55 protein-coding genes and 2 riboswitches (2 of these 57 running past the window's edge) are annotated in these 56186 nt (G+C 71.0%); of the genes, 27 read left to right on the top strand and 28 right to left on the bottom strand.

What is annotated here, in order from left to right:
* Positions 1-461, top strand: the 3' portion of a protein-coding gene (locus ISO16_RS07550; protein ID WP_006945818.1) for a YdeI/OmpD-associated family protein. Its footprint begins 115 nt before the window's first position; only the last 461 of its 576 coding nucleotides appear in the window; its start codon lies off the left edge, out of view; its stop codon occupies positions 459-461.
* Positions 462-483: 22 nt separating this feature from the next.
* Positions 484-1368 (top strand): sucrase ferredoxin, encoded by an 885-nt coding sequence (locus tag ISO16_RS07545; protein WP_170914102.1) that lies wholly within the window; start codon positions 484-486, stop codon positions 1366-1368.
* Between the two features lie 60 nt (positions 1369-1428).
* Here ISO16_RS07545 and ISO16_RS07540 read toward each other — a convergent pair whose 3' ends face one another.
* Genes ISO16_RS07540 through ISO16_RS07520 form a run of 5 tightly spaced genes read right to left on the bottom strand, consistent with a single transcriptional unit; the run spans position 1429 to position 9683 of the window.
* Positions 1429-3417: an SDR family oxidoreductase gene (locus tag ISO16_RS07540; RefSeq protein ID WP_072635652.1), complete on the bottom strand. Its 1989-nt coding sequence runs from the start codon at positions 3415-3417 to the stop codon at positions 1429-1431.
* A gap of 32 nt (positions 3418-3449) precedes the next feature.
* Positions 3450-5573: an MMPL family transporter gene (locus tag ISO16_RS07535; protein WP_072635651.1), complete on the bottom strand. Its 2124-nt coding sequence runs from the start codon at positions 5571-5573 to the stop codon at positions 3450-3452.
* A 60-nt stretch (positions 5574-5633) separates the two neighbouring features.
* On the bottom strand, positions 5634-7217 hold the full coding sequence (locus tag ISO16_RS07530) for an ABC transporter permease (RefSeq protein ID WP_230304492.1): 1584 nt from the start codon (positions 7215-7217) through the stop codon (positions 5634-5636).
* Positions 7214-8131 carry an ABC transporter ATP-binding protein gene (locus tag ISO16_RS07525; protein ID WP_072635649.1) on the bottom strand — a complete coding sequence of 306 codons (918 nt, stop codon included), beginning with the start codon at positions 8129-8131 and terminating at the stop codon, positions 7214-7216. The genes ISO16_RS07530 and ISO16_RS07525 overlap by 4 nt, the downstream gene beginning before the upstream one ends.
* Positions 8132-8141: 10 nt before the next feature.
* Entirely contained in the window at positions 8142-9683 is a 1542-nt protein-coding gene (locus ISO16_RS07520) for a multicopper oxidase family protein (RefSeq protein WP_072635648.1), read from the bottom strand.
* Between the two features lie 270 nt (positions 9684-9953).
* On the opposite strand from ISO16_RS07520, the gene ISO16_RS07515 reads away from it, so the two are divergent.
* Positions 9954-10550, top strand: a complete 597-nt coding sequence (locus tag ISO16_RS07515; RefSeq protein ID WP_072635647.1) for a dihydrofolate reductase family protein — start codon at positions 9954-9956, stop codon at positions 10548-10550.
* 10 nt (positions 10551-10560) lie between these two features.
* On the opposite strand, the gene ISO16_RS07510 is transcribed toward ISO16_RS07515, so the two are convergent.
* Positions 10561-11268, bottom strand: a complete 708-nt coding sequence (locus ISO16_RS07510; protein ID WP_072635682.1) for a ScbR family autoregulator-binding transcription factor — start codon at positions 11266-11268, stop codon at positions 10561-10563.
* A 391-nt stretch (positions 11269-11659) separates the two neighbouring features.
* Here ISO16_RS07510 and ISO16_RS07505 point away from each other — a divergent pair, with 391 nt between their 5' ends.
* The 7 genes from ISO16_RS07505 to ISO16_RS07475 all read left to right on the top strand — a co-directional run bounded on the left by ISO16_RS07505 (position 11660) and on the right by ISO16_RS07475 (position 19336).
* Positions 11660-12082, top strand: coding sequence for an ArsR/SmtB family transcription factor (locus ISO16_RS07505; RefSeq protein ID WP_072635646.1), 423 nt, complete (start codon positions 11660-11662; stop codon positions 12080-12082).
* Positions 12079-13128, top strand: coding sequence for a cation diffusion facilitator family transporter (locus ISO16_RS07500; protein WP_072635645.1), 1050 nt, complete (start codon positions 12079-12081; stop codon positions 13126-13128). The genes ISO16_RS07505 and ISO16_RS07500 overlap by 4 nt, the downstream gene beginning before the upstream one ends.
* A gap of 265 nt (positions 13129-13393) precedes the next feature.
* On the top strand, positions 13394-13972 hold the full coding sequence (locus ISO16_RS07495) for a carboxymuconolactone decarboxylase family protein (RefSeq protein ID WP_029544755.1): 579 nt from the start codon (positions 13394-13396) through the stop codon (positions 13970-13972).
* The gene (locus ISO16_RS07490; protein WP_072635644.1) at positions 13969-14832 is read left to right on the top strand and encodes an RNA polymerase sigma-70 factor; all 864 of its coding nucleotides are present in this window, start codon (positions 13969-13971) and stop codon (positions 14830-14832) included. Before ISO16_RS07495 ends, ISO16_RS07490 begins: the two co-directional genes overlap by 4 nt.
* Positions 14833-14911: 79 nt before the next feature.
* Positions 14912-18172 carry an error-prone DNA polymerase gene (locus tag ISO16_RS07485; protein WP_072635643.1) on the top strand — a complete coding sequence of 1087 codons (3261 nt, stop codon included), beginning with the start codon at positions 14912-14914 and terminating at the stop codon, positions 18170-18172.
* A gap of 11 nt (positions 18173-18183) precedes the next feature.
* Positions 18184-19035: a DUF4349 domain-containing protein gene (locus ISO16_RS07480; RefSeq protein WP_072635642.1), complete on the top strand. Its 852-nt coding sequence runs from the start codon at positions 18184-18186 to the stop codon at positions 19033-19035.
* Positions 19028-19336: a rhodanese-like domain-containing protein gene (locus tag ISO16_RS07475; RefSeq protein ID WP_006945846.1), complete on the top strand. Its 309-nt coding sequence runs from the start codon at positions 19028-19030 to the stop codon at positions 19334-19336. The genes ISO16_RS07480 and ISO16_RS07475 overlap by 8 nt, the downstream gene beginning before the upstream one ends.
* Before the next feature lie 22 nt (positions 19337-19358).
* Here ISO16_RS07475 and ISO16_RS07470 read toward each other — a convergent pair whose 3' ends face one another.
* Both ISO16_RS07470 and ISO16_RS07465 read right to left on the bottom strand, forming a co-directional pair.
* Positions 19359-20405: a DICT sensory domain-containing protein gene (locus ISO16_RS07470; protein WP_072635641.1), complete on the bottom strand. Its 1047-nt coding sequence runs from the start codon at positions 20403-20405 to the stop codon at positions 19359-19361.
* Positions 20406-20415: 10 nt separating this feature from the next.
* Positions 20416-20616 (bottom strand): hypothetical protein, encoded by a 201-nt coding sequence (locus tag ISO16_RS07465; RefSeq protein ID WP_029544747.1) that lies wholly within the window; start codon positions 20614-20616, stop codon positions 20416-20418.
* 225 nt (positions 20617-20841) lie between these two features.
* On the opposite strand from ISO16_RS07465, the gene ISO16_RS07460 reads away from it, so the two are divergent.
* A complete protein-coding gene (locus tag ISO16_RS07460) occupies positions 20842-21396 on the top strand; it encodes a sigma factor (RefSeq protein ID WP_072635640.1) in 555 nt (184 codons plus the stop codon).
* A 4-nt stretch (positions 21397-21400) separates the two neighbouring features.
* Here the strand turns inward: ISO16_RS07460 and idi are convergent, their stop codons facing one another.
* Complete coding sequence (gene idi, locus ISO16_RS07455) at positions 21401-21922, bottom strand: isopentenyl-diphosphate Delta-isomerase (RefSeq protein WP_044476485.1); 522 nt, start codon at positions 21920-21922, stop codon at positions 21401-21403.
* Positions 21923-22047: 125 nt separating this feature from the next.
* Positions 22048-22512, bottom strand: coding sequence for a tRNA (cytidine(34)-2'-O)-methyltransferase (locus ISO16_RS07450; protein ID WP_050035501.1), 465 nt, complete (start codon positions 22510-22512; stop codon positions 22048-22050).
* 175 nt (positions 22513-22687) lie between these two features.
* Between ISO16_RS07450 and ISO16_RS07445 the strand changes: the two genes are divergently transcribed.
* Both ISO16_RS07445 and ISO16_RS07440 read left to right on the top strand, forming a co-directional pair.
* Positions 22688-23542, top strand: a complete 855-nt coding sequence (locus ISO16_RS07445) for a bifunctional methylenetetrahydrofolate dehydrogenase/methenyltetrahydrofolate cyclohydrolase (protein WP_185113681.1) — start codon at positions 22688-22690, stop codon at positions 23540-23542.
* A gap of 4 nt (positions 23543-23546) precedes the next feature.
* A complete protein-coding gene (locus tag ISO16_RS07440) occupies positions 23547-23849 on the top strand; it encodes a DUF3017 domain-containing protein (protein WP_072635639.1) in 303 nt (100 codons plus the stop codon).
* Positions 23850-23885: 36 nt separating this feature from the next.
* Here the strand turns inward: ISO16_RS07440 and metX are convergent, their stop codons facing one another.
* Entirely contained in the window at positions 23886-25013 is a 1128-nt protein-coding gene (metX, locus tag ISO16_RS07435) for a homoserine O-acetyltransferase MetX (RefSeq protein WP_029544736.1), read from the bottom strand.
* The gene (locus tag ISO16_RS07430; RefSeq protein WP_029544734.1) at positions 25010-26335 is read right to left on the bottom strand and encodes a bifunctional o-acetylhomoserine/o-acetylserine sulfhydrylase; all 1326 of its coding nucleotides are present in this window, start codon (positions 26333-26335) and stop codon (positions 25010-25012) included. Before ISO16_RS07430 ends, metX begins: the two co-directional genes overlap by 4 nt.
* A gap of 85 nt (positions 26336-26420) precedes the next feature.
* Positions 26421-26536, bottom strand: a riboswitch (SAM riboswitch).
* Positions 26537-26802: 266 nt separating this feature from the next.
* On the opposite strand from ISO16_RS07430, the gene ISO16_RS07425 reads away from it, so the two are divergent.
* The 4 genes from ISO16_RS07425 to yhjD all read left to right on the top strand — a co-directional run bounded on the left by ISO16_RS07425 (position 26803) and on the right by yhjD (position 31171).
* Positions 26803-28020, top strand: a complete 1218-nt coding sequence (locus ISO16_RS07425; RefSeq protein ID WP_006939696.1) for an NADP-dependent isocitrate dehydrogenase — start codon at positions 26803-26805, stop codon at positions 28018-28020.
* 85 nt (positions 28021-28105) lie between these two features.
* A complete protein-coding gene (locus tag ISO16_RS07420; protein ID WP_029544732.1) occupies positions 28106-28909 on the top strand; it encodes an exodeoxyribonuclease III in 804 nt (267 codons plus the stop codon).
* A 72-nt stretch (positions 28910-28981) separates the two neighbouring features.
* Positions 28982-30022 carry a tryptophan--tRNA ligase gene (gene trpS, locus ISO16_RS07415; RefSeq protein ID WP_072635626.1) on the top strand — a complete coding sequence of 347 codons (1041 nt, stop codon included), beginning with the start codon at positions 28982-28984 and terminating at the stop codon, positions 30020-30022.
* Between the two features lie 84 nt (positions 30023-30106).
* Entirely contained in the window at positions 30107-31171 is a 1065-nt protein-coding gene (gene yhjD / locus ISO16_RS07410) for an inner membrane protein YhjD (RefSeq protein ID WP_072635625.1), read from the top strand.
* Here yhjD and ISO16_RS07405 read toward each other — a convergent pair.
* Positions 31116-31712, bottom strand: coding sequence for a TetR/AcrR family transcriptional regulator (locus tag ISO16_RS07405; RefSeq protein ID WP_072635624.1), 597 nt, complete (start codon positions 31710-31712; stop codon positions 31116-31118). The genes yhjD and ISO16_RS07405 overlap by 56 nt on opposite strands.
* Positions 31713-31836: 124 nt before the next feature.
* Between ISO16_RS07405 and ISO16_RS07400 the strand changes: the two genes are divergently transcribed.
* Entirely contained in the window at positions 31837-32844 is a 1008-nt protein-coding gene (locus tag ISO16_RS07400) for an NADP-dependent oxidoreductase (protein ID WP_072635623.1), read from the top strand.
* Between the two features lie 89 nt (positions 32845-32933).
* Positions 32934-33971 (top strand): NAD(P)-dependent alcohol dehydrogenase, encoded by a 1038-nt coding sequence (locus tag ISO16_RS07395; protein WP_043801412.1) that lies wholly within the window; start codon positions 32934-32936, stop codon positions 33969-33971.
* A 70-nt stretch (positions 33972-34041) separates the two neighbouring features.
* Here ISO16_RS07395 and ISO16_RS07390 read toward each other — a convergent pair whose 3' ends face one another.
* Genes ISO16_RS07390 through sdhC form a run of 4 tightly spaced genes read right to left on the bottom strand, consistent with a single transcriptional unit; the run spans position 34042 to position 37463 of the window.
* Positions 34042-34818 carry a succinate dehydrogenase iron-sulfur subunit gene (locus ISO16_RS07390; protein ID WP_003935736.1) on the bottom strand — a complete coding sequence of 259 codons (777 nt, stop codon included), beginning with the start codon at positions 34816-34818 and terminating at the stop codon, positions 34042-34044.
* The gene (sdhA, locus tag ISO16_RS07385; RefSeq protein WP_006939688.1) at positions 34818-36569 is read right to left on the bottom strand and encodes a succinate dehydrogenase flavoprotein subunit; all 1752 of its coding nucleotides are present in this window, start codon (positions 36567-36569) and stop codon (positions 34818-34820) included. Before sdhA ends, ISO16_RS07390 begins: the two co-directional genes overlap by 1 nt.
* 15 nt (positions 36570-36584) lie before the next feature.
* Positions 36585-37025: a succinate dehydrogenase hydrophobic membrane anchor subunit gene (locus tag ISO16_RS07380; RefSeq protein ID WP_029544728.1), complete on the bottom strand. Its 441-nt coding sequence runs from the start codon at positions 37023-37025 to the stop codon at positions 36585-36587.
* A 33-nt stretch (positions 37026-37058) separates the two neighbouring features.
* Complete coding sequence (sdhC, locus tag ISO16_RS07375; RefSeq protein ID WP_072635622.1) at positions 37059-37463, bottom strand: succinate dehydrogenase, cytochrome b556 subunit; 405 nt, start codon at positions 37461-37463, stop codon at positions 37059-37061.
* 253 nt (positions 37464-37716) lie between these two features.
* Here sdhC and ISO16_RS07370 point away from each other — a divergent pair, with 253 nt between their 5' ends.
* From ISO16_RS07370 to ISO16_RS07350, 5 genes are all read left to right on the top strand, one after another.
* On the top strand, positions 37717-38139 hold the full coding sequence (locus ISO16_RS07370; protein WP_029544723.1) for a cytidine deaminase: 423 nt from the start codon (positions 37717-37719) through the stop codon (positions 38137-38139).
* Positions 38132-39415 (top strand): thymidine phosphorylase, encoded by a 1284-nt coding sequence (locus ISO16_RS07365; RefSeq protein ID WP_072635638.1) that lies wholly within the window; start codon positions 38132-38134, stop codon positions 39413-39415. The genes ISO16_RS07370 and ISO16_RS07365 overlap by 8 nt, the downstream gene beginning before the upstream one ends.
* 17 nt (positions 39416-39432) lie before the next feature.
* Positions 39433-40533 (top strand): adenosine deaminase, encoded by a 1101-nt coding sequence (locus ISO16_RS07360; protein WP_006939677.1) that lies wholly within the window; start codon positions 39433-39435, stop codon positions 40531-40533.
* A gap of 54 nt (positions 40534-40587) precedes the next feature.
* Positions 40588-42678, top strand: a complete 2091-nt coding sequence (locus ISO16_RS07355) for an AAA family ATPase (RefSeq protein ID WP_072635621.1) — start codon at positions 40588-40590, stop codon at positions 42676-42678.
* 82 nt (positions 42679-42760) lie between these two features.
* On the top strand, positions 42761-44149 hold the full coding sequence (locus ISO16_RS07350; protein WP_195886191.1) for an NAD(P)/FAD-dependent oxidoreductase: 1389 nt from the start codon (positions 42761-42763) through the stop codon (positions 44147-44149).
* Here ISO16_RS07350 and ISO16_RS07345 read toward each other — a convergent pair.
* The 5 genes from ISO16_RS07345 to ISO16_RS07325 are packed head-to-tail and all read right to left on the bottom strand — an operon-like array spanning position 44082 to position 47382.
* On the bottom strand, positions 44082-45314 hold the full coding sequence (locus tag ISO16_RS07345; RefSeq protein WP_006939675.1) for a hypothetical protein: 1233 nt from the start codon (positions 45312-45314) through the stop codon (positions 44082-44084). The two genes, ISO16_RS07350 and ISO16_RS07345, sit on opposite strands and share 68 nt — an antisense overlap.
* A 60-nt stretch (positions 45315-45374) precedes the next feature.
* Positions 45375-45680 carry a YbaB/EbfC family nucleoid-associated protein gene (locus ISO16_RS07340; RefSeq protein ID WP_006939673.1) on the bottom strand — a complete coding sequence of 102 codons (306 nt, stop codon included), beginning with the start codon at positions 45678-45680 and terminating at the stop codon, positions 45375-45377.
* A 5-nt stretch (positions 45681-45685) separates the two neighbouring features.
* On the bottom strand, positions 45686-46018 hold the full coding sequence (locus ISO16_RS07335) for a hypothetical protein (RefSeq protein ID WP_072635619.1): 333 nt from the start codon (positions 46016-46018) through the stop codon (positions 45686-45688).
* A gap of 39 nt (positions 46019-46057) precedes the next feature.
* Entirely contained in the window at positions 46058-47041 is a 984-nt protein-coding gene (locus tag ISO16_RS07330) for a C40 family peptidase (RefSeq protein WP_006939668.1), read from the bottom strand.
* The gene (locus tag ISO16_RS07325; protein WP_029544711.1) at positions 47038-47382 is read right to left on the bottom strand and encodes a hypothetical protein; all 345 of its coding nucleotides are present in this window, start codon (positions 47380-47382) and stop codon (positions 47038-47040) included. Before ISO16_RS07325 ends, ISO16_RS07330 begins: the two co-directional genes overlap by 4 nt.
* Positions 47383-47553: 171 nt before the next feature.
* A riboswitch (guanidine-III (ykkC-III) riboswitch) is annotated at positions 47554-47621 on the top strand.
* Between the two features lie 10 nt (positions 47622-47631).
* Between ISO16_RS07325 and ISO16_RS07320 the strand changes: the two genes are divergently transcribed.
* A complete protein-coding gene (locus ISO16_RS07320; RefSeq protein WP_006939659.1) occupies positions 47632-47946 on the top strand; it encodes a DMT family transporter in 315 nt (104 codons plus the stop codon).
* 102 nt (positions 47947-48048) lie between these two features.
* Here ISO16_RS07320 and ISO16_RS07315 read toward each other — a convergent pair whose 3' ends face one another.
* From ISO16_RS07315 to ISO16_RS07295, 5 genes are read right to left on the bottom strand one after another with little or no spacing between them, the layout of a single operon-like run.
* Positions 48049-49605 carry an MFS transporter gene (locus ISO16_RS07315; RefSeq protein ID WP_072635618.1) on the bottom strand — a complete coding sequence of 519 codons (1557 nt, stop codon included), beginning with the start codon at positions 49603-49605 and terminating at the stop codon, positions 48049-48051.
* Positions 49606-49620: 15 nt separating this feature from the next.
* Positions 49621-50598 (bottom strand): glycine betaine ABC transporter substrate-binding protein, encoded by a 978-nt coding sequence (locus ISO16_RS07310; protein ID WP_006939655.1) that lies wholly within the window; start codon positions 50596-50598, stop codon positions 49621-49623.
* Positions 50595-51401 carry an ABC transporter permease gene (locus ISO16_RS07305; RefSeq protein ID WP_043801414.1) on the bottom strand — a complete coding sequence of 269 codons (807 nt, stop codon included), beginning with the start codon at positions 51399-51401 and terminating at the stop codon, positions 50595-50597. The genes ISO16_RS07310 and ISO16_RS07305 overlap by 4 nt, the downstream gene beginning before the upstream one ends.
* Positions 51398-52588, bottom strand: a complete 1191-nt coding sequence (locus ISO16_RS07300; protein WP_072635617.1) for an ABC transporter ATP-binding protein — start codon at positions 52586-52588, stop codon at positions 51398-51400. The genes ISO16_RS07305 and ISO16_RS07300 overlap by 4 nt, the downstream gene beginning before the upstream one ends.
* Positions 52585-53229 carry an ABC transporter permease gene (locus ISO16_RS07295; RefSeq protein WP_072635637.1) on the bottom strand — a complete coding sequence of 215 codons (645 nt, stop codon included), beginning with the start codon at positions 53227-53229 and terminating at the stop codon, positions 52585-52587. Before ISO16_RS07295 ends, ISO16_RS07300 begins: the two co-directional genes overlap by 4 nt.
* A gap of 188 nt (positions 53230-53417) precedes the next feature.
* Between ISO16_RS07295 and upp the strand changes: the two genes are divergently transcribed.
* Positions 53418-54041 carry a uracil phosphoribosyltransferase gene (upp, locus tag ISO16_RS07290; protein WP_029544701.1) on the top strand — a complete coding sequence of 208 codons (624 nt, stop codon included), beginning with the start codon at positions 53418-53420 and terminating at the stop codon, positions 54039-54041.
* Between the two features lie 380 nt (positions 54042-54421).
* A complete protein-coding gene (locus tag ISO16_RS07285; protein WP_072635616.1) occupies positions 54422-55117 on the top strand; it encodes an MspA family porin in 696 nt (231 codons plus the stop codon).
* A 68-nt stretch (positions 55118-55185) separates the two neighbouring features.
* Here ISO16_RS07285 and ISO16_RS07280 read toward each other — a convergent pair whose 3' ends face one another.
* Positions 55186-56186, bottom strand: the 3' portion of a protein-coding gene (locus tag ISO16_RS07280; RefSeq protein WP_029544697.1) for a phospho-sugar mutase. It continues 475 nt past the right edge of the window; only the last 1001 of its 1476 coding nucleotides appear in the window; the start codon falls outside the window, past its right edge; the stop codon is at positions 55186-55188.

The raw sequence follows: 56186 nt of genomic DNA, 5'->3' as shown, positions 1-56186 counted from the left end.
CGGCGCATCCGTCGGTGACCTACGCCGAGGTGGTCGAGGAACTGCTGTGCCACGGCTGGATCGACAGTCAGGCACGCAGGCTCGACGACGACTTCCGGCTGCAGCGCATCACTCCGCGCCGGGCCCGCAGCCCCTGGTCGCAGCGTAACCGGGCGCTCGCCGAACGGTTCGAGGCAGAGGGCCGGCTCGCGCCGGCCGGGGCCGCCGAGGTCGCCCGCGCCCGCGCCGACGGCCGCTGGGAGCGCGCCTACGCCGGCCAGGCGACCGCGCAGGTGCCGCAGGACTTCCTCGACGCCCTCGCGGGCAATCCCGCGGCGCAGGCCTTCTACGACACGCTCGACGGCCGCAACCGGTACGCGATCGTGTACCGGCTGCAGGCCGCGAAGCGCCCGGAGACCCGGGCACGCCGCATCGAGGCCTTCGTGCAGCAGCTCGCGGAGGGCCGTCGCTTCCACGACTAGCTCGGACGGACACAATGGGCGGGTGAGCCTTGCCTTTCCTCCTGCCTGCTCGGCGGCCTCCGCGCTGGACGAGCCCCTGCCCGGCACCGCGGCGACCGCCCCCGGCTGGGTGTGCCTCGAGATGCCGTCCGGCTGGGGGCGCGACGTCCTCGACGGCACCGCTCTCGGCCCCGGCCTCGCCGGCGAGATCTCGGCCGTGGCCGACGCCGCCGGAGTGCGGTTCCTGTTCGTCCGGCGGCCCGGTCGTGACACCGCCCGCCGCGGCGACGGCCGCACCGTGCTCCTGGCCCGCTCCGATCCGGGCGGCAGCTGGTGCGAGCGGCTGGAGGTCGGGGAGCCGAAGGAACTGCTCGACCTGATCCCGCGCATCGTCGCCGGCCCGGCGCCCGGCCTCGGCCGTGCGCAGGACCGGCCCGTCGCGCTGGTGTGCGCCCACGGCAAACGGGACCGGTGCTGTGCCGTGCTGGGGCGCCCCGTGGCGGCGGCGCTGGCTGCGGAGTTCGGCGACGACGTGTGGGAGTGTTCGCATACCGGCGGGCACCGCTTCGCCCCGTCGCTGATCCTGCTGCCCACCGGCTACACCTACGGCCGGCTCGACGTCGCGCAGAGCCGGGACGCCGTGGCGGCCGCCGCTCGCGGCGAGGTGTATCTGCCGGGGTTGCGGGGGCGCAGCAGCTGGTCCGCGGCCGGGCAGGTCGCCGAGATCGCGGTGCGGGGGCAGGTGCCCGCGGATGCGGACGCGCTCGTCGTCGACGAGGGCGACGCCGGAACGGTGGTGCGGCACCGCGACGGTCGCCGCTGGCGCGTGCAGGTCGAGACCCGGCAGTTGCCGCCGCGTCCGGTCAGCTGCGGCGCCGATCCGAAGCCGGTGCGACCGCTGATGGCGACGGAGACAACTGCGCTCTAGTGCGGTGTGTCCTTCGGGCGGCCGGGACCGCCCGAAGGACACACCGGCGGCGCAGCCGCCTCACCAGTGCACGCCGGGCAGTAGCCGGCCGATCCGGCGCAGCACCGCAGGGTTCGGCAGCACCGGACGGGGCAGCGCCCGCGGCTGCGGGGGTGCGTCGGCGGAGGCGCACTGCTCGCCGCGCGCAGCGGGTGCGTCGGGGTAGGCGTGGTAGTAGAGCGAGAACATCCGGTCCCGCAGGTCCGGCGCGAAGATGCCGCCGAGCTCGCCGAGGGTGCCGATCGGCACGTCGATGCGCTTGGGCCGTTCGACGAGGGCCCGGACCACCATCCGCGCGGCGTCCTCCGGGCTGATCGCCGGACCCGGGTTGTACGCCCCGCTGGGCTCGATCATGGGGGTGCGCACGAGCGGCATGTGAATGGTGGTGAAAGTGATTCCGTCGTCCCGGGTTTCGGAGGCGGCGACGTCGGCGAACCCCTCGAGTGCGGACTTCGAGGCGATGTACGCGGCGTATCGCGGGGTGCGTGCCTGCACCCCGGCGGTGCTGATGTTCACGATGTGCCCGAACCGCCGTGCGCGCATGTGCGGCACCAGGGCCAGGGTCAACCGCACCGCACCGAAGTAGTTGACCGCCATGGTGCGTTCGAAGTCGTGCAGCCGGTCCGTCGAGTGGTACAGCCCGCGCCGGATGGAGCGTCCCGCGTTGTTGACGAGCATGTCGACGTGGTCGTGCTCGGCGAGGACCGCCTGCACGGTGCGTTCCACCGCCGCCGGGTCGGTGAGGTCACACGGATACGCGTACGCGCTGCCGCCGCCCGCGCGGATTGCGGCGACGACCGCGTCGAGTTCCTCGGCGCGACGGGCGAGGGCGAAGACCACGGCACCCTCGCGGGCCGCGGCGATCGCGCTCGCCCGTCCGATCCCCGAGGAGGCACCGGTGATCAGCACGTGCCGTCCCACGAGCGGTCCACGCGGATCGTCGCTGCGGGCACGGCCGGGGTCGAGGTGCTCGCGCCAGTAGCGCCACAGCACGGGGGCATAGCCGGCGAACTCGGGCAGCGTGATGCCGCTACCGCGCAGGGCTTCCCGGGTGCTGCGGTCGGCGAACCGGCTCGGGAAGGTCAGCTGGCCGAACACGACCGGTGGGATGCCCGTCCGTCGCAGGGCGAGGCGTCGGGCGGTCTTCAGGCCGGGAAGCGCGGTGATCGACAACAGCGGACGTACCAGCGCGCCGGGCACGCCGGCGACGGGAACGGGGGCCCCGGCCGCCGCGGCCAGCGCCGCGAACACCTCGCGGACCGGTTGCGGGCGGGAGACGAGGTGGAAGGTGCGCCCGTCCAGTCCGGGACGATGCATCAGTTCGACGATCGCGGCCGCGACGTAGTCGACCGGCACCAGGTTGGTGTCGCCGAGGTCGGGCAGGACCAGCGGCAGCCGCGACGGCAGCGCCGCCAGCGCGGCCAGGGCGGGAAAGAAGTAGTAGGGGCCGTCGATCTTGTCGATCTCGCCGGTGGTGGAGCTGCCCACGATCGCGGACGGCCGGTAGATGCGCCGGCGCACCCGGCTCGCCCGGACCGCCTTCTCGGCCTCGAACTTGGTGCGGTGGTAGGGCGACGGGAAGTGCTGGCCCAGGTCGAGGTCGTCCTCGGCGAACGTGCCGCGGTGATCACCGGCGACGGCCACGGACGAGACGTGGTGCAGGGTCGCGCCCAGCTTCTCCGCGAGGGCGATCACCCCGCGGGTGCCCGCCACGTTCGTGGCGGCCTGCTCCTCTCCGGCGGTGAGATCGTAGATGGCGCCGAGGTGTAGGACGTGCTCGGCCGGCGGAATCGTCGCGGCCTCGAGTCCGAGTCCCGGCTCGGTGAGATCGCCGAGCAGCGGGTGCAGCCGGGTCCCACCCTCCAGGCGCGCGGAGAGGGCCTCGAACTTCGGCAGCGACGCCGGCCGGACCAGCACATGGACGTCGGCGTCCGGGTGGGTCGCGAGCAGTCGCCCGAGCACGTGCGTGCCGAGGAAGCCGGTGCCGCCCGTGACGAGGTACGTGGCCATGGCCCGAACCTACTGCAAGGTAAGAACGGATTCTAGTGTCCGATGCCGACCTTCGCGTGCACCCGCTTCATCCACGCCGGCGCCCACCAGTTCGCCTCGCCCATCAGCTTGACCAGCGACGGCACCAGCAGCATCCGCACCACCGTCGCGTCGATGATCAGCGCGAGGATCATCCCCACACCCAGGAACCGCATGATCGACAGGCCCGAGATCGTGAAGGCGCCGGTCACCACGATCAGCAGCAGCGCCGCCGAGGTCACCACCCGGCCGGTGCGTTCGGTGCCGAACCGCACCGCCTCCTCCGTGCTCGCCCCGGCGGCCCGTGCCTCCACCATGCGCGACATGAGGAACACCTCGTAGTCGGTGGACAGGCCGAACACCACCGCCAGGATCAGCACCACGAAGCTCGGCTCCAGCGGGCTGGGGGTCACGCCGAGCAACTCCGCTCCGTTCCCGAGCTGGAACACCCAGGTGAGCACGCCGAACGTGGCCGCCAGGCTCAGGCCCGCCATCGCCACCGCCTTGAGCGGCAGCACCACGGACCCGAATGCCAGGAACAGCAGCACGAGGGTCGAGAGCACCATGATCGCGATCATTGCCGGCATCGACCGCGCTATCGCGGCGTTGCTGTCGTCGACCATCGCCCGGCCGCCACCGACGAGCAGGTCGGTGCCCGGCGGGGGCGGCAGATCCCGCAGTTCCCGGACGATCTCGCCGGCCCGCGGCGTCTCCTCCACGCCCTGTGCGTACAGCGCCTGCAGCACCACGACGTCGTTCCGCGAGGCGACGGTGACGGTCTGCGCGACGCCGTCCACGTCCGTCGCCGCGCGGGACACCGACGTGACCACGGCCGGGGCGGGCCCGGAGCCCTCGTCGCCCCTCAGCACGAGCGTGACGCCGTTGCCGGTGGAGGGGAATTCGTCGAGCAGCGTCTGGGTGGCGGCACGCGCCGGGTCGCCCGCCGGCAAGGCCGTGTACTCGATCTCCCCGAAGGAGGCGCGCAACAGCGGCGTGGCGAGCAGCAGCAGGCCGGCGGTGATGGTCACCGCGACCAGCGCCGGCCGGCGCATCACCTTCGTCACCACCGCCCCCCAGAAGCGCCGGGCCCGGGCCTCGCCCCGCCGCGCCGCGCCCTCCCGCCACGTCAGTGCGTTGATGCGGTGCCCGAGTATCGCCAGCAGCGCGGGGATCGCGGTGAGTGAGAGCACCGCCGCGCTGAGCACCGCGGCGATCGCGCCGAGGCCCAGCGAGCGCAGCAGCGCCTGCGGGAAGACGAGCATTCCGGCGAACGCGCACATCAGCAGCAGCCCCGAGAACAGCACCGTGCGGCCCGCGGTGAGCACGGTGCGACGGGTCGCGGTCGCCGGGTCGGCACCCGAGTCGAGTTCCTCCCGGAAGCGGCTAACGATGAACAGCCCGTAGTCGATCGCCAGGCCCAGCCCGATGAGGGACGTGACGTTCAGCGCGAAGGAGCTCACGTCGGTGTACATCGTGAGCAGGCGCAGCGTGGCGAGGGCACTGAGGACGGCGAGGACCCCGACGAACACCGGGACCGCCGCCGCGACGAGACCGCCGAAGATGAACACCAGCAGCACCAACGTCACCGGCAGCGCAATCGCCTCCGCGAACAACAGGTCGCGCTCGAGCCGGGTGGTGAATGCGACGCCGACGACCGAGTTCCCCGCGAACTGCGCGTCGACGCCGGGGACCTCGAGCTTCGGCAGCAGGCCCTGGAACGTGGTGACGGTGATCTCCGAGCCGGGCTCGAGGGTGACGGCCGCCGCCGCGCTGCCGCCGTCCTTCGCCAGCAGCAGCTGCTTCGCCGGCGGCGCGGCCGACCAGTAGGAGTCGACCGCATGGGTGGGAACCTCGGCGGCGAACCGGTCGAGCACCGCGGTCACCTCGGGTCCGATGTCGGCGACGGTGCGCCCGGGCGGCGGGGTGTAGATCGCGATGATGTCGGCGGTCTGCGGACCGAAGTTGTCGTCCACGATGCGCTGCACCTCGGCCGATTCGCTGCCGGGGTCGTAGAACCCGCCCTGCGAGAGCCGGCCGAACACCCCGGTGCCCCAGACCCCGGCGAGCACGACGACGAGGACGGCCAAGCCGAGCACCCACCAGCGCCGGTCGACGACGAATGTGGACCAACGGTTCATGTGGTGTGCTCCGTTCGCGGTGACGACCCGATGCTCCGCGACTGTAGTGGCGTCCGGTCCTCAGCCGACGTCCCGGCGCCGGAACCCCGCGAACCCCGCCGCGACGAACAGCGCGGCCACGGCGGTGAGCACGGCGAACCCGAGCCACTGCGGCGGCGCCGCCGTCACCACCGGCACGTGCCGGAACGGACTGATCCCCAGGATCCAGTTCCACAACCGGAACAGCGGCCCCAGGATCGTCAGCGCGAATGCGGCGACCACACCGAGCCAGCCGAGCATCCGCGCCTGGGGCCGGGCGCCGATCACCGCGACCGCCAGCCCGACCAGCACCCACACCGCCGGAATCGTCACGAGCGCCTGCCGGATCAGATCCCCGGCCGGAATCTGTCCACCCCGCGCCGACGAGACGTACGCGAACAGCGTCGCGCCCACGAGCAGCGCCGCCGCGGGGGCGAGCAGCGCGATCCCGGCGTGCGACGCGAAGTACCGGGTCCGGGTCAGCGCCCCGGCCAGCACCGGTTCGACCCGCAGCGCCAGTTCCTCGGCGCGCAGCCGCATCATCACCTGGACCCCGAACACCGCGGCGACGATGCCCATCAACTGCAGCATCGTCACCACGAAACCGAACACGAGCGAGCCGCGGCCGCTCCCGAGCAACGATCCGAGCGCCGGATTGTCGGCGAAGACATCGGCGAACGTGGTGGACATGAATCCGAACACCACCCCGAGCGCCACGAACACCGTCGCCCACGCAGCGAGCGCACCGCGGTGCAGCCGCAGCGCCAGGCCCCACACGCTCGTCCCCGCGCCGCCCTCCGCAGGCCCGGGTGACGGCGCGATCACGCCGACTCCGAAGTCCCGTCGCGCCTGTACGACGAACGCGACCAGCAGCAGCACCGCCGTCAGCGTCAGGCAGGCCGCCAGCGGCCACCAGTCGTTTCCCGACGCGGGACGGACCTGCTGCACCCAGCCGAGCGGGGTCGTCCAGATCGCCCATCCGTCCGGAGTGGTCACGTCGACGTAGGCGCGGATCAACAGGCAGGCTCCGAGGATCCCGATCGCGAGGGTATTGGCAGTGGGGGCGTAGGAGCCGAGCTGGGCGGTGACCGCCGCGAGGGCGCCGAACACCAGCCCGGACGCGGTGAACGTCGCGGCCAGCGTGATCGAGTTGGCGACACCGCCGCCGACGAGGATCGTCGCGCCCGCGCAGACGACACCGAGCGCGACGGAGGCCAGCGCCGCCCAGGCGACGGCCGTCGCCAGCCGGGCCTGGCGGCCGACGACGCCGGAGGCGATGAGCTCGGCCTGGCCCGAATCCTCGTGCGCGCGGCTGTTGCGGGTGACGGCCAGGATCGCCATCAGGGCCGCGAAGAACGCGCCGAGCGCCCCGGCCCGCCACGCGTTGAACCCGTCCGCGTACGTCAGGTCGCGAGCCGGACCGAACACGACCCGCAGAGCCGGGTTCGCGCCGAGCGTGGCATCGAGGGTGCGCCGGCTCGCCGCGTCCGGGAACACCCAGCCGTAGGCGAGGACCGACGACACCGACAGCGCCGTGATGAGCACGATCCACGGCGCGACGTTGCCGCGGTCCTGCTCGGCGGTGGCCCGCAGCAGCGGCCGCATCCCCGTCAACGATGCCGTCACGTCGGGGCCTGCCCGTCCCGGCCGTGCCGGTGATAGTGCCGCAGGAACAGCTCCTCGAGCGACGGCGGCGAGACGGTGACGCTGCGGATGTCGTAGCGGCCCAGCGCGGCGAGCACCGGGCCGGCGCGGCCGTGCTCGACCGCGCAGTGCACGCGCGGGCCGTCGATCCGCACGTCGTGGATCCCGGGCAGCGCCGTCAGCGCCGTCGGGTCGGCCACGGGCGCGGCGAGGACCGCGTCGATCGTGGACCGCAGGTCCGCGCGCATGTCCTCGAGGGTGCCGGTCTCGACGACCCGGCCGTCGCGGATGATGCTCATCCGGTCGGCGAGCGCCTCGACCTCGCTGAGAATGTGACTCGACAGCAGCACCGTCCGCCCGCGCTGCTTCTCCCGGGCGATCTCGTCGTGGAACACCGCGGACATGAGCGGATCGAGCCCCGCGGTCGGCTCGTCGAGCAGCAACAACTCCACGTCCGAGGCCAGCGCCGCGACGAGCGCGACCTTCTGCCGGTTGCCCTTCGAATAGGTGCGGCCGCGCTTGCTCGGATCGAGTTCGAACCGGTCGAGCAGGTCCGCGCGGCGGCGCCGGTCGAGCCCGCCGCGTAACCGGCCGAGCAGGTCGACGGCCTCGCCGCCGGTCATGCCGGGCCACAGGCTCACGTCGCCGGGCACGTAGGCGAGCCGCCGGTGCAGGCTCACCACGTCGCGCCAGGGGTCGCCGCCGAGCAGTTCGACGTGCCCGGCGTCCGGGCGGAGCAGTCCCAGCAGGACCCGCAGCGTGGTGGACTTGCCGGCGCCGTTGGGGCCGAGGAAGCCGTGCACCTCGCCGGTGGCGACCTCGAGATCGAGGTCGTCGAGCGCGGTGAATCGTCCGAATCGCTTGACCAGTCCCTCGATCCGGATCGCGGACGTCATGGGACGCACGCTACTCGTGGACTGCGGTGTGGGCGGCCGGTTCGTGCGGCACGTTCGGCTCCTCGCCCGGGGCAACGACGACGAACTGCCCCATCATGCCGTTGTCCTCGTGCCGGAGCAGGTGACAATGGTACATGTACGGCGTCGCCGGGCCGGGGCGGCCGGCGAACCGCATCAGCAGCCGGACGGTGTGCCCCGGCGCGATGTATACGGTGTCCTTCGGGCCGGACAGCGCGGGATGGCCGTCGCCGAGGACGCGGAAGCTCGTGCCGTGGATGTGGAAGTTGTGGATCGCGCCGCTGCTGTTGCGGACCTCCCACACCTCCGTGGCGCCGGCGGCGACGGTCTGGTCGAGGCGCGCCATGTCCATTTCGCGGCCGTCGATGGTGCCGGAGCCGGTGAGATCGATGCGTCGCGTGACGGTGGGTGTGCCGAGATCCTCGGGGGTGGTCGGTTCCCCGGGCACCGGCGCGCTGGGCGCGAGGGTCCGCGCGGCACGCAGTTCGAGGACGTCGAACTCGTCGTCACCGCCGGAGAACCGGGTCTGCCAGAAGTCCGCGCCCAGGTCCGGCGCCGTGCTGCGGAGCACGGTCGTCGTGCCCGCGGGCAACGCGACGACGATCTCGGCGCGCTCGCCGGGGGAGAGTTGGATGCGGCGCATCGGCGCCGGACGTTCGAGCAGGCCGCCGTCGGTGCCGATGAGCAGGAACGGCAGGCCGGCGTCGAAGGAGAAGTTGTAGACGCGGGCGTTGGAGGCGTTCAGCAGCCGCAGTCGGATCCGCTCGGTGGCGACGTCGAGGTAGGGCCGCGGGGTGCCGTTGACGACGATCTCGTCGCCGAGGAGACCGACGGCGGCGAACATCGGCCCGCCGGTGTCGAGCTGGTCGCCGTCGAACCGCTTGTCCTGCACCACGAGTGGGATGTCGTCGATCCCGTATCGATCGGGGAGGGACGGGCCGCCGGCCGGGTCGTCGAGCAGGAACATCCCGGCGACCCCGCGGTAGACGTGGTCGGCGGTGGCGCCGTGCGGGTGCGGGTGATACCACAGCGTTGCGGCGGGCTGGTCGATCGTCCACTGCGGACTCCACGTCGCCCCCGGGGGGATCGGCTGGTGCGGGCCGCCGTCCATCGCGGCCGGCAGGTGCATGCCGTGCCAGTGCAGGGTGCCGGTCTCGCCGAGATCGTTGGTGACGTTCACCCGCACCTGCTCGCCGCGCCCGGCACGCAGCGTCGGCCCGAGGTACGACCCGTTCACGCCCCAGGTCCGGGTACCGGGACCGCGACCGATGTCCGTGGTGCCGCGCTGCATGGTCAGATCGAACACGCGGACCCCGTCGGGCGTGACCGTGCTGTCCGCGAGCGGTGGGATGTTCAGCGGACGGTCGAAGGTGACCTGCCCGGTGGTGTCGACCACCGTCGAGTTCCAGGCGTGCACGACGAGGCCGGCAGCGATCGCGGTGACGAGGACGATCACAGCGACGACGGCGCCGGACAGTTGCAGCAGTACCCGCTTCACGAGATCGATACTGCTGGGGCGGGCGCGGCGGCACATCCGGGCGCACACCGGAAATCGGAATGGGGGACAACCCCGAAGGGGACCGGCGCGCCTGGGTACTCGGCGGACCGAACGGGAGGTTCCTGCGACGAGCGGGCGGTTGCCGGGCGTGCTACTCGGCCGATGCCGCGGGAACCGCCTTCTCGTCGCGAGTTCCTCCCGGTTCGAGGCCGAAGGTGCGCACGAAGGACGGGAGAGGCGATGATTTCGGGGTGACGCGATGGTCTGTATCGCTGTACACCCCGAAGAGGAACAGGAGCGAGTCCCGTGCGCATCGTGGTCAGTGAGTTCATGAGCCTGGACGGCGTCGTGCAGGCGCCGGGTGGACCGGAGGAGGACACCGACGGGGGCTTCGCCCACGGCGGCTGGTCGTTCCCGTTCTTCGACGAGGAGGTGATGGGGGCGGCCATCGACGAGGCGATGGGCCGTACCGGGGCCCTGCTGTTCGGGCGGCGCACGTGGCAGACGATGGCCGCGGCGTGGCCCGAGCGGGCCGGCGACCCGTTCGCGGATCGGATGAACGCCGTCCCGAAGTACGTCGTGTCCCGGACGTTGCGGGACGAGGATCTGACGTGGAACAACACCACGCTGATCCCCGGCGACGAGGTCGTCGCAGCCGTGCGGAAGCTGCACGAGACCGACGGCGGCGACCTGATGGTCATGGGAAGCCCCACTCTTGTCCGGACCCTGCTCCACGAAGGGCTGGTCGACGAACTGCGGCTCATGATCGAGCCGGTGATCCTCGGCGGCGGAAAGACGATCTTCCCGGGCGACGGTGTGCAGCGCATGCTCGCGCTGGTCTCCACGGTCACCAGCGGGACGGGCGTGCACGTCTGCACCTACCGCCCCGTCGCCGACGGGTAGGAGAAAAGCGTCAGCGTGCTGTGCGGATCGCCGGGATCCGGTCGTGCCGGTCGGCACGGACGATGCCGGGCAGCAACAGCTCCCACATCTGGTCGAGGCGGACCTCGAGGTCCGCGCGGCCGGCGAGGACCATCGACAGGAGATACACCCCGGCGACGGCGGAGACGAGGAACCGGGCGTGCGCTGTCGGGTGCAGTCGGGTGCTCAGCTCGCCTTCGGCTGCGGCGCGTCGGAACAGGCTCTCGAACACTGTGATCCAGCCTCGGTACGCCTCGGGATCGGCGCGTTCGTATTCGCCGGTCAGCCGCAATCCGGCCTGGACGATCAGGTCTTCGGTGAACAACCGGCCCAGCGCATGGGTGAGCGCGACCAGCTGCTCGAGCGCCGGGGCGTCGGTGTGCAGGACCGCGCCGATCGTGGCGAGGGTGCGCTGTTCCTGTTCGGTGATCAACGCCTGGACCAAGGCGTCCTTGGTGGGGAAGTGGAAGGTCAGTGCGCCCTTGGTCACTTCGGCCGAGGCTGCGGCCTCTGCCAGGGCCGTGCCGTGGATGCCGTTGTCGGCGAACAACTGCGCGGCGGCGAGGAGGATCTGTTGTCGTGTCCGGATCGCGCGCTGCTGGGCCGGGCGCCCGGCAGGGGAAGCCGCGGCCGGCGCGTTCGCGTCGGCCGGGGCCGCTGCCGATTCGACGGTCGGTACACCGACGGAGTCCCGGGGCATCACCACTCCTCGCTTCGTCGTCCGCCCCCACAGCATGCGTGACCTAGGTGCGGACGGGGGTGTTCCGTTCGGGCCGGCCCCCCGAGCCTGCCCGAACGGAACCTCACCCTCCGCTCCCCGCGGTGCAACCAGAGGCCCGTCCGTGCCGCGGCGCACGCCACGTCCCGGAGGTCTGTCCCTGGAGGCGCTCTCAGCGTACCATCGAAAAACCAATCGTCCGGTTTCGTTAGTGCATCTGCGTCGGTGGGCGGTCGACCTCGTGATCGGCGCCCTCGGTGCTGGTCGGTCTCGATCTGCCGGCGCCCGTTGATGTCCGCTTGTGCAGGGTAGTTGTCAAGAGGCGGCTTGCGCTTCCGTGGAGTTCATCACCCGTATTGGATATTATCTGCGTATGAATGCAGATAATGATTCATGTCGGCGGCGGTTGCCGAACGATCAGGTCGATCTCGTGGTCGAGGTCTTCCGTATGCTGGCCGATTCCACTCGAGTCCAGGTGTTGTGGGCGTTGGTGGATCGAGAGTTGTCGGTCAACGACCTTGCCGAGCATGTGGGGAAGCCCGCCCCGTCGGTGTCGCAACATCTGGCGAAGCTGCGGATGGCGCGGCTGGTGCGCACTCGGAAGGAGGGCACCCAGGTGATTTACCGGTTGGAGAACGATCACGTCCGCCAACTGGTGACCGACGCGGTGTTCAATGCCGAGCATGCCGGGCCCGGCGTTCCCGGTCATCACCGCACCGGCGACGATCTGCGGATTCTGCATCCCGAGCGAGGCGTCGATCCCGCACCGGCACGCACGGAAGGTGGCCGAGCATGAGCCACGCGCCGAAACCGCCAACTCACACCCACAGCCACACCCACGGTCATGGGCATGGGCACGAACGCGGTGGCCGGTGGGGTGCCGCGGTGCGGGAGGTGTTCGCTCCGCACAGTCACGACGCGGCGGACAGTGTCGACGACGCGCTCGAGTCCAGCGAAATCGGTATCCGGGCGGTCAAGATCAGCCTGGTCGCGCTGGTTGTCACCGCGGTCGCGCAGTTGGCTGTCGTCGCCGTCTCCGGATCGGTCGCGCTGTTCGCGGACACGGTGCACAACTTCTCCGACGCGTTGACGGCGATTCCGCTGTGGATCGCGTTCGCGCTCGGCCGCCGGGCCGCCACCCGTCGCTACACCTACGGGTTCGGGCGGGCCGAGGACCTGGCCGGGCTGTTCGTGGTCGCGATGATCACCCTGTCCGCGGTGGTCGCCGGGGTCGAGGCGGTGCGTCGGCTGATCAACCCCGTCCCGATCCAGCAACTCGGATGGGTCGCCCTGGCCGGGCTCGTCGGATTCGTCGGCAACGAACTCGTCGCGCTCTACCGCATTCGCGTCGGCCGCCGGATCGGCTCCGCCGCTCTGGTCGCCGACGGGCTGCATGCTCGCACCGACGGTTTCACCTCCCTGGCTGTGTTGCTCGGCGCCGGCGGCGTGGCCCTCGGGTTCCCGCTGGCCGACCCGATCGTCGGACTGGTCATCACCGTCGCGATCCTCGTGGTCCTGCGCACCGCGGTGCGGGATGTGTTCCGGCGGTTGATGGACGGGATCGATCCCGAACTCGTCGATGCCGCCGAAAGATCGTTGTCCGATGAGCCCGGCGTGCGCAGCGTGCGCAGTGTGCGGATGCGGTGGATCGGGCACCGGTTGTATGCCGACGTCGAACTCGACATCGATGCCGACACGAGCCTGGCCGACGCGCACCGGTTGGCGCACGAGGCCGAACACACCCTCACCCATGCGGTGCCGAAACTGTCCACTGCGCTCGTCCACGCCTATCCGGCGCACAACCCCGTCGCCGCCGGCAAGTCCTCACCGCATCGGCGGTGACGGACCACCCAGGGAACAAGCGGTGGGGTTCGGCGGCTTCCTTCAGCGAGTCCTCGACGGCCTGGCGGCACTGTCCGGCGCGAACCCGGGCGATGAGGTGCTCGATGGTGTCCTCTCCGCGGTGGTTCGATCGGCTTGCCGCCGGCCGCGTGCATATTCGTCCTCCTCGGTTCGGCCGCCCGCGGCAACGATTTCCGGCTCGGATGTCACATTCGATTCGTGGCCGGTGTCTCCATGCCGAGAGCACATAACCGAAGGAGGAATCATGACCAGCAGCACCAGGATCCCGAAGGCGGAGCTGACCGGCATCTACGGCGCGCTCGTCAAGCGGATGTCCCGAAGGATGCTCGGCGACGTGCCCGAGGCGGTGGGGGTGATGTGGCACAACCGGAAAGTGCTGAACTTCAGCTTCGGGGTCGGTCGCCGGATTCAGAAGTGGGACCGGTGTGACGAGAACCTGAAGTCGTTCGCCCACATGGCGGTGGCCAGCCTGGTCGGATGCAGCTTCTGTCTGGACCTCGGCTACTTCCATGCCCACAACAAGGGGCTGGACGTGGCGAAGGCGCGTGAGGTGCCGCGGTGGCGCGAGTCGGATGTCTTCACGCCGCTGGAGCGCGACGTCATGGAGTACGCCGAGGCGATGACGCAGACCCCGCCGACGGTCACCGACGAGTTGTCGGCCCGGCTGCTGGAGGCGCTCGGCCCGGCCGCGATGGTGGAGCTGACCGCGTACATCGCGCTGACGAACTTCATGACCCGCTCCAACACTGCACTCGGCATCGAGTCGCAGGGGTTTTCCGCCGCCTGCAACCTCGCGCCGCTCGCCGTAGCGTCGAAGGCATGACCGGCGACCCGTTCGTCGCCCACCGCAACCTGCTCTTCACCGTCGCCTACGAGATGCTCGGCTCTGCTGCCGACGCCGAGGACGTCGTCCAGGAGACGTGGCTGCGGTGGGCCGACGTGGACCGGACGGAGGTGCGGGACGCACGGGCCTATCTGGTCCGGATCGTCACTCGGCTGGCGCTCAACCGGCTGCGGGCACTGGCGCGGCAACGCGAGGAGTACGTCGGGGAATGGCTGCCCGAGCCGCTGCTCACCAGTCCCGATGTGGCCGAGGACGCCGAGCTCACCGAGAGCGTCTCGATCGCGATGCTCACCGTGCTGGAGACCCTCGGTCCGGTCGAGCGGGCAGTGTTCGTGCTGCGTGAGGTGTTCGATACGCCGTACGACGAGATCGCCGAGGTGGTGGGTAAGACCCCGGCCGCGGTCCGGCAGATCGCGCACCGTGCCCGCCGGCATGTCACGGCGCGGCGGCCGCGGATGCGGGTGGACCCGGCCGAGCAGCTGGCAGTCGTCGAGACGTTCATGACTGCCCTCTCGACGGGGGACATGCAGGCTCTGATGGAGGTGCTCGCCCCGGACGTGGTGGCGATCGCCGACGGCGGCGGGGTGGTGCCGGCTGCCCGGAAGCCGATCGCCGGAGCCGAGAAACTGGCGGCGTTGCTGATCCGCTTGGCCAAGGCCCCGGGCTTCGTGGCGGCCGGCACCTGGCTCAACGGGATGCCGGGCGCACGATTCGAGGTCGAGGGCGCTGCCGCTGCAGTGAGTCTGGTGGTCGAGGGCGGCCGGATCACCCGCCTCTACGCGATCAACAACCCACACAAACTGGGGCGGCTGGAGACGTCGGCGGAACTGCGGCGGTGACCGTGGTCCGCGGGTGGTCGGCCGGCCAATCGAACATATGTACGATGAGCGCAGGAGGTCGACCCGAAGGCGGTGACGGATGGGGTGGGGGAGTGGCCCGCCGACCTGGTCGGAGCTCGAACGCGTGCTGTCGGGCCGGCCCCGGCGCGACGTGGAGTTCCCCGGTGACGGCAGCGACAGTCCCGCCTGGTCGCGCACCCGGGGGGAGTACGAACCGCGTGTCCGGCCGCCCGACGGGCCTACCGTGCCCTACGCCGAACTGCACGCCCACTCGGCGTTCAGCTTCCTCGACGGCGCTTCCGGCCCCGAGGAATTCGTGGAGGAGGCGGTGCGTCTCGGCCTCGAAGCCGTTGCGCTCACCGATCACGACGGCCTCTACGGCGTCGTGCGCTTCGCCGAGGCCGCCCGCGAGCTGGGGATGCGTACCGTGTTCGGTGCCGAGCTCTCCCTCGATGCCGGATCGGCGGACGAGACGCACCTGCTGGTCCTTGCGCGGGGGCAGGAGGGGTATCGGCGGTTGTCCCGCGAGATTGCCGCCGCGCACCTGGCGGGCGGGGAGAAGGGCAGGCCCCGCTACGACTACGACGCGCTCACCGGTGCGGCCGGCGGGCACTGGCAGATTCTCACCGGCTGCCGCCGCGGACACGTCCGCCGGGCACTCGAGGTCGGGGGGCCCGAGGCGGCGGGGACGGCACTGCGCGACCTCGTCGAGCGCTTCGGCGCCGATCGTGTCACGGTCGAGCTCACTCACCACGGCCTCCCCGAGGACGACGAGCGCAACGCGCTGCTCGCGGAACTTGCCGACAATCAAGGCCTTTCGTGTATCGCCAGCACGGCGGCCCACTACGCCACGCCGCACCGCCGGCGTCTGGCGACGGCCCTGGCCGCCATCCACGACCGGCAGAGTCTCGACGAGGCCGCGGGACGGCTCCTCCCGACCGGTGGCGCCCACCTGCGTTCCGGCGCCGAGATGGCACGACTGTTCGCCGCCCACCCCGGCGCCGTCCGTCGTGCCGCCGAACTCGCCCGCGACTGTGCCTTCGACCTGCGGCTCATCGCCCCGAACCTGCCCCCGTTCGACGTACCCGAGGGGCATACCGAACTCAGCCGGCTGCGCGAACTCGCCCTGAGCGGGGCGCGGCACCGCTACGGCGCCCCCGAGGACAACCCGGCGGCCTACCGGCAGATCGAGCACGAACTCGACGTCATCGGCCGGCTGAACTTCCCCGGCTACTTCCTCGTGGTGCACGACATCGTCACCTTCTGCAAGGACAACGACATCCTCTGCCAGGGGCGAGGTTCGGCCGCCAACTCCGCCGTCTGCTACGCCATCGGCATCACCAACGTCGACCCGGTCCGCAACGAGCTGCTCTTCGAACGATTCCTCTCCCCGGAGCGCGACGGCCCCCCCGACATCGACATCGACATCGAATCCGACCGCCGCGAGGAAGCCATCCAGCACGTCTACGCCAAGTACGGGCGCATGCACGCCGCCCAGGTCGCCAACGTCGTCACCTACCGCGGCAAATCCGCCGTCCGCGACATGGCGCGGGCCCTCGGCTATGCGCAGGGCCAGCAGGACGCCTGGAGCCGGCAGGTCACCCGGTGGCACGGCGTGGAACAGGAGACCGACACCGACATCCCCCCGCCCGTCCTCGAGCTCGCCGCCCAGGTCGAGGGCCTGCCGCGCCATCTCGGCATCCACTCCGGCGGGATGGTGATCTGCGACCGTCCCGTCGCCGACGTGTGCCCCGTCGAATGGGCCCGCATGGCGGGCCGCACCGTGCTGCAGTGGGACAAGGACGACTGCGCGGCCGCGGGACTGGTCAAGTTCGACCTGCTCGGACTGGGCATGCTCTCCGCGCTGCACTACATGATCGACCTCGTCGCCGAGCACGAGGGGATCACGGTGGATCTCGCTCGTCTCGACCTCGCCGAGGAGGGGGTGTACGAGATGCTGCGCCGTGCCGACGCCGTCGGGGTGTTCCAGGTCGAGTCCCGCGCGCAGATGGCCACCCTCCCGCGCCTGAAGCCGCGCGTCTTCTACGACCTGGTGGTCGAGGTGGCGCTCATCCGGCCCGGTCCCATCCAGGGCGGGTCCGTGCACCCGTACATCCGGCGCCGCAACGGGCTCGAGCCCGTCACCTACGACCACCCCTGCCTCGAGAAGGCCCTGAAACGCACCCTCGGGGTCCCGCTGTTCCAGGAACAGCTGATGCAGATGGCTGTCGACGCCGCCGGGTTCACGGCCGCCGAGGCCGACCGGTTACGGCGCGCGATGGGGGCCAAGCGTTCCACCGCGAAGATGGAACGGCTGCGCGGCCGGCTCTACGACGGCATGCGCGAGCGGCACGGCATCACCGGCGACGTTGCCGACCGCATCTACGAGAAGCTCTATGCCTTCGCGAATTTCGGTTTCCCCGAAAGTCATTCGCAGAGTTTCGCCGCCCTGGTGTTCTATTCCGCATGGTTCAAGCTGCATCATCCGGCGGCGTTCTGCGCGGGCCTGCTGCGTGCGCAGCCGATGGGGTTCTACTCGCCGCAGTCCCTCGTCGCCGACGCCCGCCGTCACGGTGTCGTGGTCCACGGGCCCGACGTGAACGTGGGCCTCGCCCACGCCACCACCGAGAACCGGGGCCGGGAGGTGCGTCTCGGCCTCGGCGCGGTCCGCCACCTCGGTGACGCGCTCGCCGAACGGATCGTCGCCGAGCGCACGGCGCACGGCCCGTACACGTCGTTCCCGGACCTGTCCCGGCGCGTCGAGCTGAGCACCGCCCAGGCCGAGGCCCTCGCCACGGCCGGCGCCCTCGGGTGCTTCGGCATCACCCGCCGGGAGGCGCTGTGGTCGGCGAGCGCCGCAGCGGCGCAGCGGCCCGACCGGCTACCCGGCGTCGGCGCTTCGACGCAGGCCCCCGCGCTGCCCGGCATGAGCGATGTCGAACTGGCCGCCGCGGACGTGTGGGCGACGGGAGTCTCCCCGGACAGCTACCCCACCCAGTTCCTGCGGCCGCAGCTCGACGCGCTCGGCGTCGTGCCGGCGGCGCGGCTGCTGCAGGTCCCCGACGGGGCCTGGGTGCTCGTGGGCGGCGCGGTCACGCACCGGCAGCGTCCCGCGACCGCCGAGGGCGTGACGTTCCTCAATCTCGAGGACGAGACCGGGATGGTGAACGTGGTGTGCTCCGTCGGCCTGTGGGCGCGGTACCGCACGCTCGCGCACACCGCACCGGCGCTGCTCGTGCGCGGGCGGGTGCAGAACGCGGAGGGAGCGGTGACGGTGGTGGCGGACCGGTTGCAGCGCATGGATCTGCGCATCATCGGAAAGTCCCGCGACTTCCGTTAGCATCCTGCGGCATGCGACGCCCCCTGGTGCTCCTGCTCGCCCTGCTCGCGTGGTTCCTGGCCGGATGCGCCGGAGGCGGCGAGGGGCCGGCTGACGGTGGGCCAGGTGACGGGGCGCCGCCGCAGCCCTCCCTGTCCGACGGCACCCGCGAATCCGCGCCCGCGGACGCGCAGGCCACCGCGCGCAAGGAGATCGTCACCGGGCACCTGGTTCTGCGTGCCGATGATCCGATCGCGGCCGGACGACAGGTGGTGACGCTCGTCGAGGCCGCGGGCGGCCGGGTGGATTCGGTCACCGAGCAGCCGGGCGCCGGCAGCATGCTGACCGTCCGGGTGCCGGCGGACCGGCTCACCGGAACGATCGAGGACATCCGCGGTCTCGGCGAGGTGACCAGCCTGACGACCACCCGCGAGGACGTCACGCTCCAGTACACCGATCTCGAGGCGCGGATCGCGGCCCTGCAGTCGTCGGTGGACCGGCTGCGCGCACTGATGGCCTCGGCCGCGAGCACCGCCGACCTCATCGAGGCCGAGAACGCGCTGGCGCAGCGCCAGGGCGAACTCGACGGCCTCGTCGCCCAGCAGCGCTACCTCGCCGACCAGATCGAGCTGTCCACCCTGACCGTGGACATCTCGGCAGAGCGCCGCGCGGACCGGGACAGCTTCTGGGACGGAGTCCTCGCCGGATGGGACGCGTTGCGCTCGGCGCTGGCCGGGTCGGTGGTCGCTTTGGGGGTGGCGCTACCGTGGGTGGGGTTTCTCGCCGTGTGCGCAGCCGTCGTCTACGTGGTAGTCCGGCTCCTCGCACGGCGCGACAAACCGGAACCAGCCCCGAACCCGGAGAGGAACGACCAGGATGCGTGAGGTCGGCCTGGCCGCATTGGACACCGCGCTCGCCGCCGGTGCACCCGTCATCGACGTCCGTGAGCGCGACGAGTACCTGCAGGTGCGGGTGCCCGGCGTGACGCTCATCCCGCTCAGCGAGTTCGTCGCCCGCGCCGACGAGATCCCGGACGCCGACACCGTCTACGTGATCTGTGCGGTCGGAGGACGCAGTTCGCAGGCAGCCAGCTATCTCGCCGGACGCGGCATCAACGCCGTGTCGGTGGCCGGCGGCACCGTGGCGTGGCAGCAGTCCGGCCGCGACATCGAAGCCGGGGTCTGACCGGCCGTCGCCCCGGAGGCGGTCACCCGGTCCCGCGCCGAGCGGCGGGGGAGGGGCCGCGCCGCAGGATCGAGCGGGCGCAGCGCACCACGGTCGGACGGTCGTAGGACACGACGTAGTCGAACTCACGGTCCCCGGCGGGATGCCGATGGTGGGTGCTCACCGCGGAGAGCACGCCCGCGAAGTGGGCCCCGAGGACCACGACGTTCCACTCCTCGGCCAGCGGGTCCGCCGGGTCGAGGGGCGTGTGGACGACGCTGGACTCCACACCGGCCTTCATCCCCACTGCGTAGGCGCCGGCGTGGGCGACGCCCCCGGCCATGCCCGACCAGCGGGATCGGGTGGAGGCGCAGAAGTGGTCGACGTGCCGGAACGTGCCGAGCACCAGGGTGTCCGGACCGGCGGTGGCGGCGTGAGCTTCCAGGGTGGCGGTCATCCGGGCCAGCAGATGCTCGGTGCTGCGCACCGGGACGCGGCCGGACGCCACGGTGGCGTAGGGGGTCGGCGTCTCCACGTCGGGTGTGCTCCACGTCGGGCTCGGCGGGAAACGCTCGGCGGGCTCGGCTCGCAGCGCGGGCGGATACAGCCGGCCGAGGCCGTGGGTGGCCCCGAGTTCGAGTGCCCGCCGCCGGTGCCGGAGTGAGTCGACCCCGTCGGCCACCAGGACGGCGCCCGTACGTTCGACGTGCGCGGCCACGGCATGGAGGGTGGGCGCGACGTCGCTGTCCGCCCGGCGGGTCAGCATCCTGGACGCGAGGATCACGATCTCCGGTTCGAGCAGCGCCAGCAGCGCCGAGGCCCGCGGATCGGCCCCCACCTCGTCGACCGCCACGAGCCGCCCGGCGCGGCGGGCTTCGGCGGCCGCGCGCACGGCGTGGCCGAGGGCGTCGCGCGCGCCGGAGTCCGGTCCGAGGTGGACGGGGACGAGTACGGAGACGTCGGCGGCCGGAACCGCGCGGTGGGGCGCCCGGCGTCGGGGGGACGGCCCGGACGCGCGTACCAGTGATGCCGCGAGCAGTCCGTCGTCGAGGCGCCGGATCGGTACTTCGACGGCGTCGAGCGTTTCCACCTCGTCGCCGTCAGATCGCGGCGGCGACGACCGCCACCGCACCTGCGACGATGGCCGTGAGGGCGACGGCCAGCAGCGCGGAGCCGGCCACCGCCACGGCGGCGAGCGCACCCACGACCGTGACGCCGCCGGCGAGGATCATGCCTGCGTGCGGGCCGTCGAGCAGCGCCGAGGGGCCCTTCGGGCGGTGGGGGATCCGTGGTGCCGTCATCTCTGTTCTCCGAGTCGTTCGCCCGACAGCCGGTCGGCGAGCGTGTCGCCGGGTGTACCGGAGCGGTCCGAGTACCGAGCATCCCCGTCGCAGGTGTCGAGCCCGACGCAGGAAGATCACGGAAGTGTAACGACGTATAACGAATCGATACGAAGTCCGATCTTCCTGCAACGCAAGGAAAAACGAACCCGGCGACGGGAGGGTGGGATGTCTACAGTCGTTCGTATGACTGCGACGACGGGCTCGCCGACGCCCCCGAAGCGCGCGCCGGACGCGGGGACCGAGGGGTCCGGCCCGGTCGGGGACGACCGCCTCCGGCCCCTCCTGGTCCGGGTCGCGGGAAAGGACCGTGCCGCCTTCGCGGCGCTCTACGACCTCACCGTCGCACAGGTGCACGGCATCGTCCTCCGAGTCGTGCGCGGCGACACCGACGCCGAGGACGTCACCCGCGAGGTGTTCGAGCAGGTGTGGCACACGGCCGACCGCTATGCCCCACAGGTCGGATCCCCCCTGGCCTGGCTGTCGGCGCTCGCGCACCGCCGGGCCGCCGACCGAATCCGCTCACGGGCCGGCGGGCCGCACGCCGGGGTCCCGGCCGCGGCCGAGGCGACGCCGCCCGGGTGCGGGCACGGTGAGCCGCTGTATCTCGCCTACTACGAGGGAATGACCTGCGGGCAGATCGCCGATCGCCTCGATCTGCCCGTCGCGACGGTCCGGGCCCGCATCCGGGCCGGTGTGGCCCGGATGCGGGCCACCGCCACGGACGTGCCCGCCGGCTGACGGCCTATCGGGTCAGCGCCGGCAGCACCGCGCCGAGGACATGCGGCATCCAGGGCGCGAACACCTGCGGGGTCTGTTCCACCTCGCGTACCACCTCGGCGAGGGACTGGAACCGCACCTCGGCCACTTCGCTCGGAACGGGACGAGGAGCCGTGGTGACGCGTCCGACGACCACGTGGTCGAACTCGTGCTCCATCAGCGACGAGTCCGGATCGTGGGCGGAGTAGACGACCGAGGCCACCTCCTGTAGGTCCGACGGGCGCACGCCCAGTTCGTCCCAGCTGCGCCGGGCCGCGGCGTCGAGCACGCTCTCGCCCGGCAGCGGGTGCCCGCAGCAGCTGTTGGCCCACAGGCCGGCGAAGTGGTACTTGTCCAGGCTTCTGCGCTGCAGCAGCACGTTGTCGTCGGCATCGAGCAGGAATGCCGAGAATGCGCGATGCAGCGGGGCCGGGGGGCGGTGCGCCGCCACCTTCTCGGCCGTCCCGACTTCCCGACCGTCGCGGTCGACCAGCACGACTAGAGTCACGACGTCTCACCTCCCCGTTCCACGTTCCCACAGTTGCGGCGTTTCCCCACGACGAGGCTCCGCACGCGGCGTCGGTGGGCATTCGGAGCGGCCACCGGAGTGGATGGGTTCGCTGCCGGACCGGCTCAGACCGCGCCCGCGAAGCCGTGCTGGCGCCACGCCTCGTACGTGACCACCGCCGCCGCGTTCGACAGGTTCAGCGAGCGCCGGCCCGGCAGCATCGGAATCCGCACCGTGGCGGTGACGTGCGGGTCGGCGAGCACCTCGTCGGACAGTCCGGTCGGTTCCGGCCCGAAGAGGAACACGTCACCGGGCCGGTACTCGAGCGCGGCGTACGACACGCTCGCGTGCGCGGTGAACGCGTACACCCGCTCCGGCCGCAGCGCGGCCCAGGCGGCCTCGAGGTTCTTGTGCACGGACACCGACGCCAGATCGTGGTAGTCCAGGCCGGCGCGCCGCAACTTGGGTTCGGAGAGATCGAATCCGAGCGGCTCCACCAGATGCAGCTCGCATCCGGTCCCGGCGACCATGCGGATCGCATTGCCTGTGTTGGGCGGGATACACGGCTCGTGGAACATCACTCGGAACACCGATCCAGCTTGCCAGTCGGTGTCTCCGGGTCGTTCGCCGGCAGCCGCTCCCGGGTCGGACCGTCGTGCGCGGCCGTCCGGCCGAGTCGCCGACGCGGCGTGCCCGGCCCGGGGTGGGACCGGCTGTGGTGAGGCTGTCTCCGCCCCGGCTGGACGACCTGAGACAATGGCGGTCGTGACTGCGACGATCCTGGACGGCAAAGCGACCCGCGACGAGATTTTCGAGGACCTGAAGGCCCGCGTGGCCGCGCTGAAGGCGAAGGGCATCACCCCCGGCCTCGGCACCGTTCTCGTCGGCGACGACCCGGGATCCGCGGCGTATGTGCGCGGCAAGCACAACGACTGCGCCAAGGTCGGCATCACCTCCATCCGCCGCGACCTGCCCGCCGCCACGACGCAGGAGGAGCTCGAGGCGGTCATCGACGAGCTGAACGCCGACCCCGCCTGCACCGGCTACATTGTGCAGCTGCCGCTCCCGAAGCACCTCGACGAGAACGCCGCGCTCGAGCGGATCGACCCCGACAAGGACGCCGACGGGCTGCACCCGATCAACCTCGGGCGCCTCGTCCTCGGCAAGGAGGCGGCGCTGCCGTGCACCCCGCGCGGCATCGTGCACCTGCTGCGCCGCTACGAGGTTCCGATCGCGGGCGCCCACGTGGCCGTCGTGGGCCGCGGCGTCACCGTCGGCCGGCCGATCGGGCTGCTGCTCACCCGGCGCAGCGAGAACGCCACCGTGACCCTCTGCCACACCGGCACGAAGGATCTCGCCGCGGAGGTGCGGCGCGCGGACATCGTCGTCGCCGCCGCCGGTGTGCCGGGACTGATCACCGCCGACATGGTCAAGCCGGGTGCGGCGGTCCTGGACGTGGGTGTGAGCCGGACGCCGGAGGGCCTGCGCGGCGACGTCGCCGACGACGTCCGCGAGGTCGCCGGGTTCCTCTCGCCCAATCCCGGCGGCGTCGGCCCCCTGACCCGCGCGTTCCTGCTGGCGAACGTGGTCGAGCGAGCCGAACAGCTCGCCGGCCGCTGACCCGGTGGTGCAACTGGCCGGCGCGGAGCGCTGGGTGCGTCTGGCCCGGCGGAATCTGCCGCTGCTGGCGGTGACGGTCGTCATCGCCGCGGCGGTGATCCTCGTCGTGGCGGATCGGTGGCGCCGCGGTGCGTTCGTCTTCGGCAGCGCCACCCTGCTCGCCGGCCTGCTGCGCCTGTGGGTGCCCGAGGGCCTGGTCGGCGTGCTCGCCGTGCGCAGCCGGACCTTCGACGTGTCCGCGCTCCTCGTGGTGGGCGGTCTCATCATCGCCCTGGCGGTCTCGATCGATCCTCTCGGCACCGGCTGAACCGCCGGGCCTCAGCGGCCCGGCGGCACGCGATTCTCAGCCCCGCGCGAGGGTGACGAGCTCGGACAGGAGCTTGGCGACGGCGTCGGCCTCGGTGAGGAAGCCGTCGTGACCGTCCCGGGACTCGAGGACACGCAGCCCGTCGCAGCCGGGCAGCCCGTCGGCGATCTCCTGCTGCAGCCGCAGCGGGTACAGGCGGTCGGAGTCCACGCCGGCGACGATCGTCGGCACCGGGGTGGATCCGAGCGCGGCGGCCACGCCGCCCCGGCCGTGCCCCACGTCGTGCCGGTTCATCGCCTGGGTGAGCGCCACGTAGGTACCGGGATCGAAGCGGGCGACGAGCTTGTCGGCCTGGTGCTCCAGGTAGCTCTGCACCGCGTATCGGCCACCGTTCCAAGGGTTTTCACTCCCCTGGGGGGAGTTGGCGAAGCGGGTGTCGAGCTCGCCCTCGGTCCGGTACGTCAGGTGCGCGATCCGCCGTGCGATGCCCAGTCCGGCCCGCGGCACCCGTCCGGTTCCGTAGTAGTCCCCGCCTTGCCAGTCCGGGTCGGCGGTGATTGCGGCGATCTGCGTGGTCTGGGTGCCGATCTGGTCGGCGGTGGCGCGGGCGCCCACCGCCAGGACCAGGGCCGCCCGCACCCGTTCCGGATATCCGACGATCCATTCGAGCGTCCGCATGCCGCCCATGGACCCTCCGGTCACGGCGGCGAACCTGTCGATGCCGAGCGCGTCGGCGAGGGCGACCTCGGCGGCGACCTGGTCGCGCACCGTGATGCCGGGGAACCGGGAGCCCCACGCCTTGCCGTCCGGGGCGGTCGAACCGGGCCCGGTCGTGCCGCGGCAGCCGCCCAGCACGTTCGTCGCCACGACGCACCACCGGTCGGTGTCGATCGGCGCACCGGGACCGACCATCCCGGACCACCAGCCCGGCGACGGGTGCTCGGGCCCGGCGGGGCCGGTCACGTGCGAGTCCCCGGTGAGGGCGTGTTCGACGAGGACCACGTTGTCGCGGGTCGGCGACAGCCTGCCCCACCGTTGCACCGCCACCGTCACGTCGGGCAGGGTCGCGCCGCTCTCCAGCGCCAGCGGCCCGATGTCGACCGTGCCCAGACGGCCGTCCTCCGGCGGCAGCTCCACGTGGCGCCGGTCGACGCGCGCCGTCAAGACGCGACCGCCTCGAGGCCGGTGGTGATGTCGGCGAGGATGTCGTCGATGCCTTCGATGCCCACGGCGAGGCGGACCTGGCCGGGGGTGACGCCGGCGGCGAGTTGCTCGGTGGCGGTGAGCTGGGAGTGGGTGGTGGAGGCGGGGTGGATGACCAGCGAGCGGACGTCGCCGATGTTGGCGACGTGGCTGTGCAGGGTCAGTGCGTCGACGAACTTCTTGCCGGCGTCGACGCCGCCGGCGAGTTCGAAGGTGACGATGGCGCCGGTGCCGCGGGGGGCGAGCTGCCGGCCGCGCCGGTACCAGGGGGAGGAGGGCAGGCCGGCGTAGGACACCGCGGTGACCTCGGGGCGGGTGGTGAGGAATTCGGCGACGCGGGCGGCGTTGGCGACGTGCCGTTCCATGCGCAGCGACAGGGTTTCCAGGCCCTGGGCGATGAGGAAGGCGTTGAACGGGGAGACCGCGGCGCCGAGGTCGCGCAGCAGTTGCACGCGGGCCTTGAGGGCGTAGGCGGGGGCGCCGAGGTCGGCGTAGACCACGCCGTGGTAGCTGGGGTCGGGGGTGACGAACTGGGGGTGCCGCGCGGTGCCGTCGGGGCCGGTGGCGGTCCAGTCGAAGGTGCCGCCGTCGACGAGGACGCCGGCGATGGCGGTGCCGTGGCCGCCGAGGTATTTGGTGGCCGAGTGCACGACGATGTCGGCGCCGTGCTCGAGGGGGCGGATCAGGTAGGGGGTGGCGACGGTGTTGTCGACGATCAGCGGCAGGTGGTGCTCGTGGGCCACCCCGGAGATGCCCGGCAGGTCGAGGAGGTGGTTCTTGGGGTTGGCGATGGTTTCGCCGTAGAAGGCGCGGGTGGTGGGGCGGATCGCGGCGCGCCACTGGTCGAGGTCGTCGGGGTCGTCGACGAAGGTGACCTCGATGCCGAGTCGGGGCAGGGTGTAGTGGAACAGGTTGTAGGTGCCGCCGTAGAGGTAGGGGCTGGAGACGAGGTGGTCGCCGGCGGCGGCGAGGTTGAGCACGGCGAAGGTTTCGGCGGCCTGGCCGGAGGACAGCAGCAGGGCGGCGGCGCCGCCTTCGAGGGCGGCGATGCGTTGTTCGACCGCGTCCTGGGTGGGGTTCATGATGCGGGTGTAGATGTTGCCCGGTTCGGTGAGGCCGAACAGGGCGGCGGCGTGGTCGGTGCTGTCGAAGGTGTAGCTGGTGGTCTGGTAGATCGGCAGGGCGCGGGCGCGGGTGTCGCCGCCGCCGGGCTGGCCCACGTGGATCTGCTTGGTCTCGAAGCTCCAGCCGTCTTCGCGCCGGGTGTTCTCGCTGTCGGTCATGATGTCCTTCTGGCCGTGGTCGGGAGGTCGGGGCGGCTAGGGGCGACAGCTCATGATCACAACCCTCATGACGAATACCTCCATCGGACCGGCTTGTCGTGCGGCGTGGCGCCGGACGACCGGGTCATCACCCGGAGCACCCCACCCTGGCCGGAGGGTTGCCGACCAGCAAGCCGGGGCTTCACGCTGGTACTCATGACCTGGCGCGAGTCTAGCGGCTCGAACGGATGCTTCGGTAGGCGACCCATACCTGCCGGCGGGAGGCGCCTGAGCAGGCGAAAGTTACCCACCGGTAGCCCGGGGCCCGCTTGGCGGACCGGGTCGATAGCAGTACGCTCGTCTTGTTTGGATCGTGTTCCGCACGTGTGAGCACGCCATAAATGGTTCATTGAGCCGACCACGATCGCACCCACAAAGTGCGATCGACTTGGGACCAGGGACACTTCCTAGGAGGACGCGAAGCGCACATGTCCAAGATCAAGGTTGAAGGAACGGTCGTCGAACTCGACGGCGACGAGATGACCCGCATCATCTGGCAGTTCATCAAAGACAAGCTGATCCATCCCTACCTGGATGTGAATCTCGAGTACTACGACCTCGGCATCGAGCACCGCGATGCAACCGACGACCAGGTCACCGTCGACGCAGCCAACGCCATCAAGAAGCACGGCGTCGGCGTCAAGTGCGCCACCATCACTCCCGACGAGGCCCGGGTCGAGGAGTTCGGCCTGAAGAAGATGTGGCGCTCGCCCAACGGCACGATCCGTAACATCCTGGGCGGCACCATCTTCCGTGCCCCGATCATCATCTCCAACGTGCCCCGCCTGGTGCCCGGCTGGACCAAGCCGGTCATCGTCGGCCGTCACGCCTTCGGTGACCAGTACCGCGCCACCGACTTCAAGGTCGACCGCCCGGGCACCGTCACCATCACCTTCACGCCGGAGGACGGCAGCGAGCCGATCCAGCACGAGGTGTGCCATATCCCCGAGGACGGCGGCGTCGTCATGGGGATGTACAACTACAAGAAGTCCATCCAGGACTTCGCGCGGGCCTCGCTGTCCTACGGTCTGCAGCAGAACTACCCGGTCTACCTCTCCACCAAGAACACGATCCTCAAGGCCTACGACGGCATGTTCAAGGACGAGTTCCAGCGGATCTTCGAGGAAGAGTTCAAGGCCGAGTTCGACGCCGCGGGCCTGACCTACGAGCACCGCCTCATCGACGACATGGTCGCCTCCTCGCTCAAGTGGGAGGGTGGCTACGTCTGGGCCTGCAAGAACTACGACGGCGACGTCCAGTCCGACACCGTCGCGCAGGGCTACGGCTCGCTGGGCCTGATGACCTCCGTGCTCATGACCCCGGACGGCAGGACCGTCGAGGCCGAGGCCGCGCACGGAACCGTCACCCGGCACTTCCGGCAGCATCAGGCGGGCAAGCCGACGTCGACCAACCCGATCGCGTCGATCTTCGCCTGGACCCGTGGCCTCGAGCACCGCGGCAAGCTCGACAACACCCCCGAGGTCATCGACTTCGCGCAGCAGCTCGAGGACGTCGTCATCAAGACCGTCGAAGCGGGACAGATGACCAAGGACCTCGCCCTGCTCATCGGCCCCGAGCAGGCATGGCTGACCACCGAGGAGTTCCTCGCCGCGCTCGACGAGAACCTCCAGAAGGCCCGCGCCTGACGCACGGACCGCACACGACGGGACGCCCCCCACCGGGGCGTCCCGTCGTCGTTTCGGGTCCGGCCCGTCGGCTACGGTGACCGTCGTGCCTCACGTCATCACCACCGTCAACGTCAACGGCGTCCGTGCCGCCGCCGGCAAGGGCCTGCTCGCGTGGCTGGCCACCGCGCAGGCCGACATCGTGTGCCTGCAGGAGGTGCGCGCCACCGAGCAGCAGTTCCACGCGGCGATCGCGCCCGCCCTCGACGCCGGGTGGTACGTGGTGTCCGCCGAATCGGAGGCCAAGGGCCGTGCCGGGGTCGCGATCCTGTCGCGGCGGCCGGCCGACGCCTCGCGCATCGGGTTCGACGAGGACGAGTTCGCGGCCTCCGGCCGGTACGTCGAGGCCGACTTCGGGGACGTGACCGTCGGCAGCCTGTACCTACCCACCGGCGAGGCCGGCACCCCGAAGCAGGAGGAGAAGGAGCGGTTCATGGCGTCGTTCGCCACGCACCTGAACCACCGCGCCGCCGAGGCCGGGGCCGCGGCCCGGCACATGGTGGTGTGCGGGGACTGGAACATCGCCCACACCGAACGCGACATCAAGAACTGGAAGGGCAACGTCAAGAAGTCCGGATTCCTGCCGAGCGAGCGCGCATGGCTCGACACGCTGCTCGCCGACGGCCGCTGGGTCGACGTGGTGCGCGCCCTGCACCCGGACGTCGACGGCCCGTACTCGTGGTGGTCCTACCGGGGCAAGGCGTTCGACACCGACGCCGGCTGGCGGATCGACTACCACCTCGTGACGGCGGAACTGGCCGAGCGGGCGAAGGAGGCCCGCGTCGAGCGTGCCGCCACCTATGCCGAGCGGTGGTCGGACCACGCCCCGGTCACCGTGCAGTTCCGCTGATCCGGGCGGATCCGCCGATCGGAGCCGACCTCCCGCGAGCGGCTCTCCGCGCACGTGAAAGTATCGACAACCATGGCGAGCACTGCAGAACAGAACACCACCGCGCCGACCGCCCGGCCCCGGGTGCTGTCGGGTATCCAGCCGACCTCCGACTCGTTCCACCTCGGGAACTTCCTCGGCGCGCTGCAACAGTGGGTTCCGTTGCAGGACGAGTTCGACGCCTACTACTTCATCCCCGATCTGCACGCGATCACCGTGCCGCAGGATCCGAAGGGGCTGCGCCGGCGCACCCTCCGCGCCGCCGCTCAGCTGCTCGCCGTCGGCATCGACCCGGACCGGTCGGTGCTGTTCGTCCAGAGCCAGGTGCCCGAGCACGCCGAGCTGGCGTGGGTTCTGAGCTGCATCACCGGTTTCGGCGAGGCCGGCCGGATGACGCAGTTCAAGGACAAGTCCGCCAAGGAGGGGACCGAGCACGCCAGCGTCGGCCTGTTCACCTACCCGGTGCTGATGGCGGCGGACATCCTGCTGTACCGCCCGCAGCGCGTGCCGGTGGGGGAGGACCAGCGCCAGCACCTCGAGCTGACCCGTGATCTCGCGCAGCGGTTCAACACCCGGTTCGGCAAGACGTTCGTCATTCCCGAGCCGCAAATCATCAAGGGCACCGCCAAGATCTACGACCTGCAGAACCCCACTGCGAAGATGAGCAAGTCCGCGGCCACCCCGGCCGGCCTGATCAACCTGCTCGACGATCCGAAGGTGTCGGCGAAGAAGATCAAGTCGGCGGTGACGGACAACGAGCGCGAGATCCGCTTCGACCCCGAGAACAAGCCCGGCGTGAGCAACCTGCTCACCATCCAGGCCGCCCTGTCCGGCCGGCCGGTCGACGAACTCGTCGCCGGCTACGCGGGCAAGGGGTACGGCGACCTCAAGGCCGACACCGCGGAGGTGCTCACCGAGTTCGTCGTGCCGCTGCAGGCGAAGGTCGACGAGTACCTCGCCGACGAGGCGGAACTGCTGCGCATCCTGTCGACCGGCGCCGACCAGGCCCGCGAGGTGGCTTCCCGGACACTCGGGCAGGTCTATGACAGGGTGGGATTCCTGCCCCGCAAGTAGCCGGGGGCGTGCCCCCCGGGCAGCCCGGGGGGCACGCCCCGCACACAGCCCGGGGCGACGGAACGCGGAAGGAGTTGCCCACCGATGGCCGACGATTCCACCGAACCGTCGAAACCGGGATTCGTCGACCGGCAACGAGCAGCGCATCCGTCGCTCGACCACCTCGTGCGGGCCGGCCTGCGGTACCAGGAGCAGAAGGGCGACTACTACGCCGCGGGGATCACGTATTTCAGTGTGCTGTCCCTGATTCCCATCCTGATGCTGTCGTTCTCGGTGGCCGGTTTCGTGCTCGCGGGCCGGCCCGAGACCCTCGAGCAGCTGCAGACCGCGATCGCCCAGAACATCCCCGGCGAACTCGGTGCGACGGTGCAGGGTCTGGTGGACTCCGCGATCGCCTCCCGCAGCGCCGTCGGAACCCTGGGCCTGCTCACCGCCGCGTATGCGGGGATCGGCTGGATCACCAACCTGCGGGACGCGCTCACGGCGATGTGGGACCATCCGCATGTCAAGGACGGGTTCGTGCGCACCAAGGTCAACGACGCGCTGACCCTCCTCGGCCTGGGCCTCGCCATCGTGGCGTCGCTGGCCCTGTCGGCCGCCAGCAGCGGCCCCGTCATGGACCTCTTCGTCGGGGTGCTGCGGCTCGAGAACGTGCCCGGCATCGGGGTGGCGCTGACGGTGGCGACGATCGTCATCGCCGTGTGCGCGACGTGGTTGCTGTTCACCTGGGTGATCGCCCGGCTGCCCCGGGAGCCCGTCACCTTCCGCAGCGCGATGCGGGCCGGCCTGCTCGCCGCCGTGGCGTTCGAGGTGTTCAAGCAGGTCGGCTCGATCTACCTTTCCCGGGTCACCAGCGGCCCCGCCGGGGTGGCGTTCGGCCCGATCCTCGGCGTGCTGGTCTTCGCGAACCTGACCGCCCGGATGGTGTTGTTCGCCACGGCGTGGGCGGCATCGTCCAAGGAGAATCTGGTCATGGCCCACGTGCCGCCGCCGGAGCTGGCTCGGATCACGCCGCGGGTGGAGGTGCACGAGGGTCCCGGCCTGCGCGGCGGTCTGGCGCTCGTCGGTGCCGGGGCCCTCGGCGGGGTCCTGCTCAGCGAGCGCTCGCGCGCCATTCGGCGAGCTGTGCGATCGCGGCTTCGGCGGTAGCGACCGCCTCGTCGCGGTCGACGCGGGCGAGCAGCAGCGTGCTCAGCGACAGCGACGCCAGCACCCGCACCCGGCGGGCCAGCGCCTCGTCGTCGGCGGCGGGGTCGAGGGCGCGCAGCGCGTGCGTGAACGCGGTGGTCAGTTCGGCGCGGTAGGCGGTGACGACCGCGCGTTGCGTCTCGTCGTGGGCCGCAAGGCCGGCGGTGCTGTTCAGCAGCAGGCAGCCGCGGCGCGGCGAGTCGTCCGGCAGGGCGGCCACGGTGCGGGCCAGCGCCCGGAAGTAGCGTGCCGCCGCATCGGGCGCGGTGGGCTCGTCGGTGAGGACGCGCAGCCGGGGTCGCACCACGCGGTCGAGGTAGTCGCGGACGGCGGCGTCGAACAATCCGCGCTTGCTGGTGAAGGCGTTGTAGAGGCTCGACCGGTTCAGCCCCGTCGCCCGCTCGAGCTCGGGGACGGAGGTGGCCTCGAAGCCTTTGTCCCAGAACAGATCCCGTGCCCGTTCCACGACGTCTGCGGTGTCGAACTCCGGTGGCCGTCCCATGTGCCCTTCCGTTCCCCGTTGTGCAAAGACCGTTCCAGTATATATTGGAACGGTCAGTTCAATACTTCGGAGGCGCCCGGGGACAGCTCCCGGCGGCTCGGCACGTGAGGAAGGTTCACGCCCTGTGACCTCGAGTACCCAGATCCAGCTGGTCCGACGCCCCGTCGGCTGGCCGACACACGACGATTTCCGCACCGTGACGGTCGATCTGCCCGACCTCGGACCCAACCAGGTCCGCGTCGTCAACGAGTTCGTCTCGGTCGATCCCTACATGCGGGGGCGGATGAACGACGTCAAGTCCTACATCCCGCCGTTCGCGCTGGGGGAGACCATGACCGGCGGCGCGGTCGGCCGCGTCGTGGAGTCGACGTCGCCGGCCCACCCGGTCGACTCGGTCGTGCTGCACGACCTCGGCTGGCGCGACGTCGCGCAGGGCGACGCCGCGGCCTTCCGCGTGGTGGACGAGCTTCCGGGCGTCCCGAACTCCGCGTACCTCGGCATCCTCGGCCTGACGGGACTCACCGCCTACGTCGGCCTGATGCACATCGCCCGCATGCAGCCGGGCGACACCGTCTTCGTCTCCGGGGCCGCGGGCGCCGTGGGCACCGCCGTCGGACAGATCGCCCGGCTCGAGGGCGCGACCCGCGTGCTCGGCTCCGCCGGATCCGCGGACAAGGTCGCGATGCTCACCGAGCGCTACGGCTACGACGACGCGTTCGACTACAAGTCGGCGCCCGTGCGGCGCCAGCTCCGCCGTGCGGCACCCGACGGCATCGACGTGTACTTCGACAACGTCGGTGGCGACCACCTCGAAGCCGCGCTCGACGTCCTGCGCGACGGTGGCCGGGCCGCCCTGTGCGGCGCGATCGCCCTGTACAACAACACCGAGCGCACGCCCGGGCCGGACAACATGGCCAACATCATCACCCGCGGCCTGACCCTGCAGGGCTTCACCCTCGGCCACTACACCCACCTCTTCCCCGAATTCGCGGCGAAGATGGGGCCGTGGCTCGCCGCCGGCGACGTGGTGTTCGACGAGACGATCGTCGACGGGATCGACAACTCGGTCGATGCCTTCCTCGACCTGATGCGCGGGCGCAACGTCGGCAAGATGCTCGTCCGTGTCGCCTGACGTCCGCGGCCGGAACGGCCGGCGTCGCGCAGCGGAAGATTCGCTGCAGTATCGGGCGGGCACGCACCCCCGGCCGTAGAGTCGGGCGCATGAAAGCCGTCCAGTACACCGAGATCGGCTCCGAGCCGGTCGTTGTCGACATCCCCACCCCGACGCCCGGGCCGGGTGAGATCCTGCTGAAAGTCACCGCGGCCGGGCTGTGCCACTCGGACATCTTCGTGATGGACATGCCGGCCGCGCAGTACGCCTACGGCCTGCCGCTCACCCTCGGCCACGAGGGTGTCGGCACCGTCGCCGAACTCGGCGAGGGCGTCACGGGATTCGGGGTGGGGGACGCCGTCGCCGTGTACGGGCCGTGGGGCTGCGGTGCGTGCCACGCCTGCGCGCGCGGCCGGGAGAACTACTGCACCCGCGCCGCCGACCTGGGCATCACGCCACCCGGTCTCGGCTCGCCCGGGTCGATGGCCGAGTACATGATCGTCGATTCGGCGCGCCATCTCGTCCCGATCGGAGACCTCGACCCGGTCGCCGCGGCACCGCTCACCGACGCCGGTCTGACGCCGTACCACGCGATCTCCCGGGTCCTGCCGCTGCTGGGGCCGGGCTCGACGGCCGTCGTCATCGGTGTCGGCGGGCTCGGCCACGTCGGCATCCAGATCCTGCGCGCCGTCAGCGCGGCCCGCGTGATCGCCGTCGACCTCGACGACGACCGTCTCGCCCTCGCCCGCGAGGTCGGCGCCGACGCGGCGGTGAAGTCGGGCGCCGGTGCGGCGGACGCGATCCGGGAACTGACCGGCGGTCAGGGCGCGACGGCGGTGTTCGACTTCGTCGGCGCCCAGTCGACGATCGACACGGCGCAGCAGGTGGTCGCGGTCGACGGGCACATCTCGGTCGTGGGCATCCACGCCGGCGCACACGCCAAGGTCGGGTTCTTCATGATCCCGTTCGGCGCCTCCGTCGTGACCCCGTACTGGGGCACCCGGTCGGAACTGATGGAGGTCGTCGCGCTGGCCCGCGCCGGCCGGCTGGACATCCACACCGAGACGTTCACCCTCGACGAGGGGCCGGCGGCGTACCGGCGGCTGCGCGAGGGCAGCATCCGCGGCCGCGGCGTGGTGGTTCCCTGAAACGGGTGAAGGTCCCCGTCGCCCGGTGGAAACCGGGTGACGGGAACCTTCACCGTGGAGCAGAAGCAGATCAGCGGGCGAACAGCAGCGCGCGCTTGACCTCCTGGATCGCCTTCGTCACCTGGATGCCACGGGGGCACGCGTCGGTGCAGTTGAAGGTGGTGCGGCAGCGCCACACGCCCTCGACGTCGTTGAGGATGTCGAGGCGCTCGGCGGCACCCTCGTCCCGGCTGTCGAAGATGAACCGGTGCGCGTTGACGATCGCGGCGGGGCCGAAGTAGCTGCCGTCGTTCCAGTACACCGGGCACGAGGTGGTGCAGCACGCGCACAGGATGCACTTGGTGGTGTCGTCGAAGCGGGCCCGGTCGGCCTGCGACTGGATCCGCTCGCGGGTCGGCTCGTTGCCGGTGGCGATGAGGAACGGCTTCACCGCGCGGAACGCGTCGAAGAAGGGTTCCATGTCGACGACGAGGTCCTTCTCTACCGGCAGGCCGCGGATCGGCTCGACGGTGATGGTCACCGGCTTGCCGTCCTTGGGCAGCATGTCCTTCATCAGGATCTTGCAGGCCAGGCGGTTGACGCCGTTGATCCGCATGGCGTCCGAGCCGCACACGCCGTGCGCGCAGCTGCGGCGGAACGTGAGGGTGCCGTCGAGGTAGCCCTTCACGTACAGCAGCAGGTTGAGCATGCGGTCCGACGGCAGCGCCGGAACCTGGAAGCTGTCCCAGTGCTGACCCTTGCCGTCCTCGGGGTTGAACCGCGCGATCTTGAGGGTGACCATGGTGGCACCCTCGGGCACGGGAGGCAGGTTCGAGACGTCGGCTTCGTTCTTCTCGAGGGTTGTCATCAGTACTTCCGCTCCATCGGCTCGTAGCGGGTCTGCACCACCGGCTTGTAGTCCAGGCGGATGGGGGAGATCAGCTCCGTCCCCTCCTTGTAGGCCATGGTGTGCTTGAGGAAGTTCTCGTCGTCGCGCGTCGGGTAGTCCTCGCGGGCATGGCCGCCGCGCGACTCCTTCCGGTTGAGCGCACCGGCGACGGTGACCTCGGCCATTTCGAGCAGGAAGCCCAGCTCGACGGCCTCGAGCAGGTCGCTGTTGTAGCGCTTGCCCTTGTCCTGGACGGTGATGTTCTTGTACCGCTCCTTCAGGGCGTGGATGTCCTCGAGCGCCTTGCTGAGCGTCTCCTCGGTGCGGAACACCGAGGCGTTGTTGTCCATGGACTGCTGCAGCTCGCTGCGGATGTCCGCCACGCGCTCCTTGCCACCGGCACCCAGGATCCGCTCGAGCCACTCCACGACGTTGCGGGCCGGGTCCTCCGGCAGGTCCACGTGGTCGTGGGTGTTCGCGTACTCGGCGGCGGCGATGCCGGCGCGGCGGCCGAACACGTTGATGTCGAGCAGCGAGTTGGTGCCGAGGCGGTTGGCGCCGTGGACGGAGACGCAGGCGCACTCGCCGGCGGCGTAGAGGCCCGGGACCTCGTCCTCGTTGTTGCGCAGCACCTCACCGTTGATCTTGGTGGGGATGCCGCCCATCACGTAGTGGCAGGTCGGGTACACCGGCACGAGCTCGGTGACGGGGTCGACGCCGAGGTAGGTGCGGGCGAACTCGGTGATGTCCGGGAGCTTCTCCTCGAGGACGTCCTCACCGAGGTGGGTCACGTCGATGTAGACGTAGTCCTTGTTCGGGCCGGCGCCGCGGCCCTCGAGCACCTCGAGCACCATCGAGCGGGCGACGATGTCGCGGGGCGCGAGGTCCTTGATGGTGGGGGCGTAGCGCTCCATGAAGCGCTCGCCGTCGGCGTTGCGGAGGATGCCGCCCTCGCCGCGCACGGCCTCGGAGATCAGGATGCCCAGGCCCGCGAGTCCCGTCGGATGGAACTGGTGGAACTCCATGTCCTCGAGCGGCAGGCCCTTGCGGAAGATGATGCCCATGCCGTCACCGGTGAGGGTGTGCGCGTTGGACGTCGTCTTGTACATGCGGCCCGAGCCGCCGGTCGCGAACACGATCGACTTGGCATGGAAGACGTGGATCTCGCCGGTGGCGAGCTCGTACGCGATGACGCCGGTCGCGACGGGGCCTTCGGGGGTTTCCGTCAGCGCGATGTCGAGCGCGTAGAACTCGTTGAAGAACTCCACGTCGTGCTTGACGCAGTTCTGGTAGAGCGTCTGCAGGATCATGTGGCCGGTGCGGTCGGCCGCGTAGCACGCGCGACGCACCGGGGCCTTGCCGTGGTCACGGGTGTGGCCACCGAACCGGCGCTGGTCGATCTTGCCCTCGGGCGTGCGGTTGAACGGAAGCCCCATTTTCTCGAGGTCCAGCACCGCATCGATGGCCTCCTTGGCCATGATCTCCGCCGCGTCCTGGTCGACCAGGTAGTCGCCACCCTTGACGGTGTCGAAGGTGTGCCACTCCCAGTTGTCCTCCTCGACGTTCGCGAGGGCGGCGCACATGCCGCCCTGGGCGGCGCCGGTGTGGCTGCGGGTGGGGTAGAGCTTGGTCAGAACTGCGGTGCGGGCGCGGGGGCCGGCCTCGATGGCCGCACGCATGCCGGCGCCGCCGGCACCGACGATGACCACGTCATAACGATGTTCCTGCATGAAGTCGTAGCTCCCCTAGCTCGCAACGATGTTGGGGTCGAAGGTGAAGATCACATAGGTGCCCAGGCCCATGATCAGGATCATCGACACGACCAGGATCGTGTTGAGCCAGAATCGGGTCGAGTCCTTGCGGGAGTAGTCCGCGATGACCGTGCGCAGGCCGTTGCCGCCGTGCAGCTGGGCGAGCCAGAGCATCGTCAGGTCCCAGAACTGCCAGAACGGGCTGGACCAGCGGCCGGCGACGAACGCGAAGTTGATGCGGTGCACGCCCTCGTCCAGCATCAGCATGATGAACAGGTGGCCGAGCACCAGGATGATCAGTGCAAGGCCGGACAGGCGCATGAACAGCCACGCGTAGAGCTCGAAGTTGTTCTTCGCGGCGCGGCGCGGGGAGCGCGGGTTGTCCAGGCTGGCCGGGCGGTCGTACGCCGTGCCCAGAGTCTTCGCTTCAGTCATGTCAGTGCCCAATTCTTCGTCGCTGCGCTCATGTCAGTGCCCCGCAAACATGTTGTAGAAGATGCGACCGGCGGCGGGGATCATCACCACGAACCAGATCGCCAGGATCGTCCAGAGCATCACCCGCTGGTACTGCGGGCCCTTGGACCAGAAGTCCACGAGCATCACGCGCAGGCCGTTGAGGGCGTGGTAGAGCACCATCGCCACCAACCCGAGCTCCATGAGACCGACGACGGGATTCTTGTAGGTCTCGATGACACTGTCGTAGGTCTCGGGATTGACCCGGACGAGTGCCGTGTCCAGGACGTGAACGAAAAGGAAGAAGAATGTCGCCACGCCTGTGATCCGGTGCAGAACCCAGGACCACATGCCCGGGTCTCCCCGGTAAAGCGACCGTGTGCGCCCCGGTGCGGGAGCGGCTTCAGTCGTGCTGCTCATCGAGTGCTGTGCCTCCAACGTCAATGGTGGACGCGTCGAGCCTCTCCAGCCTCTGGGGGATTCCGCAGCACGGGCTCGACGTGAACCTGAACCGACTTGGACCGACTTTAGTCCTATCCGAAAGTCGGGAACTAATTCGAGTAGCGGTTCGTACGGCCTCCAAATAACAAGTTAGGTTTGCCTTTCCAACTGTGATCTGGCCCGGCCGGGCCGGTGAACCGTGGAATCGGCCACCGTGACAGGATGGGCAACCATGCCGGACGTAGACTGGAAAACCTTGCGCGCCAAAGCACATGAGGTGATGGGCCGCGCGTACGCGCCCTACTCCCGATTCCCCGTGGGGGCCGCGGCACTGGTGGACGACGGACGGATCGTCGTCGGATGCAATGTGGAAAATGTCTCACACGGAGTGGGTCTGTGCGCCGAATGTGTACTGGTCGGTAACTTGATTTCCGGTGGTGGCGGGCGGTTGCGGGCCGTCGCCGTCTGCGATGCCCGCGGGGCCGTCCTGAGCCCGTGCGGACGCTGCCGGCAGATCCTCCTCGAACACGGCGGCCCCGAGCTCGAGGTCGACACGCGCCGCGGTCCGCGCCCCATCGCCGAGCTGCTGCCCGACGCGTTCGGCCCCGGTGACCTGGACGCGGTGCGCGAGGCGGGAGGCGCCGACCGTGCCTGACGCCCTGTCCATCATCACCCGCAAACGGGACGGCAAGGAGCTCAGCGGAGCCGAGATCGACTGGATCATCGAGGCGTTCACGCGTGGTGTCGTCGCCGACGAGCAGATGGCCGCCCTCGCGATGGCCGTCTACTTCCGGGGCATGACGCGCGCCGAGACGGCCCGCTGGACCACCGCCATGATCGACTCGGGCCGGCGGCTGGACTTCACCGGCCTGGGCCTGCCCACCGTCGACAAACACTCCACCGGCGGTGTGGGCGACAAGATCACCCTTCCGCTGGCCCCGCTCGTCGCCGCCTGCGGCGTCGCCGTGCCGCAGCTCTCCGGCCGCGGACTCGGCCACACCGGCGGCACCCTCGACAAGCTCGAATCGATCCCGGGCTGGCGCGCCGAGCTGAGCATCGCCGAGATCGCCGAGATCCTCGCCGACCCGGCGGTCGGCGCCGTCGTCTGCGCGGCCGGCGCCGACCTCGCCCCGGCCGACCGCCGGCTCTACGCCCTGCGCGACGTCACCGGCACCGTCGAGTCCATCCCCCTGATCGCCAGCTCGATCATGAGCAAGAAGATCGCCGAGGGCACCGGCGCCCTCGTCCTCGACGTCAAGGTCGGCTCCGGGGCCTTCATGAAGGACCTCGGCGACGCCCGGGAACTCGCCCGCACCATGGTCGAGCTGGGCGAGGACGAAGGGCTGCACACCGTCGCGCTCCTCACCCGGATGGACGTCCCGCTCGGCCGGACCGCGGGCAACGCCCTCGAGGTGCGGGAGGCCGTCGAGGTGCTCGCCGGCGACGGCCCGCCCGACGTGGTCGAACTGACCCTCGCCCTCGCCCGCGAGATGCTCGCCGCCGTCGGCCGGGACGACGTCGACCCCGCGGACAAGTTGCGCGACGGCACCGCCATGGACCGGTGGCGCGCGATGATCGCCGCGCAGGGCGGCGCCCCCGACGCGCCCCTGCCGGTCGCCCGGCACACCGAGGTGCTGCGCGCACCCGGCGACGGCGTGCTCGCCGAACTCGACGCGATGGCGGTGGGTGTGGCCGCGTGGCGGCTCGGAGCCGGCCGCGAACGGCAGGGCGAACCCGTGCAGGCCGCGGCGGGGATCGAGCTGCACGTCAAGCCGGGGGACCGGGTCCGCGCCGGGGACGCGATCGCCACCCTGCACACCGACACCCCGGCGAAGTTCCCCGCCGCGATGGCGACGCTCGGTGAGGGCGTGCACATCTCCGACTCCACGCCGGCGACACGGCCGCTCGTCGTCGAGCGGATCACCGCCTAGCCGACTACCGTCGGGGCATGACGGAGCCGGCGACGACGACACTGACCGAATCCGCGCTGCGGACCGCGCCGAAAGTGCTTCTGCACGACCACCTCGACGGCGGTCTGCGGCCGGGAACCGTACTCGAGCTGGCCGATGCCTGCGGCTACCGGCTGCCGGCCGGCACGGAACCCGAGCTGGCGCGCTGGTTCCGGGACTCGGCCGACAGCGGCTCGCTCGAGCGGTACCTCGAGACGTTCGCGCACACCGTGGCCGTCATGCAGACCCCGGACGGCCTCGAGCGGGTCGCCCGCGAATGCGTGCTCGACCTCGCCGCCGACGGCGTCGTCTACGCCGAGGTCCGCTTCGCTCCCGAGCAGCATCTCGAGCGGGGGCTGGACCTGGACTCCGTGGTCGAGCACGTGCTCGAGGGGTTCCGGTCGGGGGAGTCCGCGGTGGAGGCCTCCGGCGCCCAGCCGATCCGGGTGCGGCTGCTGCTCACCGCGATGCGGCACGCGGCCCGGTCCCGGGAGATCGCCGAACTCGCGGTGCGGTTCCGCGACCGCGGCGTCGTCGGGTTCGACATCGCCGGTGCCGAGGCCGGCTACCCACCGAGCCGGCATCTCGACGCCTTCGAGTACATGCGCGCCGCCAACGCGCACTTCACGATCCACGCGGGGGAGGCCTTCGGGCTGCCGTCCATCCACGAGGCCATCGCGTTCTGCGGCACCGACCGCCTCGGCCACGGCGTGCGCATCGTCGACGACATCACCGTCGCCGCGGACGGCACCGCCACCCTCGGCCTGCTGGCGAACTACGTGCGCGACAAGCGGATCCCGCTCGAGCTGTGCCCGAGTTCGAACGTGCAGACCGGCGCCGTGGACACCCTCGAGCAGCATCCGTTCGACCTGCTGGCGCGCCTGCGGTTCCGGGTCACCGTCAACACCGACAACCGCCTGATGAGCGACACGACGATGAGCAAGGAGATGATGCGACTGGTCGAGACGTTCGGGTACGGGTGGTCCGACCTGGAGCGGTTCACGATCAACGCGATGAAGTCCGCGTTCCTGCCGTTCGACCAGCGGCTCGAGCTCATCGACGACGTGATCAAGCCCGGCTACGCCGTCCTGATCGGCTGACAGTCCCCTCGTCGGACAGTACCCTCGGCCGACCTCACCTCGTAGGGTCGAGGTATGGGCGATCGCGTCCCGCCCTCGGCAACTCTCGGCGACGTGCTCGCCGCGCGCCGGCGGCGCCGGTTCGTCGGTCGTTCGGCCGAGCTCGAACTCGTACGTGCCGCCCTCGACTCGCCCCGGCCCCCGTTCTTGGTGCTGTACCTGTACGGGCCCGGAGGGATCGGTAAGACGAGCCTGCTCGACGAGGTGGCCGATCTCGCCGTCGGGGCCGGTTCGGTCCTCGTGCGTCTCGACGGGCGGGACCTCGTTCCCGCCCCGGCCGCCGTGCTCGCCTCGTTGGCGGAGCATCTCGACCTGGACGCGGATCGAATCGCCACCGCCTCCGGGCAACGGCTGGTGATGGTGATCGACACGTACGAGGCACTCGCACCGATCGACGGCTGGATCCGCCGGGATCTGTTGCCGCGGTTGCCGGACAGCGCGGTGACCGTGATCGCGGGGCGGAGTCCGCCGTCGCCGCAGTGGCGCTCGGACCTCGCATGGGGCGATCTGCTGCGGGTGGTGTCGATGCGCAATCTCGCACCCCGGGAGAGCGTCGACTACCTGCGCGCCGTCGGGGTCCGGGACGACCTGCACGACCGCCTCTGCCGCGTGGCACACGGCCATCCGCTGGCGCTGTCGTTGCTCGCCGACGCGGTGCTCCGCGGCGGACGTGCCGACGCGGATCCGCTGAGTCCCGACCTCGTGGGGACGCTGCTGCGCCGGTTCGTCGACGAGGAACCGGGCACCGTGCATCGCCGGGCCCTGGAAGTGTGCGCACTCGCACGCGTGACCACCGAATCGCTCCTGCGGGACGCGCTGGGCACCGGCGACGACTGCGCCCACGACGCATTCCGGTGGCTTCGGGGCCTCTCGTTCGTCGAGACCGGGGCCGACGGCCTCCATCCCCACGACCTGGCCCGGGACGTCATCGACGCCGACCTGTGGTGGCGGGACGCCGACAGCTATGCCGACGTCTTCCGCCGGGTGTGGCGGCACATCCACCGAACCCTCGACTCGGCGACCGGCCGACGGCAACAACAGGCGATCTTCGACCTGAAGTTCGTGTTCCGTCACCTCGCCGGCGTGCTCTCGCCGGTGCAGTGGGAGAGCTGGGGCCGGTACTATCCGGAACCCGCCACCGCCGCCGAGCACGCGGCGATCGTCGAGCTGATCCGGACCGCGGAGGGAGCCGAGTCCGCCCGGCTCGCGCAGCGGTGGCTCGACCGGCAACCGGACGGCTTCTTCGTTCTGCGCTGCCCGGACGGAACCGTCCGCGGAGTGATCGGGCTGCTGGACCTCACCCGCGCCTCCGAAGAGGACCGGGACCGCGACCCCGGGGCCGCGGCGGCATGGCGGGCCGCGCGGCGAGGCACGCCGGTGCGCGAGGGCGACGTCGTCACCCAGACCCGATTCGTCGTGGACCGGGAGACGTACCAGGATCCCTCGCCGACGCTCAACGCGGTCCCGATCCTCACGATGCAGCGATACCTCACCACCCGGGGCCTCGCCTACGACGTGCTCGTCCTGGCTGAGCCGGACCGGTGGGACGACTACTTCGCCGTCGCCGACCTCCCACGGGTCGACGGCGGCGACTTCGTCGTCGGTCCCCGCCGATTCGGCCTGTTCGCCCACGATTTCCGGCGCGTCCCGGTCGGCGCCTGGCTCGAACGGGTGACGGAACGGGCGCTGGCCCGCGGTCCGTCGCCGCCGGTGCCCAGCGCACCCGTGCTGCTCGTACTCTCCCAACCCGAGTTCGCGCAGTCGGTCAAGCAGGGCCTGCACGACCTGCGTCAGCACGCTCTGCTCGCCCGCAATCCCCTGCTGCGCACCCGGTTGCTCCACGACCGGGCCGGCGCCGGTGAACCCGACGTCGCGCTGCTCGAGCAGGTGCTGCGCGACGCGGTCGCCACCCTCGCCGACCATCCCCGCGACGACAAACTGCTGCGGGCCGTGGACCGGACGTATCTGCGGCCGGCGGCGACCCAGGAGTCGGCCGCGGCAGCGCTCGGACTGCCGTTCAGCACCTATCGGAGGCACCTGGCCACCGGGGTGGAGCGGATCGTGTCGTGGCTGTGGGACCAGGAGGTGTACGGTCGCCGGCAGTGAGCACAACCGAGCACCGAACGGACTGGTGACCGAGCAGATTCCGGACGCATGCTTCTCGCACTCGAACGAGGAGGTGCCGGAAATGGTGACACGTATCGGTGATCGCGCCGTGGTCCTCGGCGCGGGAACGGCCGGTCTGCTCGCCGCGCGGGTGTTGTCGGATGCGTACTCGGACGTGGTGGTGATCGATCACGACAGACTGCCGGACGGTGCCGCGGCACGGCGCTGCGTACCGCAGGGCCGGCACATCCATGTGCTGGTGGCCGGCGGGATGCGCGCGATGGAGGAACTGCTGCCCGGGCTCACCGCCGATCTCGTCGGCGACGGTGCACCGATGGTGGACCAGTGCGGCGACGTGCGCTGGTATCTCGGTGGCCACCGCCTCCGGCAGGCGGAGAGCGACCTGACGGCGGTGAGCGCGAGCCGGCCGAATCTCGAACATCGGGTGCGGTCCCGCGTCGCCGCACGTCCCGGAGTGCGGATCGTCGATCGTTGCGACGCGCTGGGATTGACCGTGAGCCGGGACGGCCGAAAGGTCACCGGCGTGCGCGTGCTCCGCCGGGCGGACGGCAGCGTCGAGGAGGTTCTCGACGCCGATCTCGTCGTCGACGCCACCGGCCGTGGTTCGCGAACCCCGGCGTGGCTCGAGCGGCTCGGATACCACCCGCCCGAGCGGGAGGAGGTGCGCGTCGACCTCACGTACGTCACGCGCACCTACGCCTCCGATCCGGCACTCATGGGCGGCGACCTGGGGATTCTGCTCGCGCCGTCGCCGCCGTACCCGCGCGGTGCCGCCATCCAGACGATCGAGAACGGTCGCTGCCTCGTGACGGCGGTGGGCATGCTCGGGCACCGGCCCCCGTCCTCGCCGGACGTCTGGGTGGACTTCCTGCGGTCCCTGCCCCGCCCGGACGTGTACGACGCGATCCGGGACGCCGAGCCGCTCGACGCGCCCCGGTCGTACCACTTTCCGGCGAGTCGGCGGCAGCGCTACGAACGGTGCCGGCGGCTGCCGGAGGGACTGCTGGTGACCGGCGACGCCGCATGCAGTTTCAACCCGATCTACGCGCAGGGAATGAGCGTCGCGGCGTTCGAAGCCGGGCTGCTCGCCGAACACCTGAAGGGCGGCCGGGAGCCGGACCCGCATCGATGGTTCCGGGATATGGCGAAGGTCGTCGACGTGCCCTGGGACATGGCCACCGGCGGCGACCTCGCCTGGCCGCAGGTCAAGGGCCGGCGCAGCGCGAAAGTGCGCCTGGCCAACCGCTACCTGCCGCTCGTCCACGCCGCCGCCGCGCAGGATCCCGAGGTGGTCCGCGCATTCTTCCGCGTCGCGGCGATGGTGGATCCGCCCGGGACGCTGTTCGCCGCGCCGGTGGTCGGGCGGGTGCTCCGCCGGACGATCAGTGCTTGTGCAGCCGGGTCTCGAACTCCCGCTCGAGAGCCCGCCACGCCTCGGCCTCCGCGGTGAACGGCGCGCTGGGCGCGAGCCGCGTCGGATCCGGCTCGAGCACGTAGTTGACGAACCAGCCCAGCTCCGTCGACCCGGCCAGCGCGGCGTCGGTGCTGTCGTCCTCGGCGTAGTTCGCGGCGTCGGTGAACAGTTCGACCGCCAGATCCAGCTGATCGGCGTCCACCGCCTCCGTACCGTGCTCGATGTCGTCCGCGATCCCGGGCAGCACGTACACGTTCTCGTCCGTCACCTCGACCTCGAGGGAACCGTCCGTCGCCGCGTGCCGGATGTCGTCGTAGGTGCTGAGCGCCGCCAGATCGTGGTCGTGGTGGTCGGCCAGGTAGCGCGCCAGCGCCCGCTCCGTGGGGAACACGAGGATCGTCCCGTCGCGGCCGAGGAACAGCGCGTCGTCGTCGAGGTAGCAGCGCAGGGTGAACCACGTGCCGTCGGAGGCGATGATCTTGACCGGGTCGATTCCGACCGCCGTCCAGAAGCTCGTGTCCTCGTTCTCGTCCCCGTCGACGAACTCGTATTCCTCGTCCTCCGCCTCCTCGGCGGCGTCCTCGGCCTCGACGATGTTCTCCTCGGCCGCGACGAGTTCCGCCTCGGCCTCGGCGACGAGCCCGGCGTCGACCTCGGGGGACGTCACGACGGCGTCGAGCGCGTCGATCACCCCGTCCCAGTCCTCGGCGACGGCGGAGCCGACCCGGTTCCACAGCTCCCCGCCCTCGCGGCCCTCGAACGCCGCGACACCGTGGCTCAGCAGCGCCTCGATCTCCGCCCGTTCGAAGAACTTCGTCACCGACTCGAGCTCGCACACGTCGCCGAGGACGGAGACGATGTCGAACGTGTTCTGCAGTTCGGCGACGGACTCCGGGTCCGCGTCGTCCGCCACCAGTTCCGGCACACCGATCAGGTCGTACGAATGGCTCTCGTCCGGCTCGAACTCCTCCGCGGAGAGTTTCGCGACCACCGGCCAGGCCGGATGCTCGACGAGGTCGTTGTCGGCGCCGGAGCGGACGAACGCGACGAGCTCGGCCACCGCACCGAACGCGTACAGATCGTCACCGTGGCCGAGGAACGCCTCCCATTCGTCGTCGCCCTCGCGCCACCGCGGCGCCCAGAGGGTCACGACGTCGCCGTCGGTGAGACCGAGCTCGATCGGGACGATGTCTCCAGCCATGGTCGCCAAGCCTAGCCATGTCCCGGCCGAAGACATAGCTGGGCGCCGATGAGACGACCGTCACCCGAGTGCACCGCGGAGTTCCCCGAGCAGACGAGCTCGTTCGGCGGCGGCGGCCCGTGCCGCCTCGTGCGTCGTGGCCAGGATCGATGCCGCCACGTCGCGCGCGTGGAGCCCGCTCAGCGCCTCGTCGAGCCACAGCCGGGTCAGGGCGCCGTTGCCGTCCACCTCGGCCCGCACGAGGCCGTCCGGGCTCGTCGCGGCGCCCGACACCACGCCGAGTGCGGCCACGCAGTCCTGCAGGGCCCCGAGCCGCGTGCGCACACCGTCCACGATCTCCGTGATCCGCTGATCGCTCGCCGACATCGCGCTCACCACCCGGTCGCCGACGGAGAGCCGGCCGTCCGCGCGTCGTCGCGGCGTGCGCGCTGCACGTCGTCGTGGGTGGGCAGTCCCAGCCGGTTCAGCAGTCCCTCCGGCATTCCCCTGCCCGCCAGCTCCTCTCGGTGCAGCGCGGCGGCCTCGAGTGTCGCGCGACGGCACAGCGACACGATCTGTTCGGCCAGTTGTGCTGCCCCGTAACGTAGTTCGCTCTGATCGATGTGCAGGCCGACGGGCAGGCCCTGTTCGGTGGTGCGCACCGAGACGGTGCCGGACCGGTTCCGGGCGGTCGCCGTCGTGATGGTCGTCTCCGCGGTGTCCATACCGGGTTGGACGCGACGCCGCGCCCCTCGGTTCCCGGCCTAGCCGGTGGGGCCGGTGGGACGGAAGAAGCCCTGGAACCCCATCCCGCTGTTCGTGGTCCGGATCGGAGACAGCTGCACCGGGTCGCCGGCCTCGACCATGAGGCCGTTTCCGACGATCATCGCGACGTGCCCGTCCCACACCGCGAGGTCGCCGGGCTGCACCGCGCTCGCCTCGACGGGGGTGCCGACGTCCTGCTCCTGCGCAAGGCGCGGAATCTGCACACCGGCCTGCCCGTACGCCCACTGGGTCAGGCCGCTGCAGTCGAGGCCCTGCCCCGGTGCGGTGCCACCCCACACGTAGGGCGTGCCCTGCTGGGAGAGCGCGTGACGGACCGCCTCGGCCGCCGCCCGATTGGGTGCCACGGCAACGCTGCCGTCGGGCAGCCGCACCTCGGTGCCGTTGCCGCCGAAGGCCCGCAGCTCGCCGGCCGGTGAGGCGGCCGGATCGCCGGCCGTCGGTGCTGCCGGTGCGGGCTCCGAGGGCATCAGCTCCGCCATCCTGGTCGTCTGCTCGGCGAGCGACGAGGTGACCCGGGTAAGCACGTCGAGCCCGGCCGCGATGTGCTCGATCGCCGCGACCAGCAACATCATCTGCCCCTGCGGTAGCGCCGCCAGGGGAGCGGAGCGCTCGGCCAGCGTCGTGAACGATTCGATCAGCCGGGCGATTTCGGCTGCACCGGTCAGGACGGTCGTGGTCGCGTCCGCCGCGACGTCGGCGATGGCCGTCCCGCGATCGGCGGCGGCGACGAGGTCGGCGAGCGCCCGCTCGCCGCTGCGCACGGCCGTCTCCGCCGCGGCCCCCGCCCAGTCCCACGCGAGTTCGCCCAGCGCAGCCCGGCCCACCGAGTGCACGCCGTCGACCAGTTCGGCGCACGACCGCAGCACGGCGGCCGGGTCGGTGCCGACGGCTCCGGCGCCGAACGCCGACAACAGCTCGGCCAGGGGAGCGGTGAGCAGATCCGCCCCCGGCGCCGCGGTCACCGCGGGGCCCCGGCGGCGTTCAGCCGTGCCGCCTGGGCGGCGACGACGCGTTCGTAGGCGGCCGCGGTGGCACCCGCGATCGCGCCCATGGCGTCGAAGGTGTCACCGAGACGGGTCAGTTCCGCTCCGTGGCCGCGGTGGGTGGCCGCGAACGCGGCGAGGAACTCGGCGCCGACCGGGCCGAACACCGTCGCGAGCGGTGCCGGATCGGCCGCGCGTGCGTCGGCGGCGGCGTCGTGCAGCCGCTCGCCCAGGGCCGCGGCGGTGTGCCCGAATGCCGCGATCGTCCCGGGCCGGGCGCGTACCACCTCGTGGTTGCCGTTGCCGGTGCCTGCGTCCATTCGGCCTGCTCCCCTCCGTGGAAACGGATCGTCCTTCCACCGCTTGGACGCAGCGGGCGGCGGCCCGGTTCCCTGCGGCCCCGCGGTACGGACGCCACGGGCGAGCGCGTCCCGCTGTCCCGCCACGCAGAGGGCGAATTTGTTCCCCGTCACGGGGTGTGGGACCGTGGACGCGAGCCTGCCTCACCGGGCTCCCGGACGAGAGGCGCCGTACCCGGTGTGCGACAAGACGGCCCGTCGGAGGCTGTGATGTCGTGGTTGGTTCTGGTGGTGTCCGGGGTGCTGGAGGCGGTGTGGGCCACCGCGTTGGATCGGTCCCGGGGACTCAGCCGGCTCGGCCCGTCGGTGGTGTTCGTCGCGGCGTTGGTCGCGAGCATGGCGGGACTGGCGTATGCCATGCGCCGGCTGCCGGTGGGGACGTCCTACGCGGTGTGGGTGGGGATCGGTGCGGTGCTCACCGTGGCGTTCGCGATGGCCACGGGCGAGGAGGCGGTGTCGGCGTCGAAAGTCGTGTTCCTGGGCATGATCGTCGGGGGCGTGATCGGGCTGAAGCTGGTGCACTGAACCCGTTCCGGAGGGACACCGCAACCGTCGGGGCCGGCCGCGAGGAGCACCGGCCCCGGAACCGGGCGCACGAATCCGCGCACGGCAGTGGCGGATCGGCCGTCACGGCGTGCGCGCGCCGGCGCCGTCGGGTCGTCGCGGCATGAGGAAGAAGACCAGCACCGCGACGACGAGCGGCAGCGCCGAGACGATCAGCATGGTGGTCGCGACGCCCTCGGTGAAGTCGACGCCGAGGGTCAGCCCGTGGGCGAGCTGCACCAGGTTGGGGTCGTACCCGGTGGGGCCGCCGCTGTGGGACATCGTCATCGTGACGGCGTGCTCGGCCTGCTCCGCCTCCTGGACCGAGATGCCGCGAGTTTCGGCGTCCTCGAGCACTTCTCGCCGGTAGAACGCGTCGAGCAGCAGGATGTAGACGGTCGGGCCGAGGGCGTAGCCCATCATTCCGAACGCCGGCTGGACGGCGGCGATCGACCCGGTGTTGCCGGTCTCGGCCTGCGAGAGGATCGTGTCGGCGGTCGCGGTTCCGGCCACGAATCCGCCCAGATTGCTGGTCCACGTCGCCACGACGAGCGCCGCGACCGTCATCGTCGGGGCGACCGTCGCCGCCGTCACGAGGCCGCTCAGCACGATGACCAACAGTCCGGTCACCAGCACCGGGCGCGCGGTGTGCGCGGCGATCATCCGGCCGGCCAGCACGCTCGCCGCGGCGATCACGAGCGTGCCGGGAAGGTACAGCAGTCCGACGGCCTGCGAGGACATGCCCAGCACGTAGTCGCCGAGCTGGCCGAGCACGGTTCCCAGACCGGCCGCGAGCAGGTTCACGGTCAGGACCGCGAGCACCGCGAGGACGAAGGCGCGGCGCCCGAACAGCGACAGGTTCAGGGCCGGCTCCGGCGTCCTGCGTTCGTGCCACACGAACGTCGCGGCGGCGGCGACGCTGACGCTCAGAGGCACCCAGGCGCGCGGTTCGGTGAGCCCGTCGGGCACCGCTCCGATCCCCGCCACCAGGCCGAGCAGCGCCACCCCGAACAGACTCACACCGAGGACGTCGACTCCGCCCGCGGCCCGGCGCGGTGGTTCGTCGACGAACCGGACGATCAGTGTCAGCGCGAGCAGCGCGAGCGGCGGGGTGACGAGGAACAGCGATCGCCAGCCGAACGTCTCCACGACCCACCCGCCGACCGCCGGAGTGATGCCGTACAGGACCGTGTCGACGGCCATGAGGACGCCGAGAGCCGTCGACCGCAGTTCGGCCGGGACGGAGGCGGTGACGAGCGCCAGCGACAGTCCCAGCAGCGCGGTCAGCGCCAGGCCGTCCAGGAAGCGCATCAGCAGCAGCACCGGATAGTTCGGCGCCAGCGACGACAGCAACCCGACGGCGATGTTGGCGACGAGGGCCCACACGAGCATGCGCGCGAGCCCGAACCGGTCGCCGAGAGTCCCGACCGCGAGGACGGATGCGGCCACCATGAGGGTGGAGGCGGCGGCGAGCATCCCGATCCGGTCGGCGGGAACGTCGAGACCGCGGCCCACGGTGGACAGATTGAGGGTCAGCATCAGCGGGTCGACGGCCGCGATCGCGTAGGCGATCGCGGGACCGAGAACGGTCAGGAGGATCCGGCCGGTGAGGCGCGGCGCGGCCTCGGCGCGTTCGGCCATCACGCACACCCCGTCCTACTCGATGAAGCCCTTCTCCACGAGCCAGTCGTAGGCCACCTCGGCCGGCTCCCGGCCGTCGACGTCGATCTGCCCGTTCAGCTCGATGAGGGTCTCGTCGGTCAGCTCCCGGGTGACGGGTGCGAACAGGTCGGCGATCTGCGGATTCTCGGTGAGGGTCTCCTCGCGGACGACGACGGCCACGTTGTAGATGGGGAAGAACGTGCGGTCGTCCTCGAGCACCGCGAGATCGAGCGCCTCGATCCGTCCGTCCGTGGTGAACACCTCCCCGAAGTTGCATTCGCCCCGGGCCGTCGCCTCGTAGATCGCCCCGGTGTCCAGGGTCTTGATGTTCTCCCGCGGGACCCCGGAGCCGAGGGGGATCCCGTACGTCTCGAGCATCGGCTGCAGGCCGTCGTTGCGGTTGGCGAACTCGGATTCCACGCAGAAGGTGCGTTCGGCGACCGGGATGTTCGCGATGTCGGAGAGGGAGTCCACGCCGAGGCGCTGGGCGTTGCGGCTGGTGGCCGCGAAGCCGTAGGTGTTGTTCATGGGGGCGGGCGGCAGCCACGCCAGATCGTTCTCGCGCAGGTCCTCGTCGCGTACGGCCTGGTACTGGGCCTGCTCGTCCGGGATGGCCTCCTCGTGTCCGAGGTAGGCGATCCAGGCCGTTCCGGTGTACTCCCACTGGAGGTCGACCTGTCCCTCGAGCTGCGCCTGGCGGGAACTGGCGCTGCCGGGGATGTTGGTCAGATCCGTGACGTCCGCACCGGCCGAGCGCAGAAGGATCACCGCCATCTTCCCGAGCAGGACTCCTTCCGAGAAGTTCTTCGACCCGACCGCGACGCTCGCCCCGTCGAGCCGTTGGACGGACTGCAGGGGACCGGCGAGCTCGCCGGTGGGGACGAAGCCGCCGGCGGTTCCGAGTCCGCAGGCGGTCAGGGTCGCCGCGACGAGCAGGGATCCGACGATGCGGGGCAGCAGGATCCGGGTCACCGGCGCAGCCCCTTCGGTTGCACCGTGAGTTCGAGGACCCGGCCCGCCCAGTCGATGAGCAGGGCGAGCAGCGCCACGAGCAGGGCCCCGCTGACGAGCACCGGATACCGGAAGAGGGTGATGCCGGTGACGATGAGGGAACCGAGGCCGCCGGCGTTGATGAACGTGGCCAAGGTGGCGGTGCCCACGAGCAGGACGAGGGCGGTGCGCACGCCGGTCATGATCACCGGTACGGCGAGCGGCAGTTCGACGCGCAGCAGCACCCCGGCGCCGGACATGCCGATTCCGCGGCCGGCCTCGACGAGCGTGGGGTCGATGCCCTCGATCCCGGTGATCGTGTTCCGCAGCACCGGAAGGACGGCGTACAGGGTCAGGGCGACGACCGCCGTGCCGAATCCGAAGCCGAGCCAGATCGCGAGCAACACGATCAGGCCGATGGCCGGGGCCGCCTGGCCCGCGTTGGCGATCCCCACCGCCACGGGTGCGAGTGCGCGTGACCTCGGCCGGGTCAGGGCGATGCCGAGCGGGACGGCCACCGCCACGACGAGGATCGCCGAGACCACGGTGAGCCCGACGTGTTGCCAGAGCAGGGTCGTGATCGTGGTCCAGTCGAGTTGCCGGGCCTCGATCGAGTCGAGGTCGGCGTTGCCCCGCCACAGTGCCCACGCGGCGAACACCACTGCCACCAGGACGGGGATGACGACGAGCAGCCCCGTGTTCTCACGCCCCGCGCCGGCGTCGCGCGAGCGTGTCCCGGTTCCCGCGGCGCGCGACGGCGCGGCCGGCTCGGCGTCGAGGCTCATATGCGGCTCCCGGTGTCGTCGGCGCCGGGCCCCGCCGAGCGTGGACCGGTGGGGCGGATCCGGTTGGTGACGGACTCGAAGTTCACCAATCCGAGGAATTCGTCGTGCCGGCCGGTCACGATCGCGGCCCCGTGCGCCGAGGTGAGCATCGCGTCGAGCGCATCGTTCAACGTGGCGTGCCGATCGAGCGTGATCACGCCTTGCGGTTCGCCGGCCGGGACGGACTCGGCGCCCTCGAGCTCGTGCACCCACAGCCACGCCACCGGCCGCCGTCGCTGGTCGAGGACCACGACGGTGTCGTCGTCGTTCGCCGCGGCGCGGGAGACAGCTTCGGCGGCGGGGCTTCCCACGGTGGCGGTGGTGCCGTCGACGAGGTCGAGGTCGTCGACCCGGCTGAGGGACAGCTGCTTGAGGGTGGACCCGGCGCCGACGAACTTCTCGACGAACCGGTTCGCCGGTGCCGAGAGGATCACCTCGGGGGTGTCGTACTGGGCGACGTGCGCGCCCTCCTCCATGATCAGGATGCGGTTGCCCAGCTTCACGGCCTCGTCGATGTCGTGGGTGACGCACACGATCGTCTTGCGCAGTTCCTCGTGGATGCGCAGCAGCTCGTCCTGCAGCCGGTGCCGGGTGATCGGATCGACCGCCCCGAACGGCTCGTCCATCAGCACCACGGGCGGGTCGGCGGCCAGGCCCCGCGCGACGCCGACCCGCTGCTGCTGGCCGCCGGAGAGCTCCCGCGGGTACCGGTCGCAGTACTTGCCGGGATCCAGGTTGACCAGTTCGAGCAGCTCCACGACCCGGTCCGCGGTCCGTCGCTTGTCCCAGCCCAGCAGCCGGGGCACGATCGAGATGTTCTGGGCGACCGTCATGTGCGGGAAGAGGCTGCCGCCCTGGATCACGTACCCGATCCGCCGGCGCAGGTCGTCGACGTCCGCGGAACGGACGTCCTCACCCCCGATCAGGATGGTGCCGGAGGTGGGTTCGACGAGCCGGTTGATCATCTTCAGAGACGTGGTCTTGCCGCAACCGGACGGACCGACGAACATCACGATCTCGCCCGCCGGGATGTGCAGGCTCAGTCCGTCGACGGCGGGCCGGGCCTGACCGGGGAAGGTCTTCACCACGTCGACCAGTTCGATGTCGGTGCCGCTGATGCCCCCGGCGGAATGTGCTGGCGTGTTCATCGGGCTCGGATTCCCTTCGAGACGGTGACCTTGCCGATCGCGAGGAGCAGTGCGTCGAGAGCGAGGGCGAGCACGACCACGCCCACCGTGCCCACGAGCGCGGAATTCAGGGCGTTGGCGCCACCGATCTGGGACAGGCCCGTGAAGATGAACGAGCCCAGGCCGGGGCCGAGGACGTAGGCGGCGATGGCGGCGACCCCCATGGACATCTGGGTGGAGACCCGCACCCCGGCGAGGATGACCGGCCAGGCCAGGGGGAGCCGTACGCGGGTGAGGGTGCCGACCTCGCCCATGCCGAGGCCTCGCGCCGACTCGACGAGCGCCCGGTCGACGCCCTGCAGGCCGACGACCGCGTTGCGCAGCACGGGCAGCGCCGCGTAGAACGCCACGGCGATGAACGCCGGGGTGACGCCGATTCCGACGAGCGGGATCAGGATGCCGAGCAGGGCGAACGACGGGATCGTCAGACCGATGGAGCTGAGCGCGTTCGCCACCGGTTCGAGCCGCGGGACGCGCGTGACGATCACCGCGATCACGACGGCGACGATCGTGGCGAGGAGGACGGCCTGCACGACCAGGCTCACGTGCTGGTAGGCGCTGAAGGCGATCTGTGCCTTCCGCTCGTCGACGAATTCCCACATGCGCACCCGTCCCGTCTCCCCGCACGCCCGACTGTCACGATGGCACACCTGCGGTGGGCTTCGGGCCGAGACGGAGAACCGCGACGGGGAACCCGGCAGGCACGGACCGTTGATCGCCGCCCGAGGGCGGGTGGTCCGCGGCCCCACTCGGCGGCAGGCACACGGTGGCCGCGTTCTATCCTTCCGGCATGGATTCGCTCGTCGTCGACCATCCGCTCGCCGCCGCTCTCCTCACGACCCTGCGTGACGAGCGCAGCGACAACGCCGCCTTCCGGTACGCGCTGCGCCGGCTGACCCAGATGCTGATCTACGAGGCGATCCGGGACGCCCCGGTGGAGCAGTTCGAGGTGCGCACGCCCGTCGCGACCACGACCGGTGTGCGCCTGCAGCAGCCCCCGCTGCTGGTGCCGGTGCTGCGCGCGGGGCTCGGCATGGTGGAGCAGGCGCACGCGCTGATCCCGCAGGCACGCGTGGGCTTCGTGGGGTTGGCCCGGGACGAGAAGACGTTCGAGCCGGTGCCGTACCTCGAGTCGCTCCCGGACGACCTGTCCGGCCTGCCGGTCTACGTGCTCGACCCGATGCTCGCCACCGGCGGCTCCATGGTCCACACGATCGAGCTGCTGGTCACGCGCGGAGCAACCGACGTCACCGCGGTGTGCGTGGTCGCGGCCCCGGAGGGGGTGGCGGCGCTCGCCGACTCCGGTCATCCGGTCCGGTTGGTGACCGCGACGATCGACGAGGGACTCAACGAGGACAGGTACATCGTCCCGGGACTCGGGGACGCCGGCGACCGCCAGTTCGGACCTCGCTGAGGCGGCTCGCGGATCCGCTTGCGCCGCACCGGCGATCCGGACCGACGCCGAGATAGTCTTGTATGTCCTCTTTGTCTGTTGTGTGACAGGATTACAATAGAGTTTCTTTTGGGATATGGTGCGGGTCGGCTCCGCGGCATTGCGCGCCTCGCCGGCATCCGGCCCGGAACCCGCGAAACCGCAGGACAGGAAGAGATTCCGGTCGCGGTGCCGGACGTGAGGGGGGTCCGGTCCGGAGCGGCGGTGTGTCCGGCCGATTCCGTCTCGTTTCGGCGAAGATGATCAACTCGCCTTCCGGACGGGGCTTCTGTGGTTACGCTCGCCGAGATCGGTTGGTTCGTCCACTGCCCTCGACCGTCCACGAAAATGAGGTCCGCTCGATGATCAACACCTTCTCCGGCAACAGGTTTCGACAGTGCGCCCGGGCCACCGCACTCGGTGCGGCCGCAGTGCTGGGCATGGTGGTGGGGTCCGGCAGTGCCGGAGCCGCTGTCGACAATGCCCGGACGCTGCCCCTCGGCAACAACAACGCCATCGAAGTGCTCCAGGCCGACACGTCGATCCAGTCCTATCCGCCGCTCGACAGCTCGCCCGTCAGCTTCGAGTTCTTCCACGACGAGGTCGTATCGGTCAACATCACCGGACCGGACGCGGATTCCTTCCAGGACACCAAACTGACCATCGGATACCAGATCGGCTACCCGGTCGCCCTCAACGGCGCCGTCGTGCACATCTTCACCCCCAGCCTCGACTGGGAGGTCGGCAACGACGTCGGCGTCAACGTCGAACTGGCCCCGGAGTTCGCCCTCGGTCTCGACGCGAGCACCGGCGCGACGATCGGCGGCTCGCTCATCCCCTCCCAGGAGATCGAGGTCGACCTCGCGCCCGGCGGCATCACCGACGTGACCTTCGTCCAGGACATGGAGTTCGACGGCAGGGCGGCGACCGTCCGGCTCGCGGGAGTCCACGGCTCGGTCTCGGGAGCGCTCGGCCCGGTCACGATCCGGCCGTACGCCAGGGCTGTCACCTCGAACAACGACACCGTCGTCACGTACGGGGTGCCGCACCGCCTTTGAGAATCGTCGTCGCTCCGGTGCCGGCGGTGACCGCGACACGCGGGCACCGCCGGCACCGACGTGCGTGGTTACCCGTCGCTCAGCGCGGATGCCCACGCGCGCAACGCCCGTAGGCGCGCCGTCGCGCCGCCGCGGTCACCGTCCGGGGCGACCGCCTCGAGATAGCACTTGAGCTTCGGCTCGGTGCCCGAGGGCCGCACCACGACGCGCACCGACGCCCCCTCGAGTACCACCGCGTCCGTGCGCAGCGGGCCGGCCGCCGTCGCGAGGTCGGTGGCCGTGACCGGCTCCCCGGCGAGTTCGGCCGGCAGCGCGGACCGCAGCCGGCTCATGATCGCCCCGATCCGCGCGAGGTCGGTCACCCGGATCGAGACCTGATCGCCGAGATGCAGCCCGAACTCGCGGTACAGGGCGTCGAGAGCGTCGACGAGCGTGCGCCGCCGGGTCTTCAGCTCCGCGGCGTAGTCCGCGACGACGATCGCCGTGGCGATGCCGTCCTTGTCGCGCACCGCATCCGGGTCGACGCAGTGTCCGAGGGCCTCTTCGTACGCGTACACCAGCCCGTCGCCCGCGCGGGCGAGCCACTTGAAGCCCGTGAGGGTCTGCGCGTAGCGGGCGCCCCGCGCGGCGGCGAGCTTGCCGAGCAGGGACGAGGAGACGATCGTCGTCGCCACCAGTGCACCGCGCGGGGCCCCCGCGAGAATCCGGTCGCCCAGCAGCACCCCGGTCTCGTCGCCACGCAGCATCCGCCAGCCGTCGGGCGTGGGGACGCCCACGGCACACCGGTCGGCATCGGGATCGAGGGCGACGGCGATGTCGGCGCCGACCTCGGCAGCGAGCGCGAGCAGGGCGTCGGCGGACCCCGGCTCCTCCGGGTTGGGGAACTCGACGGTGGGAAAGCGCGGGTCGGGCGCGAACTGTGCGTCGACGACATGCACGTCGCCGAAGCCGGCCGCGCGCAGGGCGGCCACCGCGGTCTCCCCGCCGACGCCGTGCAGCGGCGTCAGCGCGACGCGGAGTTCCCGCGCCGCGGAGCGCGGCAGCGACGCGACGCGCGCGAGATACCGTG

Source organism: Rhodococcus sp. M8 (assembly GCF_015654185.1).
In the GTDB taxonomy this organism is placed as follows: Bacteria; Actinomycetota; Actinomycetes; order Mycobacteriales; family Mycobacteriaceae; genus Rhodococcus; species Rhodococcus aetherivorans.
Note: the sequence above shows the minus strand (reverse complement) of the source record. Positions and strands in the feature narration are given on the sequence as shown.

Coding starts and splice junctions, on each gene's coding strand:
- ISO16_RS07525 (WP_072635649.1), bottom strand. CDS start 8,131: ATGACGTCCGCGATCCGGATCGAGGGACTGGTCAAGCGATTCGGACGA.
- ISO16_RS07500 (WP_072635645.1), top strand. CDS start 12,079: ATGAGCCACGCGCCGAAACCGCCAACTCACACCCACAGCCACACCCAC.
- ISO16_RS07480 (WP_072635642.1), top strand. CDS start 18,184: ATGCGACGCCCCCTGGTGCTCCTGCTCGCCCTGCTCGCGTGGTTCCTG.
- trpS (WP_072635626.1), top strand. CDS start 28,982: ATGGCGAGCACTGCAGAACAGAACACCACCGCGCCGACCGCCCGGCCC.
- ISO16_RS07490 (WP_072635644.1), top strand. CDS start 13,969: ATGACCGGCGACCCGTTCGTCGCCCACCGCAACCTGCTCTTCACCGTC.
- sdhC (WP_072635622.1), bottom strand. CDS start 37,463: ATGAGCAGCACGACTGAAGCCGCTCCCGCACCGGGGCGCACACGGTCG.
- ISO16_RS07505 (WP_072635646.1), top strand. CDS start 11,660: ATGAATGCAGATAATGATTCATGTCGGCGGCGGTTGCCGAACGATCAG.
- ISO16_RS07495 (WP_029544755.1), top strand. CDS start 13,394: ATGACCAGCAGCACCAGGATCCCGAAGGCGGAGCTGACCGGCATCTAC.
- ISO16_RS07370 (WP_029544723.1), top strand. CDS start 37,717: ATGCCGGACGTAGACTGGAAAACCTTGCGCGCCAAAGCACATGAGGTG.
- ISO16_RS07425 (WP_006939696.1), top strand. CDS start 26,803: ATGTCCAAGATCAAGGTTGAAGGAACGGTCGTCGAACTCGACGGCGAC.
- ISO16_RS07405 (WP_072635624.1), bottom strand. CDS start 31,712: ATGGGACGGCCACCGGAGTTCGACACCGCAGACGTCGTGGAACGGGCA.
- ISO16_RS07300 (WP_072635617.1), bottom strand. CDS start 52,588: ATGAACACGCCAGCACATTCCGCCGGGGGCATCAGCGGCACCGACATC.
- ISO16_RS07350 (WP_195886191.1), top strand. CDS start 42,761: ATGGTGACACGTATCGGTGATCGCGCCGTGGTCCTCGGCGCGGGAACG.
- ISO16_RS07430 (WP_029544734.1), bottom strand. CDS start 26,335: ATGACCGACAGCGAGAACACCCGGCGCGAAGACGGCTGGAGCTTCGAG.
- ISO16_RS07345 (WP_006939675.1), bottom strand. CDS start 45,314: ATGGCTGGAGACATCGTCCCGATCGAGCTCGGTCTCACCGACGGCGAC.
- ISO16_RS07335 (WP_072635619.1), bottom strand. CDS start 46,018: ATGGACACCGCGGAGACGACCATCACGACGGCGACCGCCCGGAACCGG.
- ISO16_RS07540 (WP_072635652.1), bottom strand. CDS start 3,417: ATGGCCACGTACCTCGTCACGGGCGGCACCGGCTTCCTCGGCACGCAC.
- ISO16_RS07465 (WP_029544747.1), bottom strand. CDS start 20,616: ATGACGGCACCACGGATCCCCCACCGCCCGAAGGGCCCCTCGGCGCTG.
- upp (WP_029544701.1), top strand. CDS start 53,418: ATGGATTCGCTCGTCGTCGACCATCCGCTCGCCGCCGCTCTCCTCACG.
- ISO16_RS07320 (WP_006939659.1), top strand. CDS start 47,632: ATGTCGTGGTTGGTTCTGGTGGTGTCCGGGGTGCTGGAGGCGGTGTGG.
- ISO16_RS07295 (WP_072635637.1), bottom strand. CDS start 53,229: ATGTGGGAATTCGTCGACGAGCGGAAGGCACAGATCGCCTTCAGCGCC.
- ISO16_RS07325 (WP_029544711.1), bottom strand. CDS start 47,382: ATGGACGCAGGCACCGGCAACGGCAACCACGAGGTGGTACGCGCCCGG.
- ISO16_RS07460 (WP_072635640.1), top strand. CDS start 20,842: ATGACTGCGACGACGGGCTCGCCGACGCCCCCGAAGCGCGCGCCGGAC.
- ISO16_RS07340 (WP_006939673.1), bottom strand. CDS start 45,680: ATGTCGGCGAGCGATCAGCGGATCACGGAGATCGTGGACGGTGTGCGC.
- ISO16_RS07485 (WP_072635643.1), top strand. CDS start 14,912: ATGGGGTGGGGGAGTGGCCCGCCGACCTGGTCGGAGCTCGAACGCGTG.
- sdhA (WP_006939688.1), bottom strand. CDS start 36,569: ATGCAGGAACATCGTTATGACGTGGTCATCGTCGGTGCCGGCGGCGCC.
- ISO16_RS07510 (WP_072635682.1), bottom strand. CDS start 11,268: ATGCCCCGGGACTCCGTCGGTGTACCGACCGTCGAATCGGCAGCGGCC.
- ISO16_RS07360 (WP_006939677.1), top strand. CDS start 39,433: ATGACGGAGCCGGCGACGACGACACTGACCGAATCCGCGCTGCGGACC.
- ISO16_RS07285 (WP_072635616.1), top strand. CDS start 54,422: ATGATCAACACCTTCTCCGGCAACAGGTTTCGACAGTGCGCCCGGGCC.
- yhjD (WP_072635625.1), top strand. CDS start 30,107: ATGGCCGACGATTCCACCGAACCGTCGAAACCGGGATTCGTCGACCGG.
- ISO16_RS07355 (WP_072635621.1), top strand. CDS start 40,588: ATGGGCGATCGCGTCCCGCCCTCGGCAACTCTCGGCGACGTGCTCGCC.
- ISO16_RS07520 (WP_072635648.1), bottom strand. CDS start 9,683: ATGTGCCGCCGCGCCCGCCCCAGCAGTATCGATCTCGTGAAGCGGGTA.
- ISO16_RS07475 (WP_006945846.1), top strand. CDS start 19,028: ATGCGTGAGGTCGGCCTGGCCGCATTGGACACCGCGCTCGCCGCCGGT.
- ISO16_RS07390 (WP_003935736.1), bottom strand. CDS start 34,818: ATGACAACCCTCGAGAAGAACGAAGCCGACGTCTCGAACCTGCCTCCC.
- ISO16_RS07395 (WP_043801412.1), top strand. CDS start 32,934: ATGAAAGCCGTCCAGTACACCGAGATCGGCTCCGAGCCGGTCGTTGTC.
- ISO16_RS07305 (WP_043801414.1), bottom strand. CDS start 51,401: ATGAGCCTCGACGCCGAGCCGGCCGCGCCGTCGCGCGCCGCGGGAACC.
- ISO16_RS07380 (WP_029544728.1), bottom strand. CDS start 37,025: ATGACTGAAGCGAAGACTCTGGGCACGGCGTACGACCGCCCGGCCAGC.
- ISO16_RS07535 (WP_072635651.1), bottom strand. CDS start 5,573: ATGAACCGTTGGTCCACATTCGTCGTCGACCGGCGCTGGTGGGTGCTC.
- ISO16_RS07315 (WP_072635618.1), bottom strand. CDS start 49,605: ATGGCCGAACGCGCCGAGGCCGCGCCGCGCCTCACCGGCCGGATCCTC.